Source organism: Myceligenerans cantabricum (genome assembly GCF_054777735.1).
This window is the reverse complement of sequence record NZ_BAAHAJ010000013.1, coordinates 57,672-115,342: the sequence shown is the minus strand read 5'-3', so window position 1 is coordinate 115,342 and position 57,671 is coordinate 57,672. Positions and strand designations below refer to the sequence as shown.

The following is a 57,671-nucleotide window of genomic DNA, read 5'->3' as shown; positions in this document are numbered from 1 at the left end:
GTTCGAGAGTTCCGTCGGCGCCGAACGTCGTCAGGTAGACGGCCATGAGGACCACTGTCAGGGGCGCCGTCGTGCCCTGCAGGTCCTCGGTCCGCGAGGCCAGGGCGCCCGCCATCGCGTAGAGGGACGCGACCGCCACGAAGCCCACGGCGAAGAACACCACGAACCAGCTCAGGGAGGCCGACATCGCAGGCACCGCGGCCTTGAAGTCCGTGAGCGCCAGCCCGACCAGCCCGACCGACGCGAGCAGCACGTTCTGCGCCAGCGCGATCACGGAGTTGCCGAGCACCTTGCCGGCGAGCACGTGCCGCAGCGGCACCGCCGACGCGATGATCTCCACCAGCCGCGACTGCTTCTCCTCCACCACGCTGCTCGCGATCATCTGCCCCGCGCCGAGCGCGCCCATGAAGAACAGGAATGCCAGCGCGAAGCTCGCCAGCCGCACCACGCCCGGCTCCACCTCGCTGCCGTTGAGCCGTTCCGTGGTCAGGTCCCCGCCTGCGGTGAGGTCGGCGAGACTCGTCCCGGCGGCCTCGGCGCGCTCGGCCACGGTCACCTTCTCGACGACCGGCGTCAGCAGGAGGGTGAGCTGCTGGTCCGGCTCGCGCCACCCGGAGAGGGTCCAGCCGTCGTCGCCCGCGCTGCTCAGCCAGACGTCGGCGGACTCGTCCTCGAGCGCGGCACGCGCCGCCTCCGCGTCGGCGACCTCGTGGACGGTGAGCTCGCCGTCGGCACCGGACTCCTTGAGGTCTGCCTCGCCCCGCTCGACGGCGGTCACCGCCGCGTCGTCGCCGGCGACGACGGCCACGTCGTAGGTGTCGACGTCCTGGCTCTGCCAGGCGAAGAACCCGGCGAGGCCGGCGATGAGCACGACCGTCACCAGCAGGCCGATCAGGTAGGCCTTGTTCATCACCCGCGCGACGATCTCGCGCTGCATGACGATCAGCCAGGCGGGGGAGTCGTTCGAGCCGCTCATCAGGCAGCCACCTCTCGGTAGATCTCGGTCAGGCTCGGCCGCACCGGGGCGAACTCGCGCACCGCGCCGCGATCGAGCGCGGCGCTCAGGAGCCGGCTGCCGGCGTCGTCGTCGGAGACCTCCAGCAGCGCGACCGGGCCGTCGACGTCGACGGCCCGGACGCCTGGCACGCTCCGCACCCACCCGGCGTCGCCCGACAGGACGAGGCGGTGCCGCACCGTGCCGCGCGCGGCGAGCTCGGCGGGGGTGCCGTCGGCGACCACGTGCCCCTGGCGCAGGATCACGAGCCGCTCGCACAGCCGGTCGACCAGGTCGAGCTGGTGGGAGGAGAAGAGCACCGGCACGCCGCGCGAGGTGTGCTCGCGGAGCAGGTCGGCCATGCCGTCGACGGCGGCCGGGTCGAGTCCGCTGAACGGCTCGTCGAGCAGCAGGGCGCGCGGTGACCCCATGAGCGCCGCGATGATCTGGACGCGCTGCTGGTTACCGAGCGACAGCTTCTCCACGTGGTCCTTCGCCCGGTCGGCGAGGCCGAGGCGCTCCAGGTGGGCGAGGATCTCGGCGCGCACCGTCACGGTGGGGATCCCGCGCAGCCGCCCGAGGTACACGAGCTGGTCGAGCACCGGCTGCTTCGGGTAGAGGCCGCGCTCCTCGGGCATGTAGCCGAAGGTGCGGCGGTCCGACGCCGTGATCGGCCGGCCGCCGAACAGCGTCTCGCCCGCCGTCGGCGCCAGCACGCCCATCATCATCCGCATCGTCGACGTCTTGCCGGCTCCGTTGCCGCCCACGAACCCGGTCAGCAGGCCGGACGGCGCGCGGAACGAGACGCCGTCGACGGCGCGGACCTCGCCGTCGCCCGATCCGAAGACCCGGACCAGGGACCGGACCTCGAGATCGGCGTCCCCTCGTAGTGATGTGCTCATGACGTCACGCTATGGCGCGGGCGCGGGCTCCGGGATCGTCCGCGAGGGGGAGTCGTCTCCACCTGACGGTGGGTCTCGGGACGCTCGACCGCGCGGGCAGGAACGACGGCGAGGTAGGGGCAAGTGCTCAGGTAGGCCCCAGGGGGCACTCCCCGCGCCCCTACGTGAGCACTTGCCCCTACCTCGCCGTCGTTCCTGCCCGCGCGGTCTCGTAGTGTCGGAGCATGACCTTCTGGATCTGCGGTACCTGCGGCGTGGAGCATGCCGAGCGACCTGCTGTGTGCGGGATCTGCGCCGACGAACGACAGTGGGTGCCGGCCGACGGCCAGCACTGGACGACCCTCGACGAGCTGTCCGCCGCGGGGGAGCGCATCGAGCTCTTCGAGTTCGAGCCGGACCTGTTCGGCCTGCACACGGAGCCTGGCGTCGGCATCGGGCCCACCCCGAAGATCGTCCGCACGCCGGGCGGCAACCTCCTGTTCGACGTCCCCGGCTATATCGACGACGACGCCGTCGCGCAGGTCGAGGAGCTCGGCGGGCTGGCCTTCATCGTGGCGAGCCACCCGCACATGTACGGCGTGCAGGTCGAGTGGAGCAGGCGGTTCGGCGGGGTCCCGGTGCTGGTCAGCGAGGCCGACGCCGAGTGGGTGGCCCGGCCGGACGCGGCGGTCGAGACCTGGAAGGAGGACCGGGAGATCCTTCCCGGCGTGACGCTCACGCAGCCCGGCGGCCACTTTCCCGGTAACGCGGTGGCGTACTGGGCGGCCGGCGCGGAGGGGCGCGGCGTGCTGCTGACGGGCGACACGATCTTCGCCAACCCTGACCGGAAGACGGTCTCGTTCATGCGCAGCTACCCGAACCGCCTCCCGCTGTCGGGGAACGTGGTGCTGCGGATCGCGGACCACGTCGGCCGGTTCGACTTCGACCGGCTCTACAACAACTTCGACGCGACCATCGACACGGACGCCCGCGCCGTGGTCCAGCGCTCCGCGGAACGCCACGCGGCCTGGACGAGAGGCGATTTCGACCACCTGACGTGAGCGCCGCCGCTCGACGCCCCCACCGACGAGGCGGACCGTCCCGGCGGCCGCCCGCGTCGGCCGAGGGCGTGGGCAGAGGTGTGCTCAGGGCGTGCCGGCAGGGTCAGAGCCCGGCCAGCAGGTCCTCCAGGCGGTCGATCTCCGCCGCCTGGTCGACACCGATGTTGGCCGCGAGCTCCTGGACGGACTGGTCGATCCCGGCACCGGACACGTCCGAGCACATCGAGATCGCGCCCTTGTGGTGGTCGATCATGCCCTCCAGGAAGAGCCGGTCGAACTCCTCGCCGGACGCGGCCTCCAGCTCGGCCAGCTCGGCGTCGGTCAGCATCCCGGGCTGGAGGCCCTCGCCGTGGTCGTGCGTGCCCTCCGGGGCGCGAGGCCCGGTGCCGTCGTCGTCCTGCGCGATCACGGGGACGGGCTGGTCACGCTCGGCCAGCCAGTCCGACATCAGCCTGATCTCGGCCCGCTGCGTGCTGTGCATCCGGTCGGCGAAGCTCTTGAGCTGTGCCGACGCCGCCTGCTCCGGCACCCACGAGGTCATCACCACGGCCTGGTCATGGTGATAGATCATGCCGGTCATGAACTCGGTGTCCGCCTCGTTCCACTCGTTCTCGGGCGCGACCCCCTCGAAGTCCCCCGGGGCCACGGTCTCCGCGGGCTCACCCGGCTTCCCGGGCTTCAGCACGACCGACGACGGCGTCGACACCGCCTCCGGCTCGCCCTCGGCGGTGCAGGCCGCCGGCAGGGTCAGCGCCACCGCGAGCAGGCCTGCCCCGGCCGCCCGGGGCCACCACGACCGCCGTCGCCCGTCGACGGAGGGCGCCGGGACGGGCGCGGGCACGACATTCGGGACCTGGGAACTGTGCATGCTGCGTCGAGTCACCGGAAGATCATCTCGCGTTCGGTGTCACCGACAAGTAAAAAATGTCCGAAAGCGCTGGACGAAACCTTGATGTGCGGTAAGACTCGCAGCGACCCTAACAAGGAGGTGTGGCGCGAATGCGTCGATCAACCCTGAAGAAAACTCACCTGAGGGGCGCCGCCGGAGCCGTGCTGTCGCTGACCCTGGCGACCGTGGCTGTCGCGGCGGCGGGGCCGATGGCCTCGGCCGAACCCGGCGACGGAGCCGAGTCGGCCACGACATCCGGGGTGGTGGGTACCAGCTCCGCCGACCCCGACGTCCCGCCGGGTGAGGTCGAGAGCTTCAAGATGGAGCACACCAGCAACGTCCCGAAGAACGGGTCGCTGCAGAGCACGGGCTCCGACATCGCCTTCAAGGGCAAGTACGCGTTCGCCGGGAACTACGACGGCTTCACCGTCTACGACCTGTCGAACCCCGCCGAGCCGGAGCAGGCCCTGCAGGTGTACTGCCCGGGTGGCCAGAACGACATCTCGGTGTACAAGAACATCCTGGTGCTGTCCACCGACTCGCGCCGCACCGACGACTCGTGCAATAGCCAGGCGTCGTCCGACCCGGTGGACTACTGGGAGGGCATCAAGGTCTGGGACATCTCGGACCCGTTGAACCCGCAGTACGTGAAGTCCGTGGCGACGGACTGCGGTTCGCACACGCACTCGCTGGCGCCGACCAAGCGCGGCAAGGACCTGTACGTCTACGTCTCGTCGTACTTCCCGAGCGACCAGCTCGCGAACTGCCAGCCGCCGCACGACCTCATCTCGGTCGTCAAGATCCCGACCCGGAACCTGGAACGCGCCAAGGTCGTCGCGGAGCCGAACCTGTTCCCGGACGGCGGCTACGAGTCACCGGAGGGCCCCGACAGCTACTACTCCACGTCGGGCTGCCACGACATCACCACCTACGTGAAGTACGACCTCGCGGCCGGCGCGTGCATGGGTGACGGCATCCTCCTGGACATCTCCGACCGGGAGGCACCGAAGCTCCTCAGCAACGTGCGCGACACCGAGAACTTCGCGTTCTGGCACTCCGCCACGTTCAACAACGACGGCACCAAGGTGGTCTTCACCGACGAGCTCGGGGGTGGCGGTCTCGCGACCTGCACCGGCGAGTTCCGCGACGAGCAGGGCGCCAACGGCATCTACGACATCGAGCGCACCAGGCACCACGGCAGCGGCAAGCGCTGGGGGTCCAAGGAGCTCGTCTTCAAGTCGTACTACAAGATCCCGCGCACCAACACCGCGGACGAGAACTGCGTCGCGCACAACGGGTCGCTGATCCCGGTCAAGGGCAAGGACCTCATGGTCCAGTCCTGGTACCAGGGCGGCACCTCGGTGTACGACTTCACCGACTCCGAGAACCCGACCGAGGTCGCCTGGTTCGACCGCGGCGCGGGTGTCAGCGGCGGCGGTACCTGGTCGTCGTACTACTACAACGGCTACGTGTACTCGAACGACCTGTCCGTCGGCTTCGACACCTTCAAGCTGGACCGGTCCATCGACCGCAGGGCGAAGCACCTGTCCTCGCTCAACCCGCAGATGCAGCAGCGGTTCTGAGCCGGCGCGGCTCGGGGCTGACGTCGTGCTGAGCCGACGCAGCTCTCAGCCCGGCCGGGCCGCCACCGTCTCGCACGAGACGGTGGCGGCCCGGCTCGTCCGTGTGGCAACCTTCCGGTCATGACCCCGGATCCCGCGCCGCCGTCCGACGCTGTGGCCGACGGCCCGCCCGCTCCGGCGTCGGACGCGTACGACCTGCGCAAGCGGCTGCGCCTGATGGGCGCCATCCTGGCGGGCGGGGTCGCGGCCGTCCTCGCGATGATGCTGTGGCTCGGCGTCGCGGTCCCGGCGCGGCAGGCGGCCGAGGGGTACAACGACGCCGACCGCGTCTTCGCGCAGGTCATGTCCGAGCACAACGCGCAGGCCGCGGAGCTCGCGTCGCTGGCGCCGAACCGCAGCGAGAACCCCGAGGTGCTGGAGCTCGCGCACGACGTCGGCACGGAGTCCGCCGTGCAGGCCGACGCCCTCGCCGTGTGGCTCACGGACCGCCGGATACCGGTGCCGGCGTCCGTCACGACCGTGCTCGCCCTCGTCGAGGCCGGCGGCCTCGACGGCGCCGGGGACGACGGCAGCGGCGACGGGTCCGGTCCGCGAGCGCCGGCCGGCCTGCAGCACGCGCACGGCACGGACACCGATCACGGCATGCTCACGCCGGAACAGGTCGAGCAGATGGCTGGACTGCGGGGCACGGAGTTCGACGGTGCGCTGGTGGGCGCGCTGATCGAGCACCACTACGGCGGGCTCCAGCCGGCCGACGAGCAGATCGAGGACGGCATGGACCCGGAGGCGATCGAGCTGGCGGAAGCGGAGCGGGAACGCATCCGCGGAGAGCTGGACGTCCTCCAGGAGGCCTTGGCCGGGCTGTGACCAGCCCTGTCCCGTTCGCGACCAGCGGGGCGCCGTCGGGCTACGGGGCCGTGACGAAGATGGCGAACAGGTCCGGGTGGTGGCCGTGCACCAGCACGGCGAAGACGACGGCGTCGAACAGCAGGTGGACCGTCACCACGTACGGCAGGGACTTGAACTTCGCGAAGATCCAGCCCTGGACCAGCGCGAACGGGATGGTCAGCAGCGGCCCCCACTCGCGGTAGCCGAGCTCCCACAGGAACGACACGAAGATCATCGCCTGGAGCACGTTCGCGTGCCACACCGGGAAGTGTCGGCACAGCAGCGCGAAGCAGACGCAGATGAAGAACAGCTCGTCCCAGATCCCGACGGCGTTGACCCCGACGAACAACCGCCAGATGTCCGTGGAACCGTCAAGGTCCGGCCAGTTGAGGTAGGCACCCGACCCCAGGAAGTAGAACGGCAGGATCAGGTACCCCACCGCGACGACGATCGCGAGGTAGGCCCACTGCCCGCGCCCCCAGCGCTGGCCCGTCGCCACGGGGAACTTCACGGCTTCGTGCCTCACCACGTAGCGCGCCAGCGCCCACGGCACGAGCACCGCCCCGCCGAGCGCGAGGGTGAACTGCAGCATCCTCTCGTTCGAGAGCTCCGCGGCCAGGGAGATCGTCGAGATGATGCCGAGCCCGACGGCGATCAGGGCGAGGTCCTTCCCGAGCGCCCGGTCGGCCCACAGGCCGAGCAGGACCCCCACCACGAGCGGGACGTACGCGATCGGCCGGATGTGGACGGCGAACAGGAGGACGGCAGACCCGCAGACCAGCACCGCCGCCCCGTACCGGAGGGCGGCGACAGCACGTGTCGATGTCAGAACGTCGGCGGTCACGCGAGACAACCTACCGGTTGTAAAGTCTGCGACAGCATCGGTCAACGACGACAGATAGGAGCAACCATGAACTCCCTACTCCTGGCGGCCATCGGTATCGCGATGGTGCTCGGAGGCTACTTCCTGTATTCGAAGTACCTCGCGAGCCGCGTGTATCGACTCGACCCGGAGTACGCCACGCCGGCCCACGCCATGAAGGACGGCGTGGACTACGTCCCCACCAACAAGTTCGTGCTGTGGGGCCACCACTTCACCTCGGTCGCGGGGGCGGCCCCGATCGTCGGTCCGGCCGTGGCCGTCATCTGGGGCTGGCTGCCCGCGTTCCTCTGGGTCACCATCGGGACGATCTTCTTCGCGGGCATGCACGACATGGGTGCGCTGTGGGCGTCGGCCCGCCACCGCGGCCAGTCGATGGGCATGCTGTCCGGCCGCTACATCGGGGCCCGGGGCCGCTCGCTGTTCCTCGTGGTCATCTTCCTGCTGCTGCTCATGGTGAACGCCGCGTTCGCGACGGTCATCACGAACCTGCTCGTCGGCAACCCGACGGCGGTCATCCCCACCTGGGGCGCGCTCGTCGTGGCGATCGTCGTCGGGCAGATGATCTACCGCTGGAAGATCCACCTGGGGATCACCACCCTGATCGGCGTCGCCGCCCTGTACGCCCTGATCCTGGTCGGCAACGCCGTCCCCCTCGCGCTGCCGGAGGGTTCCGCCGCGCCGCTGTGGCTGACGATGCTGTTCCTGTACGCCGGCGTCGCGTCGCTGCTGCCGGTGCACGTGCTGCTGCAGCCACGCGACTACATCAACGGCGTCCAGCTGTTCATCGCCCTCGGCATCCTCTACGGCGCGGTGCTGATCGGTTCGCCGGACATCGTCGCCCCGGCGATCAACACCGACGTGCCGGAGGGCACGCCCAGCCTCGTGCCGCTGCTGTTCGTGACCATCGCGTGCGGCGCCATCTCGGGCTTCCACGGCATGGTGTCGTCGGGCACGTCGTCCAAGCAGCTCGACAAGGAGACCGACGCCCGGTTCGTCGGCTACTTCGGCGCCGTCGGCGAGGGCCTGCTCGCGCTGGGCTCGATCATCGCCGCGACCGCCGGCTTCGCGACCCTCGCCAACTGGGAGGAGATCTACACCGAGTTCGGCCAGGGCGGCGTCGTGGCGTTCGTCCAGGGTGGTGCCACGATCGTCAACCAGGGCCTCGCCATCCCCTCCGCCCTCGCCGCGACCATCCTCGCGACGACGGCGATCCTGTTCGCCGCCACCACCATGGACACGGGCGTGCGCCTGCAGCGCTTCGTGATCCAGGAGGCGGGCGAGCTGATGGGGATCACGGTCAACAAGCTGGTGGCGACGGTCCTGGCCGTCGTCGTGGCCCTCGGTCTCACGTTCAGCATGGGGGCCGACGGGCAGGGTGGGCTCCAGGTGCTCTGGCCGCTCTTCGGCACCACCAACCAGCTGCTCGCTTCCTTGACGCTGGCCGTGGTCGCGGTGATCCTGCTGCAGCGCAAGCGCAACGCGATCGCGGCGCTGGTGCCGCTGGTGTTCGTGCTCTGCATGTCGGTCGCGGCACTGATCGTCCAGCTCCGGAGCTTCTACGAGGGCGGCCAGTGGCTGCAGCTCGTGCTCGACGTGATCATCCTCGTCGCGTCCCTGTGGGTCGCGCTGGAGGCGGCCATCGCCATGGTGAAGGCCTGGCGCGGGCCCGAGATCACGGACGAGGCCGACGCCGCGGCCACGGCGTCGTCCACCGCCGACGACGGCGCGGAGCGCTGACCTCATGACGGCGGTGCGGCGGTGGTGGCGCGGCTTCTCGGACGGGCTCCGGGAGTTCTACGTCGCGCCCTACCGCCGCACCTTCGCCCGCGCCCAGCGCGAGGAGGACGACCTGTTCACGCTCATCGTGCTGTCCGAGGCGCTGGGCGTGCCCAACCCGGCGTCGTACTACACGATCGAGCTGCTGCCGCTCATCCACGAGCGGGTCCACGAGTGGCACACCCGTATGGGGATGGACCGGTCGCCGCTGGAGAACGTCTCGTGCTGCTGAACGGGGGCCGACGATGACCGGACCGCCCGACGACCACCTTGCGGGCGACGACGTGGCGCCCGACGACGTGGCGGGTCCGGCTCTCCTGGCCGGGCCCGGCGGGGACATCCTGCGTGGCGTCGCCTCGCGGGTGCGTGTGCTGTTCGCGGGCGGCAAGGGCGGCGTCGGGAAGACGACGGTGGCGTCCGCGCTGGCGCTCGCCCAGGCCCGTGCGGGCCGCCGGGTCCTCCTGGTCTCCACGGACCCGGCCCACAACCTCGGCCACCTCTGGGACACTCCCCTCACCGACACCCCCACCCGCCTCACGACCACCCCACCCGCCGCCGACGACGCCGGTGACAACAGCGGAGGAGATGACACCAGCCGACGCAGCGGCGGTGGCGGCGGGTGTGTGGACGGGGTCGAGATCGATCCTGGGCGGACCGTCGAGCGGCATCTCGAGGAGGTCGGGCGGACGCTGCGGCGGTTGATGCCGGAACGGCTGTCCGGAGAGGTCGCCCGCCACCTGGACCTGGCCCGCGAGGCGCCCGGCACGCACGAGGCCGCCGTCCTCGAACGGATCGCCGACGCCGTCGAGACCGGCCTCGCCGACTACGACCTCGTCGTCTTCGACACCGCCCCGTCCGGCCACACCGCCAGGCTGATGGCGCTGCCCGAGACGATGTCCGCCTGGACCGAGGGCCTGCTGCGCCGGCAGGAGAGCTCCGCGAGGTTCGGTGCGGCGCTCCGCGGCCTCGCCCGGGACGACCCCGACGACGACGGGGCGAGCGCGCTCGTCGGCCGCACCGACCCGCGCGCCGAGCGGGACTCCGAGATCCGGCGGGTGCTGCTGCGCCGTCGTACCCGGTTCGAGCGGCTGCGAGCGGTGCTGGCCGACCGGAGCACGACGTCGTTCGTGCTGGTCCTGGCCGCGGAGCGGCTGCCCGTGCTGGAGACCGTCGAGCTGCACGCCCAGCTCGTGAGGCTGGGTGTCGACGTGGGCGCCCTGGTGGTGAACAAGCGGTCCCCGGCGGGCGCGGGCGACCTGCTCGACGCGCGCCGCGAGCGCGAGGAGGAGCACCTCCGGACCCTGACCGACACCCTGGGCGACGTCCCCCGCGCCGAAGCGGAGCTGCTGGCGGACGACGTCGTCGGCGAGGAGGCCCTGGCCCGCTTCGCCGGCTTGTGACGGCGGACTCCGACCAGAGGGGGAGGCTAGGGGTGGCGCAGGACATCTAGGGTGAGGACGTGAACAGCCTTGCCCGACTCGCCCGATGGTTCGGCGTCGACGCCGACTGGGAACGCCGTCCCGCGGACCGCCGCCGCACCTTCCGGAACGACGCGATCCTCGCGGCCTGGATCGCGGCGCTGAGCGTCATGGCGACCGAGCTCGCCAACAGCGGGGGGATGTTCGAGGGCCACGAGATGCCGGGGTGGTTCCCCCACCTGGCTGCCGCCGTGACCGCGCTGCCGCTGGCGTGGCGCCGCCTCTACCCGATCGTCTCGATGCTCGTCGTGTACGGGCTGTTCGCGGCCGGGCTCATGGTGGCCGACGGCATCGTCACCGCGGTCGCCCCGCTGCAGGTGGCCTACTTCATGTCGCTCTACGCGGTGGTCGCGTGGGCACGGGACCGGCGGGCGATGCTGATCGCGGTCGCCGTGGTGCTCGTGGCGATGTTCGGCTTCATCGTCCTGTCGGTCGTCGACGCCAGCGCGCGCGACACGTTCCTGGCGGAGCTCGGCGGCGAACGCCCGGGGCTGCTGCCGCCGTGGACGGCGCTCACGCTGTACCAGCTCCTGACGAACGTGGCGTTCTTCGGCGGGGCCGTCGTGCTGGGCCAGCTCGCCTGGCACGGTGCCCGACGTCGCGAACAGGTCTTCGAGCAGACCGCCACCATCGAGAAGCAGGCTCGCGACCTGCGCGAGCACGCCGTCCTGGAGGAGAGGCTGCGGATCGCGCGCGAGCTGCACGACGTCGTCGCGCACCACGTGTCGGTGATCGGCGTCCAGGCGGCCGCCGCGCGGCGGGTGCTCACGAAGAGCCCGGACAAGGCCGCAGAGGCCCTGAGCGTGATCGAGACGTCCTCCCGGGAGGGCGTCGAGCAGATGCGCGGGCTCGTCGGGACCCTGCGGCAGGTGGACGGGACACGGCCCGGCGACACGACGCCGGTCCAGTCCGCCAGCACCGCGAACCTCGCCGGTGTCGCCACCCTCGCCGGCGACGCCACCGACGGCCTGAGCTGCACCTACCGGCTGGTCGAGGAGCCGGACGGAGCGTCCGGCACCGTCCCCGGCCCGATCGGCGCGGCCCTCTACCGCACCACCCAAGAGGCGCTGAACAACGTGCGGAAGCACTCCACGGCCCGCGGCGCGTCGGTCACGCTCCGTGTCGACCGCCGTGGGGACTCCGCGATGCCGCACGGCTGGACCGAGGTCGAGGTGCTCGACGACGGGAACCCGCGCCCCGGGACGTCCGGGAGCGGCCTCGGGCTGGTCGGCATCCGCGAGCGTGCGGCCGCGCACGACGGCGAGGTGGAGGCCGGACCGCGCGCGACCGTGGGGTTCCGTATCCGGGTCCGGCTGCCGCTGCCCGACGGGGGGCCGGCGCGAGGACCCGCCATGTCCGCCGAGCACGCCACGTACGCCGAACCTGTCGAGGCCGAGGGAGGCCCCTCATGATCCGCGTCCTGCTCGTGGACGACCAGCAGCTCGTCCGGTCCGGCTTCGCCCTCATCCTCTCGGTGGAGGACGACATCGAGGTGGCCGGCGAGGCCGCCGACGGTGCCGAGGCGGTGGAGCTCGCCCGGGAGCTGCGGCCCGACGTCGTCCTCATGGACGTGCAGATGCCCGTCATGGACGGGATCGAGGCGACCCGCCGCTTCGTCGCCGACGATCTCGCGAAGGTGCTGGTCCTGACCACCTTCGACAACGACGAGTACGTCTTCCAGGCGCTGTCGGCGGGCGCGAGCGGCTTCCTGCTCAAGAACTCCGAGGCCGAACGGATGGTCGAGGCCGTCCGCACGGTCGCAGCGGGCCACGCGCTCCTCGCGCCGGAGATCACGCGGCGCGTGATCCGGCAGATGGTCGACGGCGCGGCGGGTGCGGGCGCTGGTGCCGGGTCCGGCGGGCTGCCGCCGTCGAACGGAAAGCCGTCGCCGGACGGAACGGCGGCACACGGAGAGCCGGCGACGGATCCCGCCGACGGCGCGCTCGCCACGCTCACCCCGCGGGAACGGGAGGTGCTGGAGCTGGTGGGCACCGGCCTGTCGAACGGCGAGATCGCCGAGCGCCTCTGGCTGGGCGAGGCGACGGTCAAGACCCACGTCTCCAACCTGCTGTCCAAGCTCCATCTGCGGGACCGCGTCCAGGCCGTGGTCCTGGCGCACCGGCACGGGTTGATCTGAACCGACCTACGTGTCAACGATCGGCAACCCCGGTCGTTCATGTCATCGATCGCTGACGCCGGCCCTGAGTTCGTGACGATGAGAACCGCCGCGCACCTCGGGCTGCAGGCAGCGGACACGGAAGGGCCCCGGACCCCTTGCGGGATCCGGGGCCCTTCTGGGTCCGGGCTCGGTCAGCCCGCGACGACCTTGACGGCGATCTTGGCCGACACCTCGGGGTGCAGGCGGATCGACACGGTGTGGTCACCGGTGGACTTGATCGGCTGGCCGATCTCGATCTTGCGCTTGTCCACGGACTTGCCGCTCTCGGTGGCGACCGCTCCGGCGATCTCCGCCGTCGTGATCGCACCGAACAGGCGGCCACCGGGGCCGGCGTTGGCGGTGACGGTCACCGGCTTGGCGGCGATGGAGTCCGCCAGGGCCTTCGCCTCGTCGAGCGTGGCGATCTCACGTGCCTTGCGGGCACGGCGGATCGCGGTCACGTCCTTCTCGGCGCCCTTGGTCCACGGCGTCGCCAGCGAACGCGGGATGAGGAAGTTACGGGCGTACCCGTCCTTCACGTCGACCACGTCGCCGGGCTCGCCCAGGCCGGTCACCTCGTGGGTCAGGATCAGCTTTGCCATGGTTCTCGATCCCTTCCTCAGCGAGCCGTCGACGTGTACGGCAGCAGAGCCATCTCGCGGGCGTTCTTCACGGCCTTCGCGATCTGACGCTGCTCCTGCACGGTCACGCCGGTGACGCGGCGGGCACGGATCTTGCCGCGGTCCGAGATGAACTTGCGCAGCAGGGCGGTGTCCTTGTAATCGATGTTGTCGATCTTCGCGGACTTGAGTGGGTTGGCCTTCTTCTTGGGCTTACGCACCACAGGCTTCGCCATGGTGTTGCTCCTTCTTCAGGTGCGGGCCGCACCCTGGAACGACGACCCGTTCGCATGACGCGCGGGTGTGCCGCCGGGCACGGACAAGATGATGTCTGGTATGAGTGCCGGTCAGAAGGGCGGGTCCTCCGAGAACCCGCCACCGGACGACGCTGGGCCTGCTGTGGCCCACGGGTCGGCCTGCTGCTGACCACCACCGGACGAGCTGAAGCCGCCGCCGGAACCTCCGCCGAAGCCGCCAGAGCTCTGCTGGCCGCCTCCGCCGAAGTTGTCGCCGCCGCCGAACCCGCCACCGGAGCGCTGGGCCTTGGTGACCTTGGCGGTAGCGCGCCGCAGGGAGGGACCGATCTCGTCCACCTGCAGCTCGACGACGGTGCGCTTCTCCCCCTCGCGGGTCTCGTACGAGCGCTGCACCAGGCGGCCCTGCGCGAGGACGCGCATGCCCTTGGTCAGCGACTCCGCGACGTTCTCCGCGGCTTCCCGCCACAACGAGCAGCGCATGAACAGGGTTTCCCCGTCCTTCCACTCGTTGTTCTGACGGTCGAAGATGCGCGGCGTGGAAGCGATCGTGAAGTTGGCCACTGCCGCACCCGACGGGGTGAAGCGCAGCTCCGGGTCACCGGTCAGGTTCCCCACCACTGTGATGACGGTCTCGCCAGCCATTACCAAGTTCCTCGATTCGTCTCGACGCCGTTTCGTCACCGCATCCCATCACGAGACACTGACATCCGCCGTGCGGCGGCCGTGTCACGTGGAGGTCGGCTCAAGCGTTGGTTCAGCTCCCGTTGCTGGGGGTCCTCAGCGGTCGCCGGTGCGGAGGATCTTGGTGCGCAGCACGACCTCGTTCAGGCCGAGCTGGCGGTCCAGCTCCTTCGCCGTGTCCGGCGTCGACGTGAAGTCCACGACGGCGTAGATGCCCTCGGACTTCTTCGTGATGTCGAACGCCAGGCGGCGGCGACCCCAGATGTCCATCTTGTCGACGGTGCCGCCGTCGGTCTTGATGACCGTGAGCAGCTTCTCGAGCGACGGCTGGACGGTGCGCTCCTCGACCTCCGGGTCCAGGATCACCATCAGTTCGTACTGACGCATGTCGATACCCACCTCCTCTGGTCTCAGCGGTCACGGTCGTTCCGTGACAGGAGGGTTCTCGCGTCGCTGTACCCGACAGCGCCGGGCACAGCAGGATCCGAGTCTACAGCGCACCCCGCCCCGGCCGAAGCCGGGACGGGGTGGCGCGGGTCACCGGGGAGCGTCAGCCGCCGTTGCCGCCGTTGCCGCCGTTGCCGTTCCCGCCGCCCGTCCCGTCGGTAGGTTCGGTGGTGGGGTCACAACCGAAGACACCACAGCCGCCGCCGTCGTCCGCGCCGGAACCGTCGGAGACCTCGACCGTCACGGGCGAGCCCTCGGGCAGCTCCGTACCGCCACCCGGGGACTGGCTCACGACCGTGCCCGCGGGCTGATCGCCGGCCACCGTCGTCGGCACCATCTCGTACCCGAAGCTGCGTAGCTGGTTCCGGGCAGAGTTCTGGTCCATGCCCGTGACGTCCGGCACGGTCTGCACCTCTTCCACCGCTCCGGTGGAGACCTCGAGCACGAGCGTCGATCCGACGGGGACCTCCTGTCCCTCGTTCGGCACGCTGACGACCGTGTTCTGTGGCTCTGAGCTGTCCACGTCGGCCTTCTGCGCGTTCAGACCGAGGTCCACGAGGATCTGGCGGACCTCGTTCCAGTCCCTGCCGCGCAGGTCGCTCGGAACCGCGACCGTCTCTTCCTCCGGCTCCTCGGACTGCGTCGGGGTCGGGGACGGGGACGGCTGGACCGGCTCGTACTCGTACTCCGGGAACTTCGCGATCGGCAGGTCGCTGTGGATCTCGTACACCTTCTGCATGTATTCGGTCCACGCCGACGCCGGCCACGTACCACCGGTGATCGGCCAGCCCATCTGCTCGTACTCGCCCCAGGGCTGGATCTGCTCGTACGTGCCCTTGCCGTCCCGCGCGTCACGGTTGTACTGGTAGAGCCCGACGACCGTCGCGTACTGGGGCGTGTAGCCGGCGAACCACGCGGACCGGTTCTCGTTGGAGGAACCCGTCTTGCCGGCGACGGGCCGGCCGAGCTCCCGCGCGGCCAAGCCCGAACCGTCCTCCACGACCTGCTGCATCGCGTACGTCGCGCCCGCCATGACGTCCTCCGGGAAGACGCGGTCCTGGGTGACCGAGGTCGTGTACCGCTCCTCGCCGCCCAGCGTCGTCACGTTCTTCACGATGTGCGGATCGGTCTTGACACCCTGCGCGGCAAAGGTCGCGTAGGCGCGGGTCAGCTGCAGCGCCGTCACGTTGTCGGTGCCGAGCACGTTGGCCAGGCTCGCGTTCCCGTCCGTGGAGAGCGGAATTCCCGCATCGACCGCCGCCTGCCGGGTGGCGTTGGGCCCCACCTCCACGTTCAGCTGCGCGTAGACGGTGTTCACCGAGTCCTTGGTGGCGGCGGCGAGATCGATCTGCCCGAAGCTCTCGTCGTCGAAGTTGCCGAGCTCCTGGTCTTCCTCCTGCTGGGTCTCCTCGTTCCACACCGTCCAGCCCGGGATCTGCTGTGGGCTGTTCCCGTCGAACTTGGTCCCCATCGAGATGCCCTCTTGCAACGCGGCGACCAGGGTGAACGGCTTGAACGTCGACGCGGCCTGCGCGGAGTCCTGCGTGGCCGAGTTCGTCTGGTAGAACGGCTCCGAGTAGTCAGGCCCGCCGTACAGCGCCTTGATCGCGCCGTTCTTCGGGTCGATGGTGACGACGGACGACCGCAGCCATTTCGAGGCCTTCCCGGGCACCTTGTTCTTCTTGCCGTCGGGATCGGTCGTCTCGATCGAGCTGCCGGTCGACGTGGCCGCCGCCTGCATCTTCTTGTCGATCGTCGTATAGATCTTGTAGCCGTCGCTCAACAGGTTGTCCTCGGTGAGCCCTGCCCCGTCCGGGTCCTTGAGCTCCCGCTTGACCTCCTCGAGCAGGTAGCCCGTCTGGCCGGAGCGCGCGCCGCCCGGGGTGTACTTCTTCGGCTTCGGGAACTTGGCCTGCGCCTCGTCGTCCGCCGAGATGACACCCTCCTGGGCCATGAACGCGACCGAGCGGCCCCAGCGGTCCTTCACCCAGCCCTTGCTGTACTCGGGGTCGGTCGTCCCGTCCCACTGGTTCGGGGAGGGGATGGTGCCGATGAGGAAGGCCACCTCGTTGTAGCTGAGCTTGGCGGCGGACTTGCCGAAGTAGGCCTGCGCCCCCGCCTCGATCCCGTAGGCGCCGCGCCCGAAGTAGATCGTGTTGAGGTACCGCTCGAGGATGACGTCCTTGTCCTCCTGCTGCGCCACCTTCATGGCGAGGATGACCTCGCGGAACTTGCCGTCGTAACCCGTGTTCAGGCCGGTCAGATAGGTCTCGACGTACTGCTGGGTGAGTGTCGAGCCACCCTGCTGAGCGCCGCCCCTGAGGTTGTTGACGGCCGACCGGGCGATACCGACGAAGTCCACGCCGATGTTGTCGCGGAACGTCTGGTCCTCGGACGCGATGAGCGAGTTCGTGATGAGGTCCCAGTTCTCTCCCAAGTCCTCCGGCGTCACGATCTGCCGCTTCTCGGCCGCGATCTCGCCGAGCTGCGAGCCGTCGGCCCAGTAGACGACGGTGCTCTGGTTGCCGACATCGGCAAGCTGCCCGGGCACCGGAAGGTTGATCCATGCGGCCATGACGACGCCGGCGAGCAGCGACGCACCCGCCAGCATCGTGCCGACGATGAACCGCCACGACGGCAGCCATGCCTTCCAGCCCGTGCGGTACGGCCGCGGGTAGTTCCAGAACTGCGTGCGCGGACGCGGGCGGAACGGCGGGAGCTGCGGGGCACTCCAGTTGGTAGCCACGTCCTGCCTCTTCCTCTCGTTCGGGGGTGGTCGGTGCCTGGAAGGGGTCTGGGACCCGCACGGTCCGAGGCACAACGAACCACCCGACACAATAGAGGCACCGCCTCGGCGTTCGGCAACGATGAGGGTGGAATCACACGGGGAGCCCCGCAGTTCCCCCACCACACGCGCAGTCCTGATCCCACGCCTTCACGCGCCCATCACAAGTGACCCGAGCTCGACCTCCCGTTGCGACCGGCGACGCCGCGCGCCTATCCTCGCGATGTATCGACTCGATAGGTCGAACGCCACCAACAGCAGATGAACCATGCGTGACGGGAGGGATCGAGGCATGCGCAGCCGCACGGAAGTGCTCGAGACGGCAGTGCTCGGCCTCCTCAACGAGGCCCCGTTGCACGGCTACGAGCTGCGCAAACGCCTCAGCCTGGCGCTCGGCCCGTTCCGCGCCCTGTCCTACGGGAGCCTGTACCCGGCCCTGCAGCGGCTCGCGGCGCGCGGACTGATCGTCGCGGCGCACGGCGACCAGCGACCGCCGTCGGACACGGACCCTTCGGACGCGAGGGCCCGGCAGGCCCGGCCGGCGAGGACGAGCCGTGCGGCAGCGGCGCGGCCGGCGAAGCTCGGCCGCCGCGGCCGCATCGTCTACGAGCTCACCGGCGACGGCAAGGAGCACCTGCACGGCGTCCTGACCAGCGCGGGGCCCGCCACCTGGGAGGACGAGAACTTCGACGTGCGGTTCTCGCTGTTCGGGCAGACCGACGCCGAGACGCGCCTGCGCATCCTCGAGGGACGCCGCACCCGCCTCGCCGAACGGCTGGAGGCCGCGCGGGACGCATCGGCCCGCGCCCGGAGCCGTGCCGACGAATACACACGCGAGCTCCAGCGTTTCGGCCAGGAGAAGGTGGAGCGCGAGGTCGACTGGATCGACCGGCTGATCCGTGCCGAACGCGGCCGTGTCGACGTCGCCGGCGCCCACCACCAGGACCCCAGGGAACAACCTCAGAGTAAGGAGCGAGGATGACTTCCATCCGCGTCGCGGTCGTCGGCGTAGGGAACTGTGCATCGTCCCTGATCCAGGGCGTGCACTACTACCGGGACGCCGACCCGCGGGACAAGGTCCCCGGCCTCATGCACGTCCGGCTGGGCGACTATCACGTGCGGGACCTCGAGTTCGTGGCGGCGTTCGACGTCGACGCGAAGAAGGTGGGCTTCGATCTCGCCGAGGCGATCACCGCGTCGGAGAACAACACGATCAAGATCACCGACGTGCCGCCGCTCGGAGTCACCGTGCAGCGCGGCCCGACCCTGGACGGTCTCGGCACCTACTACCAGGCGACCATCGACGAGGCCGACGGCGAGCCGGTGGACGTCGTCGCCGCGCTCCGCGAGGCCGAGGTGGACGTCCTGGTGTCCTACCTGCCGGTGGGTTCCGAGGAGGCCGACAAGTTCTACGCGCAGTGCGCCCTCGACGCCGGGGTCGCGTTCGTGAACGCGCTGCCGGTCTTCATCGCCTCCGACCCGGAGTGGGCCGCGAAGTTCGAGGCCGCGGGCGTGCCGATCGTGGGCGACGACATCAAGTCGCAGGTGGGTGCCACCATCACGCACCGCGTCCTGGCGAAGCTGTTCGAGGACCGCGGCGTCGTCCTGGACCGGACGTACCAGCTCAACGTGGGCGGCAACATGGACTTCAAGAACATGCTGCAGCGCGAGCGGCTGGAGTCGAAGAAGGTCTCCAAGACGCAGGCCGTCACGTCGAACCTGTCCGACGGGCCGCTCGCCGGCGTGAAGGACGACCGCAACGTGCACATCGGCCCGTCGGACTACATCGCCTGGCTCGACGACCGCAAGTGGGCGTACGTGCGCCTGGAGGGCCGCGCGTTCGGCGAGGTGCCGCTGAACCTGGAGTACAAGCTCGAGGTGTGGGACTCGCCGAACTCGGCGGGCATCATCATCGACGCGGTGCGCTGCGCGAAGATCGCGCTCGACCGGAAGGCCGGCGGCCCGATCCACGCGGCGTCGACGTACTTCATGAAGTCCCCGCCGGAGCAGCTGGAGGACACGGAGGGCCGCGCCCGCCTGGAGGCGTGGATCCGCGGCGACGAGGTTCACTGACCCGCTGAGCCCCGCCGGCTCCGTACGGTCGGTCTTTCTGTGAGTGATCGGCAGATTGATCTGCCGATCACTCACAGAAAGACCGACCACGGTGCCGGCCGGCCGTCGCGGAGCGGTCGGGGCCGGCCGGCCGTCGCGGCGTCAGTCGCAGAACTCCGTCAGGGCGATGTCGTGGACCACCGTCCGGCCCTTGAGGATGCGGGCGTCCTGGGCCACCGGCGGGTAGCCGTTCGCCGAGCTGAGCAGCGTCAGCCGGTTGTTCGACACCCCCATCCAGCGCGCGTAGCCGCCGGCCGGCCCGGTCACGAGCGTCACGTCGTGCTCCGTCCCGTCGATCGTGACGAACGCGCCCTCGAGCGGCCGCGTCTCGCCGTCGCACGCCGTGCCCGAGACGGTGCCGGCGATCTTCCCCCAGGTGCTCGGCGGAGTCACCGACATCGAGACCGCCACGCGCGGCGCCCGGTAGGGCGTCGCACCGTTCGCGACGACGTCGGACGTGTACGTGCCCGGCTGGTCGACCTGGCGGCTGTCCATGCCGACCTGCACCGTCGCCGACTCGCCCGGCTCCAGCGCGAACGCCGGCGGCTGCAGGTCGAGCCACGGCACGTCGACCTCGGTCGTACCGGTCACGTTGATGACCGCGTGCATGTCCGGGAAGCCGGCGTCCGCGACCTCGACCGGCTCGGTGTTGCCGCACGCCTCGCTCGCGACATAGGTCGGCGCCGTCTCCCCCTCCGCGTTCGACCCGACGAAGAAGACCGGCCCGTCCGGCACGGTGATCTCGGCCACGAGCGTGCTGCCCGCGGGCGCCGTTCCTTCCACGGGCACGTCCACCAGCGCGAGCGCCTGACCGTCGAGCGTCTCGGTGGCCGAGCCGATCTCGGTCATGTTCTCGTACCGGAGCGCACCGTCCAGCGTGTAGAGGTTGACCGTGACGTCGGCCCCCGCGTCGGAGGACTCGACGCCGAACGACACGTTCGTCACCGCGAGCTCGCCGCCGATGTCGAAGTCCTCCAGCGTGAACGTCCGCAGCACCTGCGTCGCGGACCCGACGCACGCGGCCGAGTTGTCGGGCACGATCTCCTGCGAGGCGGAGTGCGTGATCGTGGTGCCGCCGTCGCCCGCCAGGAGCGACGTCGGCGGGACCGGCGTGACCGCCGTGCCCGGCCGGTCGCCGTCCCGCTCGAAGGCGCCGTCCGACGACACCCTGGCCGCGGAAGCGTCCGTGTCCGACGACGCCGTGCCGGCCGCCGTGGCGACCTCGGTCGCCGAACCCTGGACGCCCTCGATCACGGCGCCCGAGGAGCCACCCGGCGCAGCGCCCGCCGCATCAGCCTGCGAGCCGTCCGCCGCACCACGGAGCGACCGGTCCGCCAGGATCTCGAAGTCGGACGACCCCGGAAACACCTCGACGTCGGTGGCCGCCGTGCCCTCGTTCGTCACGGTGAACCGGCCCGAACCGGCGCCTCCCAGCTCCGTCTCGTCGGACACGCCGACCGGTGACACGGCGAGCATCGGCGCGGCGAGCTCGACGTCGTGCCGCGTCACCGCGTCCGCGGCCACGGCGACGGACGACTCGTCCGAGACGTACCCGTCGTCCGCCACCACGACCGTGCGGTCCCCGGCGGGCACGAACAGCGAGTAGTAGCCCGGGCCGGTGTGCGGGCCAGGCGGGTCGACGGTCTGCACGCCGTCGTCCGGGGCCTCCGCGTCGGACACGCTCGCGCCGACCACGCCGTCACCGGTGTTGCCGTCGACGACCTGGCCCGCGACGAGCCCGCCGTCCACGGGCGCGCAGGTGCCGAAGCCGACGTCGTCGATCTGCCACCAGAACGCCCAGGCGCCGTCCCCGTAGTGGAACCGGACGCGGACGTCGCTCCTGCCGCCGGCATCCGGCAGGGCGACGAGCTTCGTCCCCTGCGCCGACGCGGTCTGGTGCAGCACCGTCTCCCACGTCTCGCCGCCGTCGACGGACAGGTCGACGTCGGCGAAGTCGCCGATCGCCTCGAAGGCCTGCTCGAAGCGGAGCGACGGGGCGGCCACGGCCGTGAAGTCCAGGGGCGCGCTGGTCAGCGTGGTGTCCTGGGTGCCGTCGGGTCCGTAGCCGTCGCTGTTCACCTCGGCGAACAGCCCGTCGCCGCCGGTCTGGTTGCCGACCTCGAAGGCGTCGTCGAACGTCCACACCTCGCCGGTCCCGGCGAGGTCCTCGACGGCCCAGCCCTCGGGCACGTCGCCCGACCCGAACTCCTCGACGGGGACGTCGGCGCCGCCGAACTCGTAGCCCGGTGCGACGCAGGCGTCCGCGACGGGCACCGCGGCGTCGTGCACGACGCCGTCCCCGCCGGTCTCGACGTCCTCGCGCACCGTCCGGTAGCCGTCTGCCTCGGGCGCGACGACCACGGTGTGGGTGCTGTTCGCCGGGACCTCGAACGAGTACTCGCCCGTGAACGGGTCGGACCAGGCCGCCACGTCCGAGGGAGCGCCGTCGATGGTCAGCTTCGCGCCGAGCGGCCAGCCGTGCCCCGACCCGTCGGTGACGGTGCCGGACAGCTCGGTGGTGGGTGCCCGCTCCAGCACGACGTCGTTCGTGGTGGTCTCGTCGTCGAAGACCTCGACGCCCTCGGTGGACCCGGCGAGGAACCCGAACGCCTCCACGACGACGTCGTACGAGCCGACGGGCAGCAGCATGCTGTAGGCGCCGTGCGCGTCGGTCCCGGTGGACCGGTCACCGACCGTCACGGTGGCGCCCTGCACCGGCTCGCCGCCGGCGTCGGTCACCGTGCCGGCGAGGTCGCCGGCCTCCTCGACGCCCGCGGCCTCGACCAGGGCGAGCACGTCGAGATCGCCCTCGCCGTACACGTTGTTGTTCTCCGGCGTGCCGCCGCACTCGTCGGAGGCGTGGTCGACGGCGGACGCGTTCAGCAGGTCCCGCGTGCCGTCGATGTCGCCGATCAGGCTCGGCGCCGCCGACCAGAGCAGCGCGACGGCGGCCGTGACGTGCGGAGCGGCCATCGACGTCCCCGAGAACAGCTCGTAGTCGCCACCCGGCACGGACGAACGCACGTCCTCGCCCGGCGCGGCGACGTTGGGCTGCGTCAGCCCGTCCTCACCGGGGCCGCGCGACGAGAACTCGGCGACCTCCCCGTCGGCGTTCGTCGCGCCCACCGCGTACGTGGCGACGTTGGCCCCGGGGGACGACGTCGACCCGCAGCCGGCCTCGCCGGCGTTGCCCGCCGCCCAGACGCCGAAGATCCCCGCGGCCTCCCAGGCCGCGACCTGGTCGGCGAAGAAGTCGTTGACGTCTCCCGGGATCTGGGACCCCCAGGAGTTGTTGACGACGTGCGGCCGCATCGCCGGGTTCGGGGCGCTGCCGTCGGCCCGGGTCGGAGCCAGGATCCACTCCGCGGAGGCGATCAGGTCGGCGTCCGAGCAGGAGTCGCAGCCGTTGGCGGCGATCCACTCCGCGCCCGGCGCGACGCCGGTCTGGTTCCCGCCACCGTCGTCGCCCACCATCGTGCCCGTCACGTGCGTGCCGTGCCCGGCGTTGTCGCACGGCTCGCCGTCGCAGGACCCGGAGGCGTCGAACCAGTTGTAGTCGTGGTCGACGCCACCCTCGCGCGTCCCGCGGTAGTGGGACTCGAGGGCGGGGTGGCTCAGCTCGGCGCCGGAGTCGACGGTCGAGACCGTGATGCCCTCACCGGTGAACCCGAGGTCCCAGACGGCCGGGGCGTTGACCGCCTCGACACCCCACTCGACGGCCCGGGTGCCGACCTCGCCTCCGGAGGCCCGCTCGACGGGCTCGACCGGCTCGACCGCCACCGGCTCGTGGACCCGCGCGACGGCGGGATCGGCCGCGAGGCTCTCGGCCAGGCGCAGCGAGCCGCCGGTCACGTGGATCGCGTTGCTGATCCAGTGCGGCTCGAAGTCGGCGCCCGCCGCCTCCAGCTCGTCGACGACGGCGGCCTGCGACTCCTCGGCGGTGCTCGTCAGCGCGTCGTAGACGTACCGGCCGCGCTCGTCCCAGTCGGCGATGCCCGGCGCGGCGTCGAGGTCCGCGCTGTGGGTGAAGCGGACCCAGAAGTCGTCGGACCGCTTGGCCTCGAGCCGCGTGCGGAGGGTGTCGCTGACCTTCGCCTCGGCAGCCGCCCCCGCGTCCGTCCCGGCGGCGGTCGGGGAGCCGGGCGGGTCGTCGGCGGTGCGGATGCTGGTGTCCGACCTGTCCGCCGGGGTCGCGGCGAGCGCCGGTGCGGCACTCGCCGCCGTGGCGACCATGAGGGATAGCGCTGTCGCGATCGCGGCGGCGGCTCTCCTTCCAGGCATGGTGCGGTGTCGCATGGAGCCTCCTGCGTGGAGCGCCCGTGTGACGGGCGCGTCGGGTGCGCGTCGAGCAGCGGTCATGTCACACAGTTACCAGCCGCAGCGAACTCGGCAAGGAAAGTACGTGATCTCACCGAAAGACCTACACGGTTAATCTACGATGCTATGTCCAAGATGCGGCATATCCCGGTCTTCTGCCGGCCATGTCGGGACGTCCCCGCCGGCCACGTCCCGGCCGGCGCCCCCGCGCACGACGGCGGCCCGGCCGCGCGCTGGTTGCGCACGGCCGGGCCGCCCCGGCACGTCCCCCGCGGTCGTTACAGCGCGGTGAGCGTGAAGTCGTACACGGCCGTCTGGCCGCGGACGATCGTGCCGGTCTTCGTCTGCGGGACGTACCCGTCCTTGGCGACGATCATGGCGAGCGAGTTGTTGGACACGCCCATCCAGTACTCGTAGGCACCGTTCGCGCCGGTGACGAGGGTGACGTCCTTCTCGAGACCGTCGATGTGCACGGTGGCGCCGTCGAGCGGCGCACCACCGCTGCCGGAGACCGTGCCGGCCACCTTGCCCCAGCTACCCGGCGGGTTCGCCACCAGGGTCGCCGTGACGGACGGCTCGACATAGGGCGTGTCGGCCCCCACCACCACGTCGGCGGCGTAGGTGCCCGGCTGGTCGACGGCACGCGGATCGATGGTCGCCACCACCCGCGCCGACTCACCCGGGTCGAGCACGACCGAGCCCGGCTGCGCGGAGAGCCAGGCCGCTCCGTCGTCGCCACCGCCGGCACCCGTGCTGCCGGACACGTTCATCACGACGTGCATGTCCGGCCAGCCGATCGAGTCGGTCGCGGCCGGCTCGGCGATGCCGCAGTCGTCCGCCTTGAGGTACGACGGTGCGGTCTGCCCGCCCCCGTTCGACCCGATGTAGAACAGGCCGCCCGAGTCCCGCTGGTCGGGCGTGATCACCTCGACGACCAGGGTGCCGCCGGTGATTTCACCCTCGACCGGGACGCTGACCATGGACAGCGTCTGGGCCGCGATGTCGGCGTCGGCAGAGCCGAGCTGCTCCAGGTTCGCGTAGACGAGCTCGTCGCCCACGAGCTCGTAGAGGTTGACCGTCAGCGTCTGGGCCGTCGCCTGCTCGACCCCGAACGACACCTCGGACACGGCGAACGACCCGTCGATCCCGAAGTCGCTCAGCGTGAAGGTCCGCAGGAAGCTGTTCTCGGACGTCCCGAACGCGTTGCCGCAGGACGCCGAGTTGAGCGCGACGACCTCCTGCGACGCCGAGTGGGTGATCGTCGTCTCCGCCTGCGGGAGCGAGACCGCCGGGAACGCCGAGGCGTCCGCGGCGAGCGACGAGGTGCTCAGCGCACCATCGGCCTGGTGTCCCTGGAAGTTCCCGAGGCCGGAGGACGGTGCCACGGACCCGATCTCGGTCGCCTCACCCTCGACGTGGTTGATCACGCCGCCCGAGAAGTCCTTGCCCAGGCCGAGCATGTCGAAGTCACCGCCGCCGGTGCCGACCGACACGTCGGCCGGCGCCGAGCCCTCGTTGGTGACCATGAATCCCCGGGTCGCCGCGCTTCCGCCGAGCCGCTTCTCGACGGACACCCCTTCCTTGTTCACGGTGAGCAGAGCCGCCTTGAGCTGGGCGTTCCGCGTGGACGTCCCGCCGTCCTCCGCCATGGTGACCCGCTTGGACACGGGCTCGTAGTCCGCGGCGGAGAACTCGAGGTCGTACCGCCCCAGCGCCGTGACGACCCGGTACCGGCCGTCGTCACCGGTGGTGACCGTCTCGACGGTGTCCCCGGTGCCGGTCATGCTGACCGTGGCGCCGGCGACCGGGTCCTTGGTGTTGAAGTCCTTCACGATGCCCGACAGCGTCGCCAGCGGCGGAGCGTCGTACGTGATGGACAGCCCCTCGGACAGGGCGGCGGTGTTGTACGAGTACTCGAGGCCGACGGTGCCGTCCGCGTTCTCGATGCCCACGGACGCCGAGGAGCCGGCGGCGGTGTCACCGGTGCCGTCGAGCTCGCCGTACCCGAGGACGACGTCGCCGTTCGCGAGCAGGGTGACCGAGAAGTCGAGACGGGCGTCCCGGTCGCTGTAGAGCGCGACGTCCCGGAACTCGAGGACGTACGCGTCCGTGCCGTCCACCGCGGTGGTGCCCTCGTAGAGCCCCGACTCGCCCGAGACGAAGTAGAGGTCGTCCCAGAACGGGTAGACCGCCGCGTTGGGCACCGACGCCGCCGGGATGGAGGTGTTCGCGTACACGCTGCTCGCGGCCAGGAAGTTCACGTGGCCGTTGGTGGTCACGTAGGCCGTGTCGTACGACTCGCCGTAGTAGGTGAAGTCGAACGGCAGCGAGACCGTCGTCGAGCTGTCGTCGCCGGACAGACCCGTGTCGGTGTCGCCGGTCAGGTAGTCGCCGGTCGACACCGTGCAGGAGTACCCGGCGTCGTCGACCAGCGCCTCGATGGTCACCGGCACGTCCACGTCGCCGTCGACGACGACGTCCTCCGCGAAGGACGACGCGCAGCCGCCCATCACGACCGAGAGCGGGTAGGTGCCCTCCGGCACGTCGGCGAAGGCGAACGAACCGTCCTCGTCCGTCGTGACGTCCTCGAAGTTGCTGCCCAGGCTGACCGGCGCACCCGCCACCGGGCTGCCGTCGTCGAACGCCACCGCGCCCGACACCGTGTGGGTCGGAGCGGCCTCCAGCGCGATCGAGACGCTGACGGACTCGTCCTCACCGACCGTGACCGGCTCCGGGGTCGAGGTCAGGTAGCCGAAGGCAGACGCCGACACGTCGTAGTCGCCCGAGAGCACGGTCGCCGAGAAGGCCCCGTCCGCGCCGGTGGTGACGGTGCGGTCGCGCTCGCCGTCCACCAGCACGGAGGCACCGGCGATCGGCTCCTCCGCCTCGTCGGTGACGACACCCTCGACGGTGCCGGTCCCCGCGGTGGGGGCGGCGTCGATCGCCGCGGCGATGTCGAGCTTGCCCTCGCCCCAGACGTAGTTCTCCTCGGCCGTGCCACCGCACTGCAGGTCCTCGGTGTCGATGGCCGTCTGGTCCAGGACCTCCTTGGTGCCCTCGATGTCACCGACGAGCGCCGGTGCGGCGCTCCACAGCAGCGCGACGGCACCCGCGAGGTGGGGGGTCGCCATCGACGTACCGCTGGAGCTCGAGTAGCCGCCGCCCGGGACGGACGAACGCACGTCGACACCCGGGGCCGCGATGTTCGGCGTGGTCACGCCGTTCTCACCCGGGCCACGGGAGGAGAAGCTCGCAATGTTGCCATTCACGTCATAGGCGCCCGCGGAGTACGTGTTCTCGTACTCTCCGGGGAACCGGGACGTCTCACACCCGGGGCCCTCGTTGCCCGCGGCCCACGCGCCGAAGATGCCCGAGGCGTCCCACGCGAGCGTCTCGTCGCGCATCCAACCATACGGATCGGGCGCCCCCGGCGGGATGCCCCAGGAGTTGTTGACGACGTGCGGGCGCATCGCCGGGTCCGGATCGCTCCCGTCCGCGCGGGTCGGTGCGAGGAACCACTGCGCGTCGGCGAGATAGTCGTCGCGCGTGCAGCCGGCGTTGTCGATGCAGTTCGCCGCGATCCAGGTCGCGTCGGGTGCGACGCCGACCTGGTTACCCGCTCCGTCGTCGCCCACCATCGTGCCGGTGGTGTGCGTGCCGTGCCCCTGCGTGTCGCACGGGCTGCCGCCACAGCCGCCGGGCACGTCGAACCAGTTGTAGTCGTTGTCCAGAGTGCCGTCCGCGCCCATGCCGCGGTACTTGTCCGCGAGCGCCGGGTGGCTCCCGTCGACGCCGGTGTCGAAGCTGGCCACGGTGATTCCCGCGCCGGTGTAGCCGAGGGCCCACGCGTCGGGCGCGTTGATCTCGGTGAGACCCCACTCCACGGCGGTCGTGAGCTTCTCGTCGGCCGGCTTCGTCTCGACCGGCTCGACCTTCTCCATGTCGAACTGCTCGTGGATGCTCTCGACGGCGGTGCTCGTCGCGACCGAGTCGGCCAGGTCGAGGGTGCCGTCGCTGACGTAGATCGAGTTGTTGATCCAGTAGGACTCGTAGTCGGCGCCCGCGGCGTCGAGCTGCTTGATCACGTCGGCCTGGGCGACCTCGGAGGTCTCCTGCAGGGCGTCGACGACGTACTGGCCGCGTTCGGTCCAGTCGGTGATGTCCTTGGCCGGGTCGAGGCTCGCCCGGTCGGTGAACTCGATCCAGAACGCGGCGGTCTTCGCTGATTCCAGCTGCTTGCGCGCAGCAGAGGTGAACTTCTCCTCCGGGTCGTCGGCGATCGGTGTCCGGTCGCTCGCTGACAGATCCGTGGCAAACGCTGCCGGGGCAGCGGCTGCCGCTGAAGTTGCGAGGAGCGCGAATGCCGCGGTGACGGCAATGCTCGCGCGCCGCGCAATTCTGCGACGGTGCATGGAGCCTCCATGGTTCAGCATGTCCGCCGTGTGGCGGAATGCAGAGGTAGGTCCACGGTTGTGGACCGGGGTCCACGGTCGTTCCTGCTGCTCAGGCCAACAAGGACGGGACGACGGCGAGTGCGGGTCGCGCCGGGGGCGGTTCGAGGTCAGGAGTCGGTCAATACCGGGCCAAGGTTCCGTGTCAAGGTCCGGGGCAAGACTTCACCCGGAATTTCACCCGCTGGATCGGGTGAATTCTTGCCCCTCAGTCCACAAATGGCGTGAATACGTCATGACGGCTTTCCGCCACGTGCAGAATGAAACACGAAATTAACGCCCGACGACGGTGCATGGTTGAGTGGGAACGGCAGAATGAACCGATCCCGCCGTCCAGCTCCGGACGGTGTGGCGACCGCGCGACGGCGCGCGGACGTCGGACCGTCCACCGAGAGAACGTCAGCACTCCGGAACCGCCGGCCGCATCTCGAAAGAGGCCAACGTGACACGCATCGCACCTCGCACCGGCAGCAGCGCCTACGTCGTCTGCGTCGGACTTCCCGCCGATGCCGTCGCGCAGGTGGTGGAAGCGCTCGGCGGCCGGCACGCCGTACTCGTCGTGCCAGACGGTGACAGCGCCGTCAACCTGCTCGCGCCGGACCGGCCGGCCGACTACCGCCCGACGCCGTCCCCCGGTCCCGGGTCGTACCCGGCTCCCGTGCACACCGGGCGGGTGGTCGCCTTTCCTCGCCGCGACCGGTACGGGCAGGACCCGGCGACGGCACACGCCGAGCCGTTCGCCGAGGAGGCCCCGCCGGCATCGTTCAGCGGAGCGGCACAGACCTCCGGCGGCCCGCCCACCAACCAGATCCCGGCCGTCACGGGCGGGATACCGACCGTGAGCGGCGCCTTCCCCGCCGTCCCGCCGGCGCAGCAGGACCCGATCGTGCACGGTCCGCTGACGCTGGACCGGGCCGCGCGCGAGGTCCAGGTGCAGGGCAGGGAGGTGCACCTGTCGGCCCAGGAGTTCGACCTGCTCGCCACCCTCGCGTCCCAGGCCGACCGGGTGTGGACCTTCGCCGAGCTGACCGCGCACGTGTGGGGCACCCGGTACCTCGGTGACGCCGACGCGGTCACCTCCGCGATCAAGCGGCTCCGCCGCCGGCTGCCCCGCATGCGGGGCCTGGAGGTCGCGTCGGTCCGCGGCGTCGGCTACCGCCTGCGGGTCCCGGACTGAGGACCCGCTCTGCTCACGCCCCGGTGATCAGCCAGCGGTCGCCGCGGGCGCGGAGGCCCGTCGTCAGCGCCCGGGCCGCCATGAAGACACCCGCGAAGGCCGCCCAGAGCCACGCCAGCCCTGCGGCGCCGTCGGGCGCCCAGGCGTGCACCGCGAGGGCGAACGGTCCGTACGCGACCAGGGTCAGCATGCCGGCCCATGCGAGGTAGCGGCCGTCACCGGCGCCGATGAGGACGCCGTCGAGCACGAACACCCAGCCGGCCATCGGCATCGTCACCCCGCAGACGGCGAGGCCGAGCGCGGCGGCTACCCGGACGCCGTCGTCGGACGAGAACAGCGGCGCGATCCACCAGCCGCCGGCCGCCATGACCAGCCCGATCCCCGCCCCGGCTCCGACGCCCCACTGCAGGCAGCGGCGCAGGACCGCGCGGACCCGCGCGACGTCACCCGCCCCGAGACCGTGCCCCACGAGCGCCTGCGAGGCGATGGCGAGCGCGTCGAGCGCGAAGGCGGCCAGACCCCACATGCTGCTCACGACCTGGTGCCCGGCGAGCGCCACGGCGCCGAGGCCGGTCGCGACGTAGACGGTCAGGAGGATCGCCGCCCGGAGGCTGAGGGTGCGGATCACCAGGGGGAGACCGGCGCGGGCGCCCGCGAGGATGCCGTAGCGGTGCGGTCGCAGGCTCGCGCCGCGGGCACGGGCGCCGCGTACGACGACGACGCCCAGCGCCGCGGCCATCCCGAACTGGGTGAGCATCGTGCCGAGCGCGGAGCCCGCGATCCCCAGGCCCGCCCCGTACACGAGCACGACGTTGAGGACCATGTTGCTCACGGCGCCGACGGAGGCGACGACGAGAGGGGTGCGGGTGTCGCGCAGGCCGCGAAGCACGCCGGTCGCCGCGTTCACCATGAGCATCCCGACCAGGCCGGGCGCCGCCCAGCGGAGGTAGGTGACCGCGTGGAGCGCGACGTCGCCGCGGCCACCGAGGACAGAGACGGTCCAGTCCGCGGCCGTGACCAGGACGAGGGCGAGGACCGCGCCGAGGCCGAGCGCGAGCCAGACCCCGTCGATCCCGGCCTGCAGGGCGGCGCGCTCGCGACCGGCGCCGCTGAGTCGTGCCACCTGGGCGGTGGTGGTGTAGGCGAGGAAGATGCACAGGCCGACGATCGTGAGGAGCACGTTCGACGCGAGGCTCAGCCCGGCGAGCTGGGTGGTGCCGAGGTGTCCGACGATCGCGGAGTCCGCGAGGACGAACAGCGGTTCGGCCACGAGGGCTCCGAGCGCGGGCAGGGCGAGGGCGAGGATCTCCCGGTCGATGCCGCGTCGGCGCTCGTCAGACGGGGTCGAGCCTGTGGATAACGTCTCGTCGGGTTGCTCCTGGGAAGCCGTGGTGTCTGAACTCACGGCATCGGGAGTGTTGTCATCAGGTGTCGGAGTGGCGCGACGAGACTCGCCCAAGTTTTCTTCCTCCACAGGCTGGGGGTAATGTCGTTGCAGGTCAGAGGCGGTAAACGCCTGTTATGCACAGGGGTTGTCCACAGTTGTCCACAGGCTTGTCCACCGGTGTACACAGCCCCGGGCCACTTTTCCACACCCTTGTCCACAGGTATGTCCACAGGTCGCGTTGCGGGGTGTCGCTCCGCCATGTCAGGGTCCCGGAGTACAACTGGAGCCAACGCCCCGAACGGGATGTTCACAAGGCGGCCGGTTCGACCGCGCGGAGCGCGGGTCGAGACACAGGAAGGAGGGACCGGATGTCGATCGACGAGCTCGAGGCAGGCTACTCCGGGCCCGGTCTCGACCGCACGCCCCCGCAGGACGTCGCGGCAGAGATGAGCGTGCTCGGCGGCATGCTCCTGTCGAAGGACGCCATCGCCGACGTGATCGAGCAGATCCGCGGGAACGACTTCTACCGTCCCGCGCACGAGCAGGTCTACGACGCGATCATCGACCTGTACGGGCGGGGCGAGCCGGCGGACGCCATCACCGTCGTCGCGGAGCTGAACAAGCGCGGCGAGCTGGCACGCATCGGCGGCGCGCCGTACGTGCACGACCTCATGGCGAGCGTGCCCACGGCAGCGAACGCCGGGTACTACGCGAGGATCGTGCGTGAGCGCGCGATCCTGCGGCGTCTCGTGGAGGCCGGCACGCGCATCGTCCAGATGGGCTACTCGACGGACGGTGGAGAGGTCGACGACGTCGTCAACAACGCCCAGGCCGAGGTCTACGCGGTGACCGAGCGCCGGGCGAGCGAGGACTACCTGCCGCTGTCCGAGATCATCGGGCCCACGTTCGACGAGATCGACGCCGCCCAGGGCCGTGGAGACGCCATGACCGGCGTGCCGACGGGCTACTCGGACTTCGACCGCCTCACGAACGGCCTGCACGCCGGCCAGATGATCGTGGTCGCGGCCCGCCCCGCCGTGGGCAAGAGCGTGCTGGGCATCAACGTGGCAGGTCACGCGGCCATCCATCACAACAAGGCCGCCGTCATCTTCTCGCTGGAGATGAGCCGGAACGAGATCACCATGCGTCTGCTCGCGAGCGAGGCGCGGGTGCCCCTGACACGGATGCGGTCCGGGAAGATGGACGACGGCGACTGGCAGAAGCTGGCCGCCACCATGGGCAAGATCTCGGACGCACCCCTGTTCATCGACGACTCACCGAACATGTCGCTCATGGAGATCCGGGCCAAGTGCCGGCGGCTCAAGCAGCGGCACGACCTGAAGCTCGTCGTGATCGACTACCTGCAGCTCATGTCGTCCGGCAAGCGGGTCGAGTCGCGCCAGCAGGAGGTCTCGGAGTTCTCCCGTGCTCTCAAGCTGCTCGCGAAGGAGCTCGAGGTCCCGGTCATCGCGATCTCGCAGCTCAACCGAGGCCCGGAGCAGCGCGGCGACAAGAAACCGCAGATGTCTGACCTGCGTGAGAGTGGATCGATCGAGCAGGACGCAGACGTCGTCATCCTGCTGCACCGCGAGGACGCCTACGAGAAGGAGTCCCCGCGCGCCGGTGAGGCCGACCTGATCGTGGCCAAGCACCGCAACGGTCCGACGGACGTCATCACGGTGGCGTTCCAGGGCCACTACCAACGGTTCGTCGACATGCAGGTGTAGGGACCGACAGCAGGCGCAGGGACCGACAGGAGCATCCGGCCGAGGGCGAACCGAGGAGCCAGGGTTCGCCCGTCGTCGTCGTCGATGCCAGGCGCAGCACGTGCCGAGAACGCCACGGCGGCGGAACCCCGCCGTCGCCGCGCGACCAGCGCCGGGCCGGAATAGCGTCGTCCTGTACGGTTCCCGCCGGAGCCAGCACAAGGAGGACTGACCATGGGACTCTTCGGCCGACGCGCACCGCGCACCGCGGCCCCGAGGGTGGACGACACCTCGGCGGCCGAGCACACGACGGGCACCGAGCACATGGCGGATGCCGGTCACGGGGCGTCTCGGCTGTGGGCGGACGGCTTCGGCCGCATCGGCACACGGTCGCTGCAGATCCTCGCCCTCGTCGCGGTCGTCGCCGTCTTCGGGTTCATGGGCACGCGGCTGACGCTCGTCGTGATCCCCGTCCTCATCGCACTCGTGCTGGCGGCGGCGATCTACCCGCTGGTCTCGTTCCTGCGTCGCCGCGGCCTGCCGTCGATGCTCGCGACCTGGATCGCACTCCTCACGCTGGTCGCGCTGCTGTCTGCGATCGTGTGGCTCGTGGTGCTGGCCGTGGTGGACCAGTGGGACGAGCTGCAGAGCCAAGCCCTCGACGGCTTCGACTCCCTGCAGACCTACGTCCAGAACCTGCCCTTCAACATCACCGACGAACAGATCGCGTCGGTACGCGAGTCCGCCGTGTCCCTGCTGCAGTCCGACGCCGTGGGCTCCGGTGCCATCGCGGGCGTCTCCCAGACCGCCGACTTCGTCGCGGGCTTCTTCATCATGATCGTCGTCCTCTTCTTCTTCCTGAAGGACGGCCCGGTGATGTGGGAGTTCCTGCTGCGGCCGTTCGACGGACACCGGTACGAGCGAGGACGACGCGTCGGCACCGCCACCATCAGCACGCTCGGCGGCTACGTCCGCGGGACGGCGATCGTGGCGCTCGTCGACGCGGTCGGCATCGGGGTCGGCCTCGCGATCGTCGGCGTGCCGCTCGTCGTCCCGCTGTCCGTGCTCGTCTTCCTGCTCGCCTTCATCCCCCTGGTCGGCGCCACCCTGGCCGGCATTCTCGCGGCCCTGGTCACGCTCGTCGCCGTCGGTCCGATCGAGGCGCTGATCGTGGTCGCGATCGTCGTCGCGGTGAACCAGCTCGAGGGCGACTTCCTCCAGCCGATCGTCATGGGCCGGGCCCTGCGCCTGCACCCGCTGGTCATCCTGTTCGCCCTGACGGCGGGGACGGTGCTCGTCGGCATCACCGGTGCCGTGCTCGCCGTGCCGATCGCGGCGTCGCTCTGGCGCGCCATCCAGGTGTGGGACGGGCCCGACCTCCCCGCGCGGTTCGCCCGCGAGAAGCGCCCCGAACTCACCTGAGACGCGCAGCCGCACGCACCGCACGCCGCCGCACGGGCGGCGGGCGGCGTAGCCCGTGTGTCGGGGGAGGCCTTCTCAGCCCTGCCCCGGCAAACCGTTTAGATGTTCATTGGCTGCCAGATTTATCGATACATTGACTGAATCGGCGGGCATCGTGCCCCGTGGACGCCGTCCCTGGCAGCGCGGCCGGGGACCAGCTGAAGGGAGTGACACCATGCGACACCCCACCCTGTCCCGAGGCCGGCGGGTCCTGCTGGCGGCCACGGCCGCCCTGCTCGCCATCGGCGGGCTGACAGCACCCACCTGGGCGACGCCCGGGGGCACCGCTGCGGCGGACGCCACAGCCGGCTGCGGCCAGCCACCGAGCCTCACCACCGGCAACCACACCATCACGAGCGGCGGGCAGTCCCGCACGTTCCGCCTCGACGTGCCCGACGGGTACGACCCGAACCGTGCCTACCGCCTCGTCGTGGGACTGCACTGGTGGCACGGCGCCTCTCAGGACGTGGTCAACCAGGGCTTCTACGGCCTGAAGCCCCTCGCGGGCGGAAGCACGATCTTCGTCGCCCCGCAGGGCTTCGACAATGCCTGGCCCAACAGCAACGGCCAGGACGTCACGTTCGTCGACGACGTGCTGAGCACCGTGGAGTCCGGACTCTGCGTCGACACGACCCAGCGGTTCGCGACCGGCTTCAGCTACGGCGGCGGCATGAGCAACGCCCTGGCGTGCGCACGCGCCGACGTGTTCCGGGCGGTCGCGGTCCTCAACGGCGCCGAGCTGTCGGGGTGCGCCGGCGGCACGGAGCCCGTCGCGTACCTCGGCTCCCACGGGGTCGTGGACAGCGTCCTGAACATCTCGCAGGGCCGCGCGCTGCGGGACCGCTTCCTGCAGAACAACGGGTGCCAGGCCCAGCAGGCGCCGGAGCCCGCCCCGGGCAGCGGCACCCACGTGAAGACGAGCTACACGTGTCAGGACGGCTATCCGGTCGTGTGGATCGCGAACGACAGCGACCACCAGTGGGACGCGCGAGACGGCGGGCAGTCGCAGTCGCACGTGCCCGGTGAGATCTGGCAGTTCTTCACGTCCCTGACGTCGACGGACCCGACACCGGACCCGACACCCACCCCGACCGCGACTCCGACGACCACCCCACCCCCCGCCGGCGACTGCACGGCGACCTACCGCACCGTGAATTCCTGGGCCGACGGGTTCCAGGGCGAGGTGACCGTCCAGGCAGGCTCCGCGTCCACCTCGTGGAGCGTCAGCTGGCAGCCGTCCGGCGAACGCGTGGACCAGGTATGGAACGGCACGCTCACGTCACAGGGCGACCTCCTCGTCGTGCGGAACGCCGACTGGAACGGTCAGCTCGCGGCCGGTGGCACCACGAACTTCGGCTTGCTCGGCAGCGGCAGTGCGCCGACGTCGGCCCTGACGTGCACGAGCTCCTGAGGAGATGAGCCGGCGGCCCGACCCGGGATCCGGGTCGGGCCGCCGGAGCACGCACACCGCGCACACCGCGCCTACCGCGCGGGAGCCGCTCCGTGCCGCTGCGTGCGAGCCGACTGCGTGCGAACGAGGAGGTCGCGTTCGTCGAGGCCCTTACGGGGAAGGGTCAGCCGGTCGCCCCCTCGCGGTGCAGGACGGCGTGGGCGCTCGCCTGCGGGCTGAGGTCCTTCCGGCGCAACAGCTGTGCGTTGAGCGCGACCACCACGGTGGACAGGGACATCAGGATCGCGCCGACGGACATGGGCATCACGAACCCGACAGGAGCGAGGACACCGGCGGCGAGCGGCACGGAGAACAGGTTGTACCCCGCGGCCCACCACAGGTTCTGCCGCATCTTGCGGTAGCCGGCACGGGACAGCTCGATCACCGACAGCACGGACCGCGGGTCGGAGCCGGCGAGGACGACGCCGGCCGAGGCGATCGCCACGTCCGTCCCCGCGCCGATGGCGATACCGACGTCGGCCCGGGCGAGGGCGGGGGCGTCGTTGACGCCGTCGCCGACCATCGCGACCTTCCTGCCCTCCTCCTGCAGCCGGGCGACCTGCGCCGACTTGTCCTCGGGGCGTACCTCGGACAGCACGCGGTCGATCCCGGTCTCGTCCCCCACGGCCCGGGCCACGGCCTCCGCGTCGCCCGTGATCATGACGACCTCGACGCCGAGGGCGTGCAGCGCGTCCACCGCCTCGCGGGACTCCTGGCGCACCTCGTCGGCGAGGCGGAGACCGCCGACGACGACGCCGTCGCGCAGCACGTGCAGGATGATGGCGCCCTCCGCACGCCACCGGGCAGCGGCGTCGGTCTCCTGCGCGCCCACCTCCGCGAGCAGCCTGGGCCCGCCGACGCGGACCTCGTGCCCGTCGACCGTCGCCGTGACGCCCACCGCCGGCGACGAGGAGAAACCGACCGCGCGCGCGACGTCCAGGCCGCGTTCCCCGGCCGCCCGCACGACCGCCCGGGCGAGGGGGTGCTCGCTGTCGGACTCGGCGGCGGCGGCGATCACCAGCACCGCGTCCTCGTCCAGCTCGCCCGTCACCTCGATGCCGGACACCGTCGGCTCGCCCTTCGTCAGCGTGCCCGTCTTGTCGAACAGCACGGTGTCCACGGTGCGCATGCTCTCCAGGGCGAGACGGTCCTTGACCAGCACGCCGCCGCGGGCTGCTCGTTCGGTCGCGATGGACACGACCAGGGGGATGGCCAGCCCGAGCGCGTGCGGGCAGGCGATGACCAGCACGGTCACGGTGCGCACCAGGGCATCGTCGGGCAGTCCGATCGCGGTCCACACCACGGCCGTGACCGCCGCGGCGCCGAGCGCGAACCAGAACAGCCAGGCGGCGGCCCGGTCGGCGATGCGCTGCGCCCGCGAGGACGAGCCCTGCGCGTCGCTGACCAGGCGCTGGATGCCGGCGAGGGTGGTGTCGTCGCCGATCGCCGTGATGCGTACCCGCAGTCCGGAGTCGGTGGCGACGGTCCCGGCCGTGACCTGGTCGTCGACGCCGCGCGTCACCGGGCGCGACTCCCCGGTGACCATCGACTCGTCCAGGTCGGCGCGGCCCTCGACGATCTTGCCGTCGGCGGGCACGCTCCCGCCGGGACGGACGACGACGACGTCGCCGACCTCCAGCTCGGACGGCGCGACGGTGACGACCTGGTCGCCCTCGACCTTCTCGGCCTCGTCCGGCAGGAGAGCGGCCAGGGAGTCGAGCGCCGAGGTGGTCTGCGCCAGGGAGCGCATCTCGACCCAGTGGCCCAGCAGCATGATGACGATCAGCAGCGCGAGCTCCCACCAGAACTCGAGCGTGCCGTCGAGCAGGCCGAGCCGCGCCCCCCAGGACGCCAGGAACGCGACGGAGATCCCCAGGGCGATCAGCAGCATCATGCCGGGTCGGCGGGTCCTGAGCTCGCCCGCCGCACCGGTCAGGAACGGCCGGCCGCCCCAGGCGTACATCACGGTACCGAGGACGGGGGAGATCCAGGTGGCACCGGGAGCGTCGGAGATCTCGTACCCGAGGAGCATGGCGAACGTCCCCGAGAAGGCCACGACCGGCGCGGCGAGGACCAGGTTGATCCAGAACAGCCGGCGGAAGTGCCCGACGTGGTCGCCGTGCCGTGCGTGCGAGTCGGTCATGTGCCTGTCCTCTCCGAATGCGGGTCACGTGCTCCGGCCGGGCAACGCAATACCCCCGCCCGGTATTCCTGGTGCCCGGCGGAGCGCACTCCTGGTCGGGACCGCGCTCGCGCCGTCAGGACCGCCGTCGCAGGGCACCGTCCGGCAGCGACTCCTCCAGGCCCGCGATGAGGGTGCGGGCGTCGTGCGATCCCTGGTTACGGACGCCGTTGAGGAAGAACGTCGGGGTGCCGCGGGCGCCGCTCTCGTGGGCGCTCCTCGTGTGCACCCGGATCCGGTCCGCCAGTGTCTCGTCGGCCATGTCGGCGTCGAAGCGCGTGGGGTCGAGCCCGAGCTCGGCCGCGTACCCGCGCAGGTCCTCGGGTTCGAGCCGGGCCTGGTTCGCGAACAGGACGTCGTGCATCTCCCAGAACGCGCCCTGCCGGTGCGCGGCCTCGGCCGCGAGCGCCGCGCCGAACGCCTGGGGATGGACATCCTCGAGGGGAAGGTGGCGCACGACGTAGCGGATCTGGTCGCCGAAGTAGTCGCGCAGGTCGAGGCTCATCCCGGTGACGCGGGCGCAGAAGGGGCACTGGAAGTCGAGGTACTCGACGACGGTGTAGGGGGCGGCGGGGTCGCCGCGCAGGTGGTCGAGCTCGATGTCGACCTCCGGGGTGAGGGTGACGGGGAGGTCGGCGCTGTGCTCGCCCAGGTGGATGCGGGCGATGCGGAAGGCGATCCAGCCGATGAGGGAGGCGAGGACCATCGCGACGAGGACGCCGATGGCGGCGGCTTCGGCGTCGGCGCGCTCCTCGAAGGCGAGGCCGGCGATGAGCAGGGAGACGGTGAAGCCGATGCCGGAGAGGGCGGCGCCGCCGACGACGCTGCCCGGGCCGACGCCGTCGGGCAGGTTCCCGAGACGGGCGCGAACCCCGAGCCAGGTTCCGAGGCAGATGCCGACGAGCTTTCCGGCGACGAGACCTGCGACGACACCCCAGAGGACGGCGGAGCCGAAGGCCTCGCCGAGCGCGCCGCCGCGGAGGTCGATGCCCGCGTTGGCGAACGCGAAGACGGGGACGACGACGAGGGACACGGGGGCGCGGAGCTGTTCGTGGAAGCGGTGGTTGACGGAGATGGACTTGGCGAGCCCGAGTCCGACGTCGCGGGCGACCCCGGCGTTGGGCGACTGCCAGTAGGTGCGGAACAGGCTCTTGGCGTGGATGACGTCGTCGCGTTCGGGGCTGGCTGCCGGGACGAGGAGGCCGGCGAGCATCCCGGCGAGGGAGGGATGCACTCCGGCCTGGACGGTCGCGCCCCAGAGGATGACCACGACGACGACGTAGGGCGCGCTGCGCCACTCGCGGGCGCGCCCGAGGAGCCAGAGGGCGAGGAGGCAGGCGGCGGCGATGAGCAGGGGGACGAGGCGGACGTCGTCGGAGTAGACGGTGCCGATGACGGTGACGGCGATGAAGTCGTCGACGACGGAGAGGGTGAGCAGGAAGACACGGAGCTGGTTGGACATCGCGGGGCCGACGAGCGCGAGGACACCGAGCAGGAAAGCGGTGTCGGTGCCGATGACGACGCCCCAGCCCTCGGCGGCGGTGCGGCCGGCGACGGCGAGGTAGATGCCGGCGGGGGCGAGGACGCCGAACACGCCCGCGACGAGGGGGACGAGGCGGCGGCTGCGCTGTCGCAGGGCGCCGATGGCGAGCTCCTGGCGCACTTCGAGGCCGACGACGAAGAAGAACAGGACCATGAGGCCGTCGTTGACCCAGTCGTGCAGGTCCATGTCGAAGCGCAGGTCGCCCGCGTCGACCTGGACGGGGATCTCCCACAGGTGCGTGTAGGCCTCGGAGAACGGGGAGTTGGCCCAGGCCAGGGCGGCTACGACGACACCGACCAGCAGGAGCGCGCTGCCCACCTCGGTGCGGAGCCAGTCGATGGCACGGCGCGTCCAGGCGGGCGTGTGGTCGGCGTTCATACGGTGAGGGTATGCGGGGCGCGGTCCGGACGACAGATCGTGCACCGCCCCCCGGGCCGGCGCGGCCGGAGGGCCGGAGCCCGGCCCGCCGGCCGCGCCGGACCGGTCAGCTCTCGTCGAACGTCGCCTCGCCGCCCTCGACCTCGCGGTCCGTGAGCGGCTGGGTGGGCCGGGTGTTGTGGTCCTCGGCGCCGGTGAGCACCGCGAGCTGCTCGGGCGCGAGCGTGACCCGGTCCTCCAGCACGATCCAGTGCACGTCCTCGCTGCACGGCGGGGTCGTCAGGCTGCCGTCGTAGGAGTAGTGGGCCGAGCCCCGGGGGAACACGTCCGAGAGGTCGAGGCCGGTGTCGGTCTCCTCGTCCGCGCCCACCGCGTCGACGAACGGCTGCAGGGCCGGCGTCTCGTCGCCCTCGTCGCCCATCAGGCCCAGGACGAGGAGGTCGCCGTCGGCGTTCTGGTGCACGAAGTGGAACTCGACGTCCGCCGGGTCGTCGGCGACGGTGTGCTCGGACGGGACGTGGAAGTGCATCTGCACCAGGTGGTACTCGTCGCCGTCGTACTCCAGGCTCGTGCCGCCGCCGCCGCCGTCCTCGTCGTCCTCCTCCTCGTCGCCGTCCGGGCCGCCGCCGTCCGCGCCCCCGAGGGTGAGCTGGAACGTGTGGCCCGTGTCGGCGACGACCCCCTCGGCGTCGTCGACCTCGATGAGCGTCTCGTCGCCGGCGGCGGGAACCTCGGCCGGCAGGTCGACGGGCGACTGGTGGGAACCGTCCGCGCAGAGCGCGTACTCGTCGGACAGGTCGCCCCAGCGGGCGGGTCCGTCGTCGCCGTATCCCCAGTGGACCTCCTCCGGCTGATCCTCCTCGGACCCGTCGTCGCCGGCCGGCTCCGCCGCCTCGGCCGGACCGTCGTCGGACGGCGCGTCGGCGGTACAGCCGGTGAGACCGGCGACGGTCAGGAGGAGCACGGCGGGTGCGAGCGTGCGGGTACGGATGGACATGCGGATGGACACGATGCGTGAGCTCCCAGGTGTGGTGGGGCGCCGGGCACGAGCGAGCCCGGCCGCCCTGATCTGCGGTCGCGGCACGACGCCGCGACCGCAGTATGGACCTGGGCGCTCCGTCGGGGACGCACGACGACCTGCACCGGCGTGTGCCCCGGCCGCGCCCGGGGCCGGGCCGCCCGAGAAATCTCGCCGAGTGCTGTGACATCCGGGCCCGGTGCGCGTCTGAGAGGTATGACGACGAACCTGACCGACCCCTCCTCCTGGGCCGCACACCGCCGCGCCGTCGTGCACACGGTGAGCCGGCGCGTACCGCTGGTCGATCCCGAGCGCGCCGCGAGCCGCGGTCTCGCCGACCTCTGCACCCGCATCGTGGCCGAGGGCGCCGTGGACCGCCCCGCCGACGCCTGGTGCGAGGCGGCGGTGCATGCCGCTCTCGACATGCTGCGCCGGACGCTCGTGGACTCCTCCTGCCGGCCGCTCCGCGCCGGCGCCGACGACATCCCGGGCGCCGACGCGTGACGCCCGGCCGGAGCGCCGGCGTGTCGGCGTGTCGGCGCCCGGCCGCGCTGACCCCCTCTTGCGTCCAACGCACGATCACGAAGGCCCCGGACGACGACGGCGCGCCGCGCCAGGACCGGTCACGCGTCCTGGTAATTCCTGGTGGGACGGATTGTGCGAGCACTTGGGAAAGGCACCATGATCACCACGCCCGAGCTGTCCCTGGCCGATGCCGAGGTCCCCGCAGGACTCCGCTACGAGGTCCCGCTGGAGCCCCGCCCGATAGTCGTCGACAACGCACCGAAGCTGCACCCCGTGCTCGCACGGGCCAGCGCCGGCGGCTTCTTCGAGAGAGCCCGCGAGGGCCGCGCGGTCGGTGAGGCGCGCAACGCACTGCACCGTGCCGCGCTCGCCTACGCGATGTCCGCCCGCCCCGTCGAGCGCGACGACCTCGCGTCCACGCTGACCGGGGCCGCCCAGGAGTGGGGCGCCACGATGTCCGACACCGGTCACCAGGCGCCGCGGCCCGCTCCCGACCCACGCCTGACCACGTCGCTCGCGCTGCTGGAACGCATCGCCGAGGTGACGGAGGACGTCGTCCGGACCCGCCGCACCACGCTCCTCAAGCCGCTCATCATGGACATCCGGGACGTGCTTTCCTGACGCGTGCGCCGGGCTGACCGGCCCCGCCACCGGGGGCGCCGTCCGGACCGCTGCGGTCCGGGCGCCCCTCGGCCACGGGCGCCCTGATCACCCGCCGGCGACCAGCTCCTCGAGCGCGCCGTCCACGACATTCATGTCCACGTACGGCTCCGCGCCGGCATCCGTCCCGACGCCGTCGAGCCGGTCCCGGTTCGAGTACTGCCAGATCGTCCAGTCCCGCCCGTCCGAGAGGCGCGGCGGGACGGCGACCGACCGGATCCACACCGGGTTGTCGGGGTAGGAGCCGGCGAGGTAGGCGTCGTACGCCTGGGACGTCACGTAGATGATCGCCGGCTGCCCGTACGTCTCCTCGATCCCGGCGAGCAGCGGGTCGAGGATCGCGCGGACGTCGGCGGCGGACGGCAGCGCGCCCACGTACTCGCCGTACGGTTCGAGGTCGACGACGGGCGGCAGCATGCCGGGCTCCGCGGGCACGGTCTCCGCGAGATTCTCCGCCTGGCTCTCTCCCGGACTCTCGAAGCTCATGAAGTGGTATGCGCCGACCATCAGCCCCGCGTCCCGCGCGCCGGCCCAGTTCTCGGCGAACCGTTCGTCGACGTGCCCGGACCCCTCGGTGGCCTTGAGGTAGGCGAAGTCGACGTCCTGCCCGGCGACCTGCGGCCAGTCGACGGTGCCGTTGTGGTGCGAGACATCGATCCCGCGCACGTCGTACCCGGCGGCGAACAGCCGGTTGGGCCAGACGACGCCGCGGACGGTCAGCGCGGCCAGCAGGCCGACCAGGACCAGGACCAGGAGCACCGTCAGGACCACGACCGCTCGCCCCCGACGCCAAACATGTGTGGTGGTTGACGAGGTTCCGGGTTCCTCACGCATGCCGGAAATCTATCTCCACGACACGCCGGGATCGAGATCACCAGGCATCATTTCTCGCACCAGGCATGCCGCGAATCGCCGGAAATGACCGGCTCGACCTGCGTGTCGACCTCGGGTCAAAAAGTTCCAGGGGCGACCTTGTCAAGTTATTCTGCTTCACCTGTTATCTGGTCGAGACACGGGCGAACTTCTCACTTAGCGTCGTCACGTTGCGTCATAGAACGACGCAGCCACGGGAAGCCGTCGAGCTGTACGCGGCACCCGGAGACCCTAGGTGCGATTCGGAGAGATCCTGGTGAGTACCACTGTGAGGTGCGGTCGACATCGCGCCGACCACACTCCCAACACCCCGCTTACTGCACTGTCGAAGACCGCAGCGGACGCCGCTCGTAAGGGAGCACTCGTCGCTGCGACATCGGGGATCATCGCGACGACGCTGTCAAGCACCGCGTCCGCCACACCGGAGGGCAACGCCCCCCACGAACGTGTCACCGAGCTCGACCTCGCGGCGCTGCAGGACGCGCACACCCAGGTCGACGCGGCGCCGGCAGTGAAGGTGGCGCCCGATGCCCGGCTGGACGTCCCGAGCACGACGGTCAAGGTGAAGCCAGCACCCGAGCCGGAGCCCGAACCGGTCGCGGAGGTCACCGCGACGGCCGCGGTCTCCGCCGAGGTCGAGACCTCGATGCCGGCCACCGACGGCTCGCTCGGCGCGCGCGCCGTCGCGATCGCGATGCAGCACGTCGGCACACCGTACTCCTGGGGCGGCGAGGCCCCCGGCGGGTTCGACTGCTCCGGCCTCGTCAAGTACGCCTTCGCGCAGGTGGGCGTCGCGCTCCCGCACTCGTCGTCGGCCATGCGCGGCGCGGGTGCGGTCGTCTCCGCCGGGGAGGCCCGGGCGGGCGACCTCGTCTGGACCCCGGGCCACATCGCCATCTACGCCGGCAACGGCATGGTGGTCGAGGCGGTCAGCTACGGCACCCCGCTGAGCTACCGCGCCATGTGGCAGCAGAACCCGACCTTCGTCCGGGTCGCCTGAAGGCCCTCACCACCTCGGCCGCCCGACGGCGGGCACCCGGCCTCTCGTGCCAGGTCCCGCCGTCGGCGGCCGGAGTTCTCACCGCGCGAAGGCGCGCAGCTCGTCGTACTCCTCGTCGTCCTCCTCGTCCGGCGCGCCGCGGGTCAGCCGCAGTCCGGCGACCGCGACGCCGAGCAGCAGTCCGACCACCCAGCCGCCGAGGTCATGACCGTCGCTGGACAAGGTCGTGCCGAGCAAGGGCTCCCAGGCGGCGCCGAGCACCACGGGGATCGAGAGCGGCGCGGCCCCGGGAGCGAAGTACCCGCCCACCGCGTCGAAGACCGGGCCGGCGGCCTGCAGCACCCACACGAGGCCCGCCGCCGGGAGCCAGCCGAGCATCTGCAACGGGTTGCGGTCCACGCCGAGCCCGAGCGCGACACCGAGCACCACCGCGAAGATCCACCAGGTCCCCTGCGGCACCGCGGCCTGCCCGGGCAGCAGGCCCCACAGCCAGCCGTCGGCGAGGACGACCGGCAGCGCGAAGGCCGCGGCACGCAGAGGCGCCGGCGCGAGCCCGGCCAGCAGGCCGAGCACCAGGCCCAGGACGGTCCCCCCGACGGCCACGGCCAGCAGGGCGTTCGCCTTCGCGTCGTCGGCACCGTCCGCCGAGCCGATCTGCCACCAGGAAACGCCTCCGGCGGCAACCAGCGCGAGAAGCGTGCCGAGCACGGCGGCCGCCGCACCACCACCCCGATGCCGCGCGAGACGCGCGCAGGCTCCCGCCAGCACTCCCCCGATCACGCTCATCGTCACCAGGGAGGCGACGGCGTCCTCGGCGGCGAGCGGCAGCGGCGTGAAGCCGTCGATCTCCTCGAGCGTGGTCGGCTGGAAGCCCAGGGCCTGGTAGATCTCGTGCAGGATCCACGGCAGGAAGCCGATCACCCACCACACGACGGCGCTCATCAGGAGCATCCACCACCCCGAGATCCGGGCGGGGACATCGATGGCCTCTGTCGTCTTGGTCTCCGTGTCGGTCACGCCGTTGGACATGGCGCGCACGGTAGCGGAACCCGCGTGACAGGTGTCGCCAGAATTGTCGGAATGTCCGGCAAAAACGGCCATCCCATGCCGATTCCCGTTGTGCGTGACACGTTCGTGACTTTTTCGACGAAGGTGTGTACCTTGAGTCTCGCTCCACCGGAATAGGTGGAGTCGCGACGCGGACGCCGAACCCTGCCACCGCATCGTGACCCAGGATGACCGTGGCAGGGGCGGGGGAACCATCTCCGGGCGACGGACCAGCGGACCACACGGTGTTCCGAGGGGCCGGCGTCCTCGGGGTGAAGCCGAGCAGAACCCCCAACTGCTCGGCCGGGTGAGCATCTCCCACCCGAACCCGACAGCTCACTTCGTAGGCGGTACAGGAGAACAACGGTGACCAACGCCACCCAGCGCGGACGCCATCGAGCGGACCGCAAGGCAACAACCCCCATCACGATGATCGCTCGTACCGCGTCCGAGAACGCGAGCACGGTTGCTCGCCGCGGCGCGCTCGCCGTCGCCGCCGGAGGCGTTCTGGTCTCGACGTTCGCCACGACGAGCCACGCGGCCCCGGCGTCCACCGACGTCAAGACCACCGCCAAGATGGACGGCCTCAACCTGGACGCGCTCAAGGAGACCGCCGGACAGGCCGTGAACCAGGCGCGGGCAGTGACCGTCAGCCACGATGCCAAGCTCGATGTCGAGGGCGCCACCGTCACCGCCGAGGGCGGCACCGCCGTCGAAGGTCTCGTCGAGGTGACCCCGGCCCCCGAGCCGCCGCCCACGCCGCTCAACGTCCAGATCACGAACACGGCCTTCAGCTACCTGTCCGGCGCGTACGTCTGGGGCGGTTCCAGCCCCGGCGCCTTCGACTGCTCGGGCTTCATCCAGTACGTGTACGGCCTGTACGGCATCGATCTGCCGCACTCCTCGTCCGCGATGCTCAACTCCGGCTACCAGGTCTACGACCCGCAGCCGGGCGACATCGTCTGGAGCCCCGGCCACGTCGCCCTGTACGCGGGCAACGGCATGGTCATGGAGTGGTACGAGACCGGCCTCCCCGGCCGCTACACCGAGATGTGGCAGTCCAACCCGGTCTTCATCCGCGTGATCTGACGCGTTCGCGTCCCGCACGCACATCGTTCTCCGAGCGCCGCGGCGCCGTCGGCTCCCCTGCCCGACGGCCCCGCGGCGCTCGTCGTCGTGCGACCTTCCGGGGACGACGCCGGCGCGGGGAGCGCGACCCCGCGGTCGACGGCGGCCGGATGGGGCTAAGGTCGTGAGACGTGCGATTCCGCAACTCACCCGCCGAGCGGGAGACGAACAGCGCGGCCTCCCTCCGCCGTCGCCCCGGCCAGATGGTGGCGCTCGGGTTCCTGGCCACGATCGCAGTGGGGACCGTCCTGCTCTCGTTGCCCGTCGCGGCGTCGGGTGAGCGGGCCACCTTCGTCGAGGCGCTGTTCACGGCGACGTCGGCCACCTGCGTCACCGGCCTGATCGTCACCGACACCCCGGTGTTCTGGTCCGGGTTCGGTGAGGCGGTGATCGCCGTGCTGATCCAGATCGGCGGGCTCGGCGTGATGACCGTGGCGTCGCTGCTGGGCGTCCTGCTGACCCGCAGGCTGGACCTGAGCTCGCGGCTCGTCGCGGCCGCCTCGACCCGGAGCGTCGGCCTGGGCGACGTGCGCGGTGTGATGAAGCGCGTCCTGTGGATCGCGCTGACCGTGGAGGGCGCCTGCGCCGCGATCCTGATCGTCCGGTTCAGCACCGCCTCGGACATGACGCTCGGGACCGCCGTGTGGCAGGGCGTCTTCCACGCGGTCTCGGCCTACAACAACGCGGGGTTCTCCCTGTTCAGCGACTCCCTGATGGGCTTCGCCGCCGACCCGTGGGTGTGCCTGCCGATCAGCGTCGCGGTGATCCTGGGCGGGATCGGCCTGCCAGTGATCGCCGAGGTGGTCCGGGCGGTCCGGACGCGCCACGGCTGGCGCAGGCTCCGCCGGCTGAGCGTGCACACGCGGATCACCCTGTGGATGACGGGGCTCCTGCTGCTCGGCGGCACGCTGTTCGTCCTGGCGGCGGAGTGGGACAACCCGGCGACCATCGCCGGCCTGGACACGCCGGGCAAGGTCCTGGCGTCGTTCACGCAGTCGGTCATGCCGCGCACGGCCGGCTTCAACTCCCTCGACACGTCGCAGATGCACCACGAGACGTGGCTCGCCACGATCATCATGATGTTCATCGGTGCGGGGTCGGCGGGCACCGGGGGCGGCATCAAGGTCACCACCTTCGCGGTCCTGGCGGTGGTCATCTGGTCCGAGCTGCGGGGTGAGCAGGACGCGAACGTCTTCGACCGCCGGATCTCGCCCGCCACGCAGCGCCAGGCGCTCACCGTGGCGCTCCTCGGGGTCGCGATCGTCGTCCTGCCCACCATGTGGATCACGGCGACGTCGCCGATCAGCGTGACCAAGATCCTGTTCGAGGTCACCTCGGCGTTCACGACGACAGGCCTGTCCACCGGGATCACCGGCGAGCTGGCCTGGTACAACCAGCTGGTGCTGGTCCCGCTGATGTTCATCGGCCGGCTCGGCCCCATCACGCTCGGCGCGGCCCTCGCGCTGCGCAACCGGCAGCGCCTCTACCGTGCGCCGGAGAGCGCCCCGATCATCGGCTGACCCGGCTCACTCCGGCCAGCCACAGTGGTCCGCGACGTACTCGAACAGGTCTCGCTTCGCGGTGTCGGGCATCGGGACGTACACGACCGGCTGCTCCACGCCGTCGACGTGGGTGTGGACCGGCAGGAACGTGCCGCGCTTGTCCTCGGAGACGGCGTGGTGGTCGCAGCGCGTCGGGACGAAGGAGAGCTCGACGACGCCGTCGTCCTGACCGGCGAGATCCGTGCCGGTCCATGCCTCGCCACGCACCGGGTCGAGAAGGGTCGAGCCGTCGATACGGGTGATCCGTACGTCGGGGCCGCCGTCGACCGGCTCCGTGGTGAGCGTGATGACGGCGACGGTCTCGCCGGAGCGGCGCTCGGTGCGCAGCCGGTCGGCCTGCGTGAGCGTGCGGCCGGAGGCGACGGCGACCGCGGCGCAGCCCTGCGCGAGGTTGCGGGCCAGGTGCTCGCCGGGGTCGGAGACCGGCGCCTCGGCGGTGGCCGGCGCACCGTGGTCGAGCCGGCTGCCGCGCGCCACGGTGACCGTGGCCCGCGGCTCGGGGCCGACGGCGTCCCCGGCGGGGTCGGGCGGGCACCTGAGCTCGCCGAGCTCGACGAACACACCCCGGGTGGCGCCCACGGCGAGCGTCTCGGCGCGGAACGGGCGCCCGCTGGTCTCGGCCGAGGGCCCGAAACCGCCGCCGTCGAGCGCGCCGCCCAGGAGCACCAGGTCCGTGGTCGACTCGTTGGTCACCTCGATCTCGACCACGCGGTCCGCGTAGTCGAGCCGGGACTGCTGCAGCGTGACGACGAGGTCGCGGGCCACGTCGTCGGGCACGGGACCGGGCCGGCCGGCGCCGTCGCCGGTGGCGGTACAACCGGCGAGGAGGACACCCGCGACCAGCACGGGAACGACAAGGGCCCGGGCCTCGGGTGCGCACTGTGACATGCGCACCGACTCTAGGCCCGGGCCCTCGTCCGTGTCAGGCCGTCAGCCGGCCTTCCTCTTGTTGAAGATCATCTCGAAGACGCCGATCACGATCAGCGCGCCGATGACCGAGAACAGCCAGGACTGCCAGGACCAGAACTGAGTCATCTCGATGCTGAAGATCAGGTTGCCCAGCCAGCCGCCGAGCATGGCGCCCAGGACGCCGAGCAGCAGCGTCAGCCAGAAGCCGCCCTTCTGCTTGCCAGGCAGGATGATGCGGGCGATGATCCCCGCGAGCAGACCGAGGATGAGGAAGGGAATGAAGCTCATGGTCGTGTTCCTCCAGTAAGAAGTGGTGTTGCGGCACCTACCTTGGCACTGAACCGCCGTTTTCGCCCAGTCTGGTACGGCGATTCGTGGCATGAGGTGCAAATCTCATGATGACTGGCTATCTCAGACACTACCGAACGCTAGGCTGCGCGTGGTCCACAGACCGGCGACGACGAAGGAGATCACGGGTGGAGCGCGTGCGGGCGGTACGGGGACGAGTGCGTGAGCTTGTCGAGGCGACCTGGTTCACGCACACGGTCCTCGTGCTCATCGTCGCCAACGCGATCGTGCTCGGGGCCGAGACGTCGATCGCCCCCGGGGCTCTCGAGGACGTCCTGCGGAACATCGACCACGTGATGCTGTGGATCTTCGTCACCGAGCTGTGCCTGCGGATCTTCGCGCACGGCCGGCAGTTCTTCAAGGATCCGTGGAGCCTGTTCGACCTGCTCGTCATCGGGGTCGCCCTGGTGCCCGCCACCGGCTCGCTGCAGGCGCTGCGCGCGCTGCGGATCCTGCGGGCGCTGCGGGTCGTCGACGCCGTGCCGTCCATGAAGCGCGTGGTGAGCGGGCTGCTCGCCGCCGTGCCGGGGATGGGGTCGGTCGGCGCGCTGCTCGTGCTGGTGATGTACGTGTCGGCGGTGATCGCCACCGCGCTGTTCAAGGAGGCGGCGCCGGACTACTTCGACAACCTCGGCACCACGCTGTTCAGCCTGTTCCAGGTGATGACCGGCGAGGCGTGGCCCGACATCGCCGCCGACGTGATGGAGGGGCCGAACGCGGTGCCCGGGGCGTGGATCTTCTTCGTGCTCTTCATCCTCATCGTCAGCTTCGCCGTGCTGAACCTCTTCATCGCGGTGATCGTGAGCGGCATGGAGAGCCTGGAGGAGGAGCTCCAGGAGCACGACAAGGAGCAGGACGAGGTGGACGAGGACGTCCTGAGCGAGCTACGCCTCATCCGCGCCGAGCTGACGGCCCTCCGTGCCGAACGCGACGCCCAGCGCCATGCCGAGCACAACGGCGGACCGGACAACCGCCTCGACAGCGAACCCGTCACCTCGTAGCAGGACGGGCGCGCCGGCAGTCCCCCCCCGGCCGACCCACCTCGGGCGCAGCCCGACCCGGCGCCCGTCCCGGAGGAACCGGTCCGACGCCGGTCGGCGTGCCCCCAGCGCACTCCGACCGGCGTCGGACCCGTGACGGGCGACGTCCGGACCGCTGTCCGTACGGCGGACGTCCGCTCGCGTCGGTGGAGAGACGCGTGGGGAGCCGTGATGTCACAGCACTTTCACCCGTCCGACATGTGACCTGTGTCACACCTGGGGATCACGCCTACGGGAGGCAACTTTCGGTGACGTCGGGCACAATCAGCGGGCAGAACCACACAAACCCAGACAGACGAGCACGACTCCCCGATGAAAATGGCTGGAGTGCCGTGACATTTGATCCCCACTCGCGTCAGGGGTGCATGACAAGTACAGAACACACCGAGCTCGTCCGGCTGGGTGCGCAGTACCTGCGTGCCTACTCGGATGGCGACGCCGTCAGCCTGTATCGGCTGGCCGACGCTTGGGGAGCTTCCGATCTCTGTGCTGCCGCGTGTGAGGTGGCCCTCGCCGTGATCAACGCGACGACGGGACCCCGCGGAGTCGATGCCGTCTACGAAGCGTTCCACCGACAGTGAGGATGGCCCCCAGGCATGCTCGATGAGAGAAGCGCGCCCTCCCGTATCGTGCCCAGAGATGCAGGGAATGATCCCCTGGGTGCGACCATGGGCCGGCGCGTCCGGTCCGGACGATCGGCGCGTCGAGGGGAGAACACCTGTGACCGCTACTGACGCGACCATCGACGACTGGGCCGTCCACCGGCCGAACGTGGTGCGGTCCGTCGCCGCGCGCGTGCCCGGGGTCGACGCCGACGAGGCCACCAGCCGCGCGCTGGAGAAGATGATCCGCATCGTCAACAACGACGGGGACATCAAGGACCCGGCGGCCTACTGGCGGCGCGCCGCGATCAACGAGGCGTTCTCGATCACGCGCGAGGCGGGCCGGGCGATCGCCGTCGAGGACGAGATCCTCGCCGACATCACCCCGCCGGTGGCCGGCGCGGAGCTCGACGCGGAGCGCTCGGCCGACGCCGCGATGCTGCGGGACGCGCTCAGCGACCTCAGCGCCGACGAGCGCACCCTGCTCTTCGACCGCCACGTGCACGACAAGGCGGTCAACGACATCGCCGGAGGCCTCGGCGTCCGGCCGCACGCGGTGACCATGCGGCTGCGCCGCGCGGAGGAACGCCTCGCCGGCGCCTTCGCCGCCGCACACGCCAACAAGGTCAACGACCCCGAGTGCCGCACCACGCGCGCCGCCATGCACGACTACCTCAAGGGCCGCCTGCTCCCCCGCCGGTCGAAGCGGCTCGAGGTTCACATGGACGCCTGCGCGGACTGCACGCACGCCTTCGTGGACGTGCGTGAGGTCTCCTGGATGCTCCGCGAGCTGGGACAGCACCTCGTCGGCTTCTTCTTCGGGGGCGCGGCCGTGAGCAGCGCCGCCACCGCGGCGGGCGCGGCGGCGGCCAAGAAGGACTCCCCCGGGAAGCAGGCAGCCGTCGCCGCGAGCGTCATCGCGGCCCTCGCCCTGGCTGGTGGCGCCTGGGCGTACGTGGCGTCCGAGCCCGATACGCAGGCCGAGGCCACACCGGAGGTCGAGGCCGCCGCGCCGGACGAAGGCGACGGCACCGGGTCCGACTCCTCCGACGCCGACTCCGACTCCGGTTCCGACGGGGGCTCCGACGCCGACTCCGAGGCGGACACCCCCGACACGGAGGAGCCGGCACCGGAGATGCCGCCGACCCTCCCACCCCAGGACCCGCAGCCCCGCGACGACGCGCTCCCGCCGCTGGACCTGCCCTCCGACGAGGAGCCTGCCCCCGCCCCCGCCCCCGCGGAACCCGCACCTGCCCCCGAGGCCGAGGCCGAGCCCGCTCCGGAACGTCCGGGGGCGGGGTCCGGGGCACAGCCCGAGCCCGAGGCCCCCGGTGGGGACTCCGGTTCGGGCGACGGGGACGGTGCCGGGCAGGGCAACGGTGACGGCGGTGGCCAGGGGAACGGCGACGGCCAGGGTGACGGCGGTGGCCAGGACAGCGGTGGCCAGGACGGCGGCACCGGTGGCGGCCTCGGCAACGCACTGGGTGGCGTGCTCGGCGAGATTCCCGTGCTGGGCGACCTGACCGACGCGCTCGGACTGGGCGCGGTTCTCACCTTCCTGGACACCCTCCAGGCCACCGCGGAGGAAGGCGCCGAGGAAGGGCCCGGCGCGCTGGACGGCTGAGCGACGACCTCTCAGGGAGCCCGGGATCGACCTCGATCCCGGGCTTCTGTGTCTTGACCGCGAAACCACCGCTGGTTGTGCGGCCGCACAGGCCAACTGGGCCGCAGCCCAGGGATGTACCGGATATTTCAAGCAGTGCTTCCATGCATGGACAGCAAAGTGCCACCATGTCGGTGGCGTCGCACCCCTACCCGGCCATGCGGCGCCCGCGCTGAGTTTGGAGGACGAGGTTGCACACGCTCATCAGCACTGATCTGAGTGAGTGGGCTGCTCACCGGCGTGCCGTGGTCTTCGCCGTGTCACGGCGGGTCCCGAGCGCAGATCCGGAGCTGGCCACGAGCCGTGGCCTCGAACGGCTGTGCCGCGAGATCGTCGTGCGCGGCGCTGTCGACCGGCCCGTGGACTACTGGCACCACGCCGCCATCGACGCCGCCGCCGAACCCTCCTGCCCTCCGGGGCTCGGTGCCGGCCGGGCGCCCGAGGCGACCCGGACCGTCGTCGTCCGCGAGCAGGCTCCGCGGCCGGTCGAGCGGGCCGCGCCGGATGCCGAGGGCCGCGAGCTGCCGCCGTCGATCACGCCGACCGCGCGCACCATCGACTTCGACCACCTGCGCGCCGCGATGAGCCGGCTTCCGGAGCGCGAGCAGCAGATCCTCTGGGACCGCCACGTCAACGACCAGCCCGTCGGCGAGATCGCGGAGAACATCGGCGTTCTCCCCTACGCGGCGCGGCGACAGCTGCGCCGCGCGGAGAACAAGCTCGCGTCCGGTTTCGCCGACGCGCACGCAAAGATCTCCGAGCAGGCCGAGTGCCGGACCACCCGCAGCGCCATGCACGACTACATCCGGCACCGCCTGCTGCCCGGCCGTCGTCGGGAGCTCGAGGACCACCTGATCGTCTGTGCCGAGTGCACGCGCGCGTTCACGGACGTCCGCGAGTCGTACTGGATGCTGCGTGCCGCGGCGCCGGTGCTGCTGCTCGGCACGATGATCACGACGAACGGGCCGTCGGCGGTCGGGGCCGCGGTGTCGACCGCGACCGGCGTGACGACGGGGATGGCGGCCGGGGCCGCGCTGGGCAGTACCGGGACGAGCGCGGTGAGCAGCACCGTCGCGTCGCTCGTCGCCAAGTCCGCCGTCGTGGCACGCTCGATCACGTTCGACCCGACGGCGCTCGTCGCGACGATCGTCGGCGCGATGGTCGCCACCGGCGCCGCCACGGGGGTCGCGATCCGGAACGACATGGTCTCGTTCGGCGATCCGATCGTCGCGTCCGAGGTCACACGCCTCGACGACGTCCCGGCGGCGCCGTCACCCGAAGCCACCAGCGGCTCCGGGACCACCCCGTCCGCCGCTCCGGAGTCCGCCGCCGGGGGTGCGACCGCGCCCGACGGGGCGCCGTCGGCCGGATCGTCCGAGAACGACGGGGCACTGTCGGCAGGCGGGGAGGGCGCGGGCGTGAGCGGCGACCTCGATCTCGGGGACGCGGTGGACATCGGGGCAGGAGCCGGCGTCGAGGCGTCGGACGACCGCGTCACGGTGACCGTGCAGGCCCGCGCGAAGGGCGAGCTGCTCCACCTGCTGTACGAGATCGTCCCCGGTGAGGACACCGAGGTGCTGAACATCACGCTGGACGACGGCACCGGCATCGTGGCGCAGGTCGGGGACACGTACTACCTGATCCCGGCGGGCGGCCTCCTCGCGACGAGCGAGGTGCAGGCAAAGGTGACGGTGCTTGGCCCGGAGGGGACGGAGGTCGGGCTCCAGGCCATGGACGAGCGGAGCGCGCGACAGCGCGGCTTCGGCGGCCTCACCGACCTGACACGCAAGATCCTCGGGGACGAGAAGGCGAGCGGATCCCCGGACTCGTGGATCCCGCGCGAGGGCACGGAAGACTTCTGGAGCCAGGAGGACGCGGAGGACTTCTGGAGCAGGTTCGAGGCCGGGAAGGAGTTCTGGGGCTCGCACGAGGGCGGGGAGGGCTCCGGGTCGTCCGGAGACTCCTGGGGATCGGACGGGTCGGAGGACTCCTGGGGGTCCGGAGACTTCTGGGGGTCGGAGAGATCCGAGGGTTCCCGGGACTCCCAGGACTCCTGGGACTCCTGGGACTCGCACGAGGCGCAACGCCTCGAGGACCGGTTCCGCCACCACGACTGACCCGGACGGGCCCGGAGGTCCCGCCTCGGCCCAGGTGGGGCCGTTCGCCGCGGCCCCGGCCTTCTGCCACGGGCCGGGTACCCGGCCCGTGGTCCCGCCTCAGCCGCGGTCCAGGAGGAGCAGCACCTCGTAGTGCCGGGTCTGCGGGAACATGTCCAGCAGCACGGCCTTGGCCGGGCGGAGGCCGGGCATGTGCGCCAGGTCCCGGGCGAGCGTGGTGGCGTTGCAGCTCGAGTACAGGACGTGGCCGGTCGTGGACGCGTCCAGGGCTCGCGCCAGGTCGGGGCCGATCCCGCGCCGGGGCGGGTTGACGATCACCATCTCCGGCGCTTCCGTGGCCAGCCGTCCGGCGACGTCGCGCGCATCTCCCGCCTCGAACCGCACGTCGCGCAGCCTGAGCCCGTCCGCCGTCGCCGACGCCGCGGCGACCGCCTCCTGGCTCAGCTCGATACCCAGGACCCGCCGGCCCGGCGCGGCGCAGTGCAGCGCGAACCCACCGACGCCGCAGTACAGGTCCCACAGACCTGCCGGGCCGACATCGTCCACCCAGGCGCGCGCCTGCCGGTACAGGGCGGCCGCGACCTGGGTGTTCGTCTGGAAGAAGCTCTGCGGGCGCAGCCGGAGCGGAATCCCGCCCACCCGCATCGTCAGCGTCTCGGAGTCCGTGAGCACGATCTCCCGGTCGCCTTCGAGGACCGCCGCGTGCGCGGGCTGCACGTTGACCGTGGCGACGGCCAGGTTCGGGAGCACGGAGCGCAGCCAGGGCAGGTGCTTGCGGATCCGGGCGAGCGCCTCGGTGGAGCGCAGGACGAACCGGACCATGAGCTCACCGTCGGGCGAGATCGTGACCAGCACATACTTGAGCTCACCGCGCTCGGCCATGGCCTTGCGGGACTTCTTGGTGCGCGCCCGGACCGCCGTCGTCGGCCCTGGGCCCGACAGCGCCGCACCCGTGGGGCCGGTGGCCTGCCCCGAGGCCGACGGCGTCCACCCGGCCAGGTCGCGGTCCGGGCCCGGCGGCGACGCGACCCGGTACGGGTCGAGGCCCGCCCGGGTGATGAACTCGGCCAGCGGGCCGAACGTGGCCTGGAGGCCGGGCGGGTAGAGGCCGCAGTCGGTGAGGTCCACGCCGCGCCCGGCACCGTCCAGGATGCCGAGCACCGGGTCGGCGACAGTACCGCTGACCACCATCTTCGCCTTGTTGCGGAAGCCGGACTCCGGTCCGGTCACGGGCGGGAGCCAGTCGACCCCAGCGGCCGCGGCCGTTCCTCCGGCCGGGCTCGTCGGTCCCGGGCCGCTCGCGGTCACCCCCGCCAGCAGCCCGGCGACGTGCGCCTGCTTCTCGGTGACCTGCGTGCCGTACGGGGTTTCGAGCAGGGTGCACGAGCGGCAGCGTCCGGCGTCGAAGTGTGGGCAGTGCACCCGCCCATTCTCCCTCGCCCGAGGGTCAGCCGGGCGTGGTCTCGAACTCGAAGTGCCAGGGCTCCTCCCGGCCGTTGCCCTGGCGGGCCCAGGCCGGGTTGTCCCAGCCGTACCCGGGGCCGTTCGCGCGCAGCCACTCGTAGTACGCGCCGCCGAACCGCCACGCGTCCCCCTCGGGGAGATCGATCGCCTGCCCCCAACCGTGGTCGGAGGTGCCCGGCTGCGCCGCCTGGCCCGCGCCGTAGACCGCCATCGCCCAGAGCTGCAGGTCGTAGGCGCGGTAGCCGTACTCCGCCTGGAGCGACTCGCCGAACTCCTGCTCGAACGCGGCGCCCAGCCGCTCCCACGCGTCGGCCGCGTCGCAGCGCAGGTACTGCTTCAGGCCCTCGGGGCTCCGGCTGACCAGGCAGAGCTGGTCGCGCGAGATGCGACCGTTGGACCCGTCGGCGCCCGCGTCCCTGGCCTGCCACGAGGCTTCCTCAAGGGTGTCGAAGGCGTCGACGGTCGCCCGGTGGGCCTGCCCGACGGCGACGTCGCCGCGTCCGGGATCGCCCGCCAGCAGCGACTTCGCCTCCGCGACCGCCCGCTCGGCGCCGGCGAGCCGCGCCCGCAGACGCTCCAGGGTGTCGGCCGGCACCGCGACCTGCTCGGACCACTGGACGGTGAATCCGGCGTCCTCGATCAAGGGTTCGAGGTCGGTCACCGCCTGGTCCAGCACCTCGGGGGTGATGCTCGACGCCTCGGCCCGCTCCCTCTCCTTCGCGGCGCGGGCCTTCTTCTCCGCGCGGGTCTTCTTCTCGGCCTGGGCCCGCCGGTACTCCTGTTGCGACGCCTCGGCCGCGCGGATGTTGCGGGCGAGCTCGCCCGACATCCACTCCAGCCCGTCAGCCCATACCTCCACCTCGGTGCGCGCCTCGGCGATCGAGCCGGCGGTGGCGTCCTGAGCCGGTACCTCCGGCACCGGCGCCTCGACGTGCGACTCGGCGGTCGACAGCGTCTCCTCGAGCGCTTGCAGCACACCCTTCTTGGCGGTCTTCCCGGCGGCGGCCGTCTCCTGTCCCTCGTCGATGCGGTCGCCGAGCTCGGCTCGCACCGCCGCGCCGTCGTCGATCAGCTGGACGACGGCGGTCCGGGCGGCGTCGCGCTGCGCCGCGGCGTGCTCCTCCGCCTCGGCCTGGCGGCTCTCGTGCATGCCCCAGGCCGCGCCGACGATCGCCAGTGGTACGGCGAGCGCCGACACGACGATCACGGTCGCGCGGTGACGGCTGAGCACGCAACGCAGTATGTCAAGCCTCGTACCGCTCCGCGATGCCCCGGAGCTTGGCGACGTAGGCCGCGGTCTCGTTCTCGTCCCAGCCGGGGAGGTTGGAGTTGCCCGCGGACAACCCGACCGTGCCGTCGTGCTCCTCGCGCATGATGTCCGCGTGGCCGACGTGGCGTGACAGATCCTCGATGGTGTGCACGACGAGGCGGAACAACGTGGTGTCGCTGTTGTCCGGCCACCAGGGGACCGTGCCGGGGGTGTCGAGCGGCAGGGCGTCGATGTTCTCCTCGGTGAACGCCCACACGCGGCGGTACAGGCCGATCATCCCGGCGAGGGTCTCTTCCGTGGTGAGGTAGAAGTCGGCCTGCGGGTCGGCATCGACCATGTCCTCGGAGACGAGCTCCTCCGGCGTGGGCCATGGCCGGCCCACGACGGCGCCGAGGTAGCTCGCCTCGACGCTCGCCATGTGCTTCACCAGCCCGGCGAGGTTGTTGCCGCTCGGGACGCGCGGCCGTCGCGCCTCCCGCTCGGACAGGTCCTCGACCTTCCACACGAGCGCTTCACGGGAGGAGCGGAGGTACTTCTTGAGGATGCGCTTCTGGAAGTCTTCGGCGGTCTCACGACCGGTGTTCTCAGCCATGCGCACAGCATCACACCGGACACTGACATCCGATCCGGCGGGACCGAGCGCGAGCTCCTGACCAGGGGACCGTGGAAAGTTCCGGCCAAGTGTCGGTGACCCGGTGCAGAGTGGTCGCATGACCGAGACGAGCACCGGCCGCACCGATCCGCCGACCCCTGGGCAGCCGCCCCAGGGCGCACGATGCTTCGGCGACGGCAACCTCCTCTACGAGGCGTACCACGACACGGAATGGGGCCTGCCCGTACACGGCGAGGCAGAGCTGTTCGAGCGCATCGCGCTGGAAGGCTTCCAGTCGGGGCTGTCAT

Annotated in this window: 46 protein-coding genes and 1 riboswitch (2 of these 47 cut by a window edge); of the genes, 24 read left to right on the top strand and 22 right to left on the bottom strand. The window is 71.2% G+C overall.

Annotation, left to right across the window (positions count from 1 at the left end):
- Both ACYU96_RS17715 and ACYU96_RS17710 read right to left on the bottom strand, forming a co-directional pair.
- Positions 1 to 976, bottom strand: the 5' portion of a protein-coding gene (locus ACYU96_RS17715; RefSeq protein WP_460756495.1) for an ABC transporter permease. Its footprint begins 212 nt before the window's first position; the window shows 976 of its 1,188 coding nt (coding positions 1-976); it begins with the start codon at positions 974 to 976; the stop codon falls past the left edge of the window.
- Positions 976 to 1,896 carry an ABC transporter ATP-binding protein gene (locus ACYU96_RS17710; RefSeq protein WP_460756493.1) on the bottom strand — a complete coding sequence of 307 codons (921 nt, stop codon included), beginning with the start codon at positions 1,894 to 1,896 and terminating at the stop codon, positions 976 to 978. The genes ACYU96_RS17715 and ACYU96_RS17710 overlap by 1 nt, the downstream gene beginning before the upstream one ends.
- Before the next feature lie 224 nt (positions 1,897 to 2,120).
- Between ACYU96_RS17710 and ACYU96_RS17705 the strand changes: the two genes are divergently transcribed.
- The gene (locus tag ACYU96_RS17705; protein WP_460756490.1) at positions 2,121 to 2,936 is read left to right on the top strand and encodes an MBL fold metallo-hydrolase; all 816 of its coding nucleotides are present in this window, start codon (positions 2,121 to 2,123) and stop codon (positions 2,934 to 2,936) included.
- A 103-nt stretch (positions 2,937 to 3,039) separates the two neighbouring features.
- Here ACYU96_RS17705 and ACYU96_RS17700 read toward each other — a convergent pair whose 3' ends face one another.
- A complete protein-coding gene (locus tag ACYU96_RS17700; protein WP_460756487.1) occupies positions 3,040 to 3,804 on the bottom strand; it encodes a DUF305 domain-containing protein in 765 nt (254 codons plus the stop codon).
- Between the two features lie 131 nt (positions 3,805 to 3,935).
- Here ACYU96_RS17700 and ACYU96_RS17695 point away from each other — a divergent pair, with 131 nt between their 5' ends.
- Both ACYU96_RS17695 and ACYU96_RS17690 read left to right on the top strand, forming a co-directional pair.
- Entirely contained in the window at positions 3,936 to 5,408 is a 1,473-nt protein-coding gene (locus ACYU96_RS17695) for an LVIVD repeat-containing protein (RefSeq protein WP_460756485.1), read from the top strand.
- 120 nt (positions 5,409 to 5,528) lie between these two features.
- A complete protein-coding gene (locus ACYU96_RS17690; protein WP_460756482.1) occupies positions 5,529 to 6,275 on the top strand; it encodes a DUF305 domain-containing protein in 747 nt (248 codons plus the stop codon).
- Positions 6,276 to 6,315: 40 nt separating this feature from the next.
- On the opposite strand, the gene ACYU96_RS17685 is transcribed toward ACYU96_RS17690, so the two are convergent.
- Positions 6,316 to 7,140: a CPBP family glutamic-type intramembrane protease gene (locus ACYU96_RS17685; protein ID WP_460756480.1), complete on the bottom strand. Its 825-nt coding sequence runs from the start codon at positions 7,138 to 7,140 to the stop codon at positions 6,316 to 6,318.
- A gap of 66 nt (positions 7,141 to 7,206) precedes the next feature.
- Between ACYU96_RS17685 and ACYU96_RS17680 the strand changes: the two genes are divergently transcribed.
- The 5 genes from ACYU96_RS17680 to ACYU96_RS17660 all read left to right on the top strand — a co-directional run bounded on the left by ACYU96_RS17680 (position 7,207) and on the right by ACYU96_RS17660 (position 12,570).
- Positions 7,207 to 8,916 (top strand): carbon starvation CstA family protein, encoded by a 1,710-nt coding sequence (locus ACYU96_RS17680; RefSeq protein WP_460756477.1) that lies wholly within the window; start codon positions 7,207 to 7,209, stop codon positions 8,914 to 8,916.
- Between the two features lie 4 nt (positions 8,917 to 8,920).
- Entirely contained in the window at positions 8,921 to 9,187 is a 267-nt protein-coding gene (locus tag ACYU96_RS17675; protein WP_460756474.1) for a cory-CC-star protein, read from the top strand.
- A 106-nt stretch (positions 9,188 to 9,293) separates the two neighbouring features.
- Positions 9,294 to 10,355: an ArsA family ATPase gene (locus ACYU96_RS17670; protein ID WP_460757049.1), complete on the top strand. Its 1,062-nt coding sequence runs from the start codon at positions 9,294 to 9,296 to the stop codon at positions 10,353 to 10,355.
- Positions 10,356 to 10,414: 59 nt separating this feature from the next.
- Positions 10,415 to 11,845, top strand: a complete 1,431-nt coding sequence (locus tag ACYU96_RS17665) for a sensor histidine kinase (protein ID WP_460756471.1) — start codon at positions 10,415 to 10,417, stop codon at positions 11,843 to 11,845.
- On the top strand, positions 11,842 to 12,570 hold the full coding sequence (locus tag ACYU96_RS17660; RefSeq protein WP_460756469.1) for a response regulator: 729 nt from the start codon (positions 11,842 to 11,844) through the stop codon (positions 12,568 to 12,570). Before ACYU96_RS17665 ends, ACYU96_RS17660 begins: the two co-directional genes overlap by 4 nt.
- 173 nt (positions 12,571 to 12,743) lie before the next feature.
- On the opposite strand, the gene rplI is transcribed toward ACYU96_RS17660, so the two are convergent.
- The 5 genes from rplI to ACYU96_RS17635 all read right to left on the bottom strand — a co-directional run bounded on the left by rplI (position 12,744) and on the right by ACYU96_RS17635 (position 17,342).
- Positions 12,744 to 13,193, bottom strand: a complete 450-nt coding sequence (gene rplI, locus ACYU96_RS17655; RefSeq protein ID WP_460756467.1) for a 50S ribosomal protein L9 — start codon at positions 13,191 to 13,193, stop codon at positions 12,744 to 12,746.
- Positions 13,194 to 13,210: 17 nt separating this feature from the next.
- A complete protein-coding gene (rpsR, locus tag ACYU96_RS17650) occupies positions 13,211 to 13,447 on the bottom strand; it encodes a 30S ribosomal protein S18 (RefSeq protein WP_123816122.1) in 237 nt (78 codons plus the stop codon).
- Between the two features lie 111 nt (positions 13,448 to 13,558).
- Positions 13,559 to 14,110, bottom strand: a complete 552-nt coding sequence (locus tag ACYU96_RS17645; RefSeq protein WP_460756463.1) for a single-stranded DNA-binding protein — start codon at positions 14,108 to 14,110, stop codon at positions 13,559 to 13,561.
- Between the two features lie 135 nt (positions 14,111 to 14,245).
- A complete protein-coding gene (gene rpsF, locus ACYU96_RS17640) occupies positions 14,246 to 14,536 on the bottom strand; it encodes a 30S ribosomal protein S6 (protein WP_460756462.1) in 291 nt (96 codons plus the stop codon).
- 163 nt (positions 14,537 to 14,699) lie between these two features.
- Positions 14,700 to 17,342 (bottom strand): transglycosylase domain-containing protein, encoded by a 2,643-nt coding sequence (locus tag ACYU96_RS17635; protein WP_460756459.1) that lies wholly within the window; start codon positions 17,340 to 17,342, stop codon positions 14,700 to 14,702.
- A 331-nt stretch (positions 17,343 to 17,673) separates the two neighbouring features.
- Between ACYU96_RS17635 and ACYU96_RS17630 the strand changes: the two genes are divergently transcribed.
- Together ACYU96_RS17630 and ACYU96_RS17625 are read left to right on the top strand one after the other, a co-directional pair.
- Positions 17,674 to 18,363: a PadR family transcriptional regulator gene (locus tag ACYU96_RS17630; RefSeq protein WP_460756457.1), complete on the top strand. Its 690-nt coding sequence runs from the start codon at positions 17,674 to 17,676 to the stop codon at positions 18,361 to 18,363.
- Positions 18,360 to 19,454, top strand: coding sequence for an inositol-3-phosphate synthase (locus ACYU96_RS17625; protein WP_460756454.1), 1,095 nt, complete (start codon positions 18,360 to 18,362; stop codon positions 19,452 to 19,454). Before ACYU96_RS17630 ends, ACYU96_RS17625 begins: the two co-directional genes overlap by 4 nt.
- 141 nt (positions 19,455 to 19,595) lie before the next feature.
- On the opposite strand, the gene ACYU96_RS17620 is transcribed toward ACYU96_RS17625, so the two are convergent.
- Together ACYU96_RS17620 and ACYU96_RS17615 are read right to left on the bottom strand one after the other, a co-directional pair.
- On the bottom strand, positions 19,596 to 23,789 hold the full coding sequence (locus ACYU96_RS17620; RefSeq protein ID WP_460756452.1) for a S8 family serine peptidase: 4,194 nt from the start codon (positions 23,787 to 23,789) through the stop codon (positions 19,596 to 19,598).
- 299 nt (positions 23,790 to 24,088) lie between these two features.
- Entirely contained in the window at positions 24,089 to 28,222 is a 4,134-nt protein-coding gene (locus ACYU96_RS17615) for a carboxypeptidase regulatory-like domain-containing protein (protein WP_460756449.1), read from the bottom strand.
- A 481-nt stretch (positions 28,223 to 28,703) separates the two neighbouring features.
- Between ACYU96_RS17615 and ACYU96_RS17610 the strand changes: the two genes are divergently transcribed.
- Positions 28,704 to 29,438 (top strand): winged helix-turn-helix domain-containing protein, encoded by a 735-nt coding sequence (locus ACYU96_RS17610; protein ID WP_460756446.1) that lies wholly within the window; start codon positions 28,704 to 28,706, stop codon positions 29,436 to 29,438.
- Positions 29,439 to 29,451: 13 nt separating this feature from the next.
- On the opposite strand, the gene ACYU96_RS17605 is transcribed toward ACYU96_RS17610, so the two are convergent.
- Complete coding sequence (locus ACYU96_RS17605) at positions 29,452 to 30,756, bottom strand: MATE family efflux transporter (RefSeq protein WP_460757046.1); 1,305 nt, start codon at positions 30,754 to 30,756, stop codon at positions 29,452 to 29,454.
- 437 nt (positions 30,757 to 31,193) lie between these two features.
- On the opposite strand from ACYU96_RS17605, the gene dnaB reads away from it, so the two are divergent.
- From dnaB to ACYU96_RS17590, 3 genes are all read left to right on the top strand, one after another.
- Positions 31,194 to 32,552, top strand: a complete 1,359-nt coding sequence (gene dnaB / locus ACYU96_RS17600) for a replicative DNA helicase (RefSeq protein ID WP_460756443.1) — start codon at positions 31,194 to 31,196, stop codon at positions 32,550 to 32,552.
- A 213-nt stretch (positions 32,553 to 32,765) separates the two neighbouring features.
- Complete coding sequence (locus ACYU96_RS17595; RefSeq protein ID WP_460756441.1) at positions 32,766 to 33,953, top strand: AI-2E family transporter; 1,188 nt, start codon at positions 32,766 to 32,768, stop codon at positions 33,951 to 33,953.
- Positions 33,954 to 34,167: 214 nt separating this feature from the next.
- Positions 34,168 to 35,403: a CE1 family esterase gene (locus ACYU96_RS17590; protein ID WP_460756438.1), complete on the top strand. Its 1,236-nt coding sequence runs from the start codon at positions 34,168 to 34,170 to the stop codon at positions 35,401 to 35,403.
- A 163-nt stretch (positions 35,404 to 35,566) separates the two neighbouring features.
- Here ACYU96_RS17590 and ACYU96_RS17585 read toward each other — a convergent pair whose 3' ends face one another.
- From ACYU96_RS17585 to ACYU96_RS17575, 3 genes are all read right to left on the bottom strand, one after another.
- Positions 35,567 to 37,585, bottom strand: coding sequence for a heavy metal translocating P-type ATPase (locus ACYU96_RS17585; protein WP_460756435.1), 2,019 nt, complete (start codon positions 37,583 to 37,585; stop codon positions 35,567 to 35,569).
- A 115-nt stretch (positions 37,586 to 37,700) separates the two neighbouring features.
- Positions 37,701 to 39,545 carry a Na+/H+ antiporter NhaA gene (gene nhaA / locus ACYU96_RS17580; RefSeq protein ID WP_460756432.1) on the bottom strand — a complete coding sequence of 615 codons (1,845 nt, stop codon included), beginning with the start codon at positions 39,543 to 39,545 and terminating at the stop codon, positions 37,701 to 37,703.
- 106 nt (positions 39,546 to 39,651) lie between these two features.
- Positions 39,652 to 40,542: a carbonic anhydrase gene (locus ACYU96_RS17575; protein ID WP_460756429.1), complete on the bottom strand. Its 891-nt coding sequence runs from the start codon at positions 40,540 to 40,542 to the stop codon at positions 39,652 to 39,654.
- A 237-nt stretch (positions 40,543 to 40,779) separates the two neighbouring features.
- Between ACYU96_RS17575 and ACYU96_RS17570 the strand changes: the two genes are divergently transcribed.
- Both ACYU96_RS17570 and ACYU96_RS17565 read left to right on the top strand, forming a co-directional pair.
- Positions 40,780 to 41,067, top strand: a complete 288-nt coding sequence (locus ACYU96_RS17570; RefSeq protein ID WP_460756427.1) for a hypothetical protein — start codon at positions 40,780 to 40,782, stop codon at positions 41,065 to 41,067.
- Positions 41,068 to 41,244: 177 nt separating this feature from the next.
- Complete coding sequence (locus tag ACYU96_RS17565; protein WP_460756424.1) at positions 41,245 to 41,709, top strand: hypothetical protein; 465 nt, start codon at positions 41,245 to 41,247, stop codon at positions 41,707 to 41,709.
- An 87-nt stretch (positions 41,710 to 41,796) separates the two neighbouring features.
- On the opposite strand, the gene ACYU96_RS17560 is transcribed toward ACYU96_RS17565, so the two are convergent.
- Positions 41,797 to 42,519 (bottom strand): GH25 family lysozyme, encoded by a 723-nt coding sequence (locus ACYU96_RS17560; protein ID WP_460756422.1) that lies wholly within the window; start codon positions 42,517 to 42,519, stop codon positions 41,797 to 41,799.
- 358 nt (positions 42,520 to 42,877) lie between these two features.
- Here ACYU96_RS17560 and ACYU96_RS17555 point away from each other — a divergent pair, with 358 nt between their 5' ends.
- Complete coding sequence (locus ACYU96_RS17555; protein WP_460756419.1) at positions 42,878 to 43,621, top strand: C40 family peptidase; 744 nt, start codon at positions 42,878 to 42,880, stop codon at positions 43,619 to 43,621.
- 78 nt (positions 43,622 to 43,699) lie between these two features.
- On the opposite strand, the gene ACYU96_RS17550 is transcribed toward ACYU96_RS17555, so the two are convergent.
- Positions 43,700 to 44,650, bottom strand: coding sequence for a hypothetical protein (locus tag ACYU96_RS17550; protein WP_460756416.1), 951 nt, complete (start codon positions 44,648 to 44,650; stop codon positions 43,700 to 43,702).
- Positions 44,651 to 44,814: 164 nt separating this feature from the next.
- A riboswitch (cyclic di-AMP (ydaO/yuaA leader) is annotated at positions 44,815 to 45,032 on the top strand.
- 2 nt (positions 45,033 to 45,034) lie between these two features.
- Here ACYU96_RS17550 and ACYU96_RS17545 point away from each other — a divergent pair.
- Together ACYU96_RS17545 and ACYU96_RS17540 are read left to right on the top strand one after the other, a co-directional pair.
- Entirely contained in the window at positions 45,035 to 45,757 is a 723-nt protein-coding gene (locus ACYU96_RS17545) for a C40 family peptidase (RefSeq protein WP_460756413.1), read from the top strand.
- A 170-nt stretch (positions 45,758 to 45,927) separates the two neighbouring features.
- The gene (locus ACYU96_RS17540; RefSeq protein WP_460756410.1) at positions 45,928 to 47,316 is read left to right on the top strand and encodes a TrkH family potassium uptake protein; all 1,389 of its coding nucleotides are present in this window, start codon (positions 45,928 to 45,930) and stop codon (positions 47,314 to 47,316) included.
- A gap of 6 nt (positions 47,317 to 47,322) precedes the next feature.
- Here ACYU96_RS17540 and ACYU96_RS17535 read toward each other — a convergent pair whose 3' ends face one another.
- Complete coding sequence (locus tag ACYU96_RS17535) at positions 47,323 to 48,246, bottom strand: hypothetical protein (protein ID WP_460756407.1); 924 nt, start codon at positions 48,244 to 48,246, stop codon at positions 47,323 to 47,325.
- Positions 48,247 to 48,288: 42 nt separating this feature from the next.
- Positions 48,289 to 48,555 (bottom strand): GlsB/YeaQ/YmgE family stress response membrane protein, encoded by a 267-nt coding sequence (locus tag ACYU96_RS17530; RefSeq protein WP_460756404.1) that lies wholly within the window; start codon positions 48,553 to 48,555, stop codon positions 48,289 to 48,291.
- A 218-nt stretch (positions 48,556 to 48,773) separates the two neighbouring features.
- On the opposite strand from ACYU96_RS17530, the gene ACYU96_RS17525 reads away from it, so the two are divergent.
- The 4 genes from ACYU96_RS17525 (at position 48,774) to ACYU96_RS17510 (ending at position 54,037) form a co-directional block, all read left to right on the top strand.
- Entirely contained in the window at positions 48,774 to 49,616 is an 843-nt protein-coding gene (locus tag ACYU96_RS17525) for an ion transporter (RefSeq protein WP_460756402.1), read from the top strand.
- Positions 49,617 to 50,020: 404 nt separating this feature from the next.
- On the top strand, positions 50,021 to 50,236 hold the full coding sequence (locus ACYU96_RS17520; protein WP_460756399.1) for a hypothetical protein: 216 nt from the start codon (positions 50,021 to 50,023) through the stop codon (positions 50,234 to 50,236).
- Positions 50,237 to 50,375: 139 nt separating this feature from the next.
- The gene (locus ACYU96_RS17515) at positions 50,376 to 51,881 is read left to right on the top strand and encodes a zf-HC2 domain-containing protein (protein ID WP_460756396.1); all 1,506 of its coding nucleotides are present in this window, start codon (positions 50,376 to 50,378) and stop codon (positions 51,879 to 51,881) included.
- A 296-nt stretch (positions 51,882 to 52,177) separates the two neighbouring features.
- Entirely contained in the window at positions 52,178 to 54,037 is a 1,860-nt protein-coding gene (locus ACYU96_RS17510; RefSeq protein ID WP_460756394.1) for a sigma-70 family RNA polymerase sigma factor, read from the top strand.
- 99 nt (positions 54,038 to 54,136) lie between these two features.
- Here ACYU96_RS17510 and rlmC read toward each other — a convergent pair whose 3' ends face one another.
- From rlmC to ACYU96_RS17495, 3 genes are read right to left on the bottom strand one after another with little or no spacing between them, the layout of a single operon-like run.
- Complete coding sequence (rlmC, locus tag ACYU96_RS17505; RefSeq protein ID WP_460756391.1) at positions 54,137 to 55,459, bottom strand: 23S rRNA (uracil(747)-C(5))-methyltransferase RlmC; 1,323 nt, start codon at positions 55,457 to 55,459, stop codon at positions 54,137 to 54,139.
- Between the two features lie 25 nt (positions 55,460 to 55,484).
- Positions 55,485 to 56,732 carry a M15 family metallopeptidase gene (locus ACYU96_RS17500; protein ID WP_460756388.1) on the bottom strand — a complete coding sequence of 416 codons (1,248 nt, stop codon included), beginning with the start codon at positions 56,730 to 56,732 and terminating at the stop codon, positions 55,485 to 55,487.
- A gap of 13 nt (positions 56,733 to 56,745) precedes the next feature.
- Positions 56,746 to 57,363, bottom strand: a complete 618-nt coding sequence (locus tag ACYU96_RS17495; RefSeq protein WP_460756385.1) for a DinB family protein — start codon at positions 57,361 to 57,363, stop codon at positions 56,746 to 56,748.
- A 118-nt stretch (positions 57,364 to 57,481) separates the two neighbouring features.
- On the opposite strand from ACYU96_RS17495, the gene ACYU96_RS17490 reads away from it, so the two are divergent.
- Positions 57,482 to 57,671 carry the beginning of a DNA-3-methyladenine glycosylase I gene (locus ACYU96_RS17490; RefSeq protein WP_460756383.1) on the top strand. 482 nt of this gene lie beyond the right edge of the window, so 190 of the gene's 672 nt are visible here — the first part of the coding sequence; the start codon lies at positions 57,482 to 57,484; its stop codon lies beyond the right edge, outside the window.

Bases quoted from the DNA above. Each gene is read 5' to 3' on its own strand.
- ACYU96_RS17710 (WP_460756493.1), bottom strand. From the start codon at position 1,896: ATGAGCACATCACTACGAGGGGACGCCGATCTCGAGGTCCGGTCCCTG.
- ACYU96_RS17705 (WP_460756490.1), top strand. From the start codon at position 2,121: ATGACCTTCTGGATCTGCGGTACCTGCGGCGTGGAGCATGCCGAGCGA.
- ACYU96_RS17700 (WP_460756487.1), bottom strand. From the start codon at position 3,804: ATGCACAGTTCCCAGGTCCCGAATGTCGTGCCCGCGCCCGTCCCGGCG.
- ACYU96_RS17695 (WP_460756485.1), top strand. From the start codon at position 3,936: ATGCGTCGATCAACCCTGAAGAAAACTCACCTGAGGGGCGCCGCCGGA.
- ACYU96_RS17690 (WP_460756482.1), top strand. From the start codon at position 5,529: ATGACCCCGGATCCCGCGCCGCCGTCCGACGCTGTGGCCGACGGCCCG.
- ACYU96_RS17680 (WP_460756477.1), top strand. From the start codon at position 7,207: ATGAACTCCCTACTCCTGGCGGCCATCGGTATCGCGATGGTGCTCGGA.
- ACYU96_RS17675 (WP_460756474.1), top strand. From the start codon at position 8,921: ATGACGGCGGTGCGGCGGTGGTGGCGCGGCTTCTCGGACGGGCTCCGG.
- ACYU96_RS17660 (WP_460756469.1), top strand. From the start codon at position 11,842: ATGATCCGCGTCCTGCTCGTGGACGACCAGCAGCTCGTCCGGTCCGGC.
- rplI (WP_460756467.1), bottom strand. From the start codon at position 13,193: ATGGCAAAGCTGATCCTGACCCACGAGGTGACCGGCCTGGGCGAGCCC.
- rpsR (WP_123816122.1), bottom strand. From the start codon at position 13,447: ATGGCGAAGCCTGTGGTGCGTAAGCCCAAGAAGAAGGCCAACCCACTC.
- ACYU96_RS17645 (WP_460756463.1), bottom strand. From the start codon at position 14,110: ATGGCTGGCGAGACCGTCATCACAGTGGTGGGGAACCTGACCGGTGAC.
- rpsF (WP_460756462.1), bottom strand. From the start codon at position 14,536: ATGCGTCAGTACGAACTGATGGTGATCCTGGACCCGGAGGTCGAGGAG.
- ACYU96_RS17630 (WP_460756457.1), top strand. From the start codon at position 17,674: ATGCGCAGCCGCACGGAAGTGCTCGAGACGGCAGTGCTCGGCCTCCTC.
- ACYU96_RS17625 (WP_460756454.1), top strand. From the start codon at position 18,360: ATGACTTCCATCCGCGTCGCGGTCGTCGGCGTAGGGAACTGTGCATCG.
- ACYU96_RS17620 (WP_460756452.1), bottom strand. From the start codon at position 23,789: ATGCGACACCGCACCATGCCTGGAAGGAGAGCCGCCGCCGCGATCGCG.
- ACYU96_RS17615 (WP_460756449.1), bottom strand. From the start codon at position 28,222: ATGCACCGTCGCAGAATTGCGCGGCGCGCGAGCATTGCCGTCACCGCG.
- dnaB (WP_460756443.1), top strand. From the start codon at position 31,194: ATGTCGATCGACGAGCTCGAGGCAGGCTACTCCGGGCCCGGTCTCGAC.
- ACYU96_RS17595 (WP_460756441.1), top strand. From the start codon at position 32,766: ATGGGACTCTTCGGCCGACGCGCACCGCGCACCGCGGCCCCGAGGGTG.
- ACYU96_RS17590 (WP_460756438.1), top strand. From the start codon at position 34,168: ATGCGACACCCCACCCTGTCCCGAGGCCGGCGGGTCCTGCTGGCGGCC.
- ACYU96_RS17585 (WP_460756435.1), bottom strand. From the start codon at position 37,585: ATGACCGACTCGCACGCACGGCACGGCGACCACGTCGGGCACTTCCGC.
- nhaA (WP_460756432.1), bottom strand. From the start codon at position 39,545: ATGAACGCCGACCACACGCCCGCCTGGACGCGCCGTGCCATCGACTGG.
- ACYU96_RS17575 (WP_460756429.1), bottom strand. From the start codon at position 40,542: ATGTCCATCCGTACCCGCACGCTCGCACCCGCCGTGCTCCTCCTGACC.
- ACYU96_RS17570 (WP_460756427.1), top strand. From the start codon at position 40,780: ATGACGACGAACCTGACCGACCCCTCCTCCTGGGCCGCACACCGCCGC.
- ACYU96_RS17565 (WP_460756424.1), top strand. From the start codon at position 41,245: ATGATCACCACGCCCGAGCTGTCCCTGGCCGATGCCGAGGTCCCCGCA.
- ACYU96_RS17550 (WP_460756416.1), bottom strand. From the start codon at position 44,650: ATGTCCAACGGCGTGACCGACACGGAGACCAAGACGACAGAGGCCATC.
- ACYU96_RS17535 (WP_460756407.1), bottom strand. From the start codon at position 48,246: ATGTCACAGTGCGCACCCGAGGCCCGGGCCCTTGTCGTTCCCGTGCTG.
- ACYU96_RS17530 (WP_460756404.1), bottom strand. From the start codon at position 48,555: ATGAGCTTCATTCCCTTCCTCATCCTCGGTCTGCTCGCGGGGATCATC.
- ACYU96_RS17520 (WP_460756399.1), top strand. From the start codon at position 50,021: ATGACAAGTACAGAACACACCGAGCTCGTCCGGCTGGGTGCGCAGTAC.
- ACYU96_RS17495 (WP_460756385.1), bottom strand. From the start codon at position 57,363: ATGGCTGAGAACACCGGTCGTGAGACCGCCGAAGACTTCCAGAAGCGC.